The organism is Pseudomonas sp. TNT3, from assembly GCF_010095445.2.
Taxonomy (GTDB): Bacteria; Pseudomonadota; Gammaproteobacteria; order Pseudomonadales; family Pseudomonadaceae; genus Aquipseudomonas.
Genome location: NZ_WFGV02000001.1, coordinates 228,521 through 285,017 on the forward strand (window position 1 = coordinate 228,521; position 56,497 = coordinate 285,017).

The window sequence follows — 56,497 nt, forward strand, 5'->3', positions numbered from 1 at the left end:
CTACCCAAGCGTCTCCGCCGAAGCCGAGCCGCCCGTGTCGGTGGTCGACAAAGTCGTCGACAAGAAAGGCACCCGCGCCGCCGCCGAGGAATACCTGAAATACCTGTGGTCCCCGCAAGGCCAGGAAATTGCCGCGGCCAACTACCTGCGCCCACGTGACCCGGCCGTGCTGGCCAAGTACACCGATCGTTTCCCGAAAGTGGACTTCCTGTCGGTCGAGAAGACCTTCGGCGACTGGCGCACCGTGCAGAAAACTCACTTCAATGATGGTGGGGTGTTTGATCAGATCTACAGCGGTCAGTGATCGCTGAGCGGTAACGAAAAGGCGACCTGAGAAGGTCGCCTTTTTTTGTGGGCTCTAAAAGTGTACAGCCCCCCTGTGGGAGCAAAGCGAGGTACCTGCGAAGAACGCCGGCTCTATCAAGGAATGACCGCCTCAACCTCAATCTCGATCAGCCACTGCGGCAATGACAGCCCACTGACGATGATCCACGAAGACGCGGGTGGATTGTCCGGGAACCGTTCCAGCAATACGCGGGTGATCTGATCCTGTTCATCTCGCACAGATTCGGCGATGTAGATCCGCATCATGACCACGTGGGACAGGTCTCCGCCGGTCCCGGCCAGGATGCTTTGGATATTCTCGAAGGCTTTCACCGTTTGCCCGTAGAGGCCTGCCGCAACTGTACGCTCCTGCTCATCAACGCCCACCTGGCCCGACAACAGCACGCGACGCCCACTGCTCACCTCAACCGCCTGACTGAAGCCGTATTGGAGTGAGTTGAAGACGGTTGACGGGTTGATCGTTGTTATCGGCATGGAAAACTCCCTGTTGGTTAAACGAACCGAGGAAGCTAAACCAGCGTCGTTTCAGGGTCCATGGGAAACACTACGGCTGCAATATCTGGACATGTTACAACCGAAAACAATGGCATTTTGTGGCGAGGGAGCTTGCTCCCTCGCCTCAGATTTAGCCGTTACGCCTGAGGGTCGATGTTGTCCAGCGCGCGGTTCACTGCGAGTTCGGCCAGCATGACGATCTGCGCAATGCCCAGTAGTGCGTTGCGGTAGGGCCCGTGTAGAAACCCTGCCAGATCACTGGCCATGACATTCGCCGAGGCCAGGGATTCGCAGGCGTGGGCCAGCAAGGTTTCGGTGTCGATATCGGGCGCGATCGTGAACAGGGGGGTGGGTTTGCGGGGGGTGTCGGTGCTTTTTTGGCCGCCGGATTTCAGGTAATCCTGAAGGGTGTCATGGGGAGAGTCGGTGGGAATGCCGGAGTGGATTGAAGCGTCGGGGGTTGTGCTTTCGCCGTCTGATTCCGGGGGGTTGGGGGTTGGTTTGAACATGGTGATGCTCCTGGTTAACCGAAGGAGCCGCCAACATCACTTGCAGATGATGGGTGGCAGCTATGCGCGGGTCTGCAAGACCGGGAAACCAGGAACCCGGCAGACCCGAAGGTCTCCCGCGCAAAGCCGCCATTTTAGCGGACACAAACAAGTGTCCTTATGGCATCGCTGTGCGACTGGTATTCCGGCGGGCTTGCAGACCCGATCACTGATGAGCAGTGACGGAAAGCAAGCTACGGAAGGTGTCCAAGGCGCACAAGCCGGCGGATTCTGAAGTAGTTGTAGGCAACGACGCAAGGTGACGTAGCCTCCTGCCTACACGCAAATGATGCGATGTTTTTCAGACCGCCATCGCGAGCAGGCTCGCTCCTACAATAAATATTCGCCAGACACGCAATTGTGCCTGCACCACAGACCCACTGTAGGAGTGAGCCTGCTCGCGATGAGGCCAGTTCAGCCACTATCACTGTTGACTGTTAAAACGCCATCGCGAGCAGGCTCGCTTGTACGCAATTAAATCTTCTTTGCTCCTACAGAGGTTGAGCGCTATGGCCTACATCGGCGGTGTAATACCGTCCTTGCCGGCGGAAATCAATTGAGCCGTTAACGTGCCGTTAGCGCTTTGGGTGACGAAGGTTACGATCTTCCCCTCCACTTTCCGCTGGCTCCAATCCCCCGGAAACCCTATTCACGACGAATCGAGAAGCAAGAAGATAAGCACGCTATCGAACAGGATGTAAGTGAATGTATCATCAAGCCTCGAAATCAATCCGCAACTGGGCAGCACTCATTCCGCAAGGGAATGATCACTATTAGTCCAACCACTCTTCCGCCGTTTCAGCCTGCCGCTTAGCCTGCATGCAGTCCCCTATTGTTCAGCGAGACACGTTATGAATCCAGCGACCTCAGTGCCCACCGGCACGGCGACAATGACCCGAGGCATGGTGCTGCTTTTCGCCTTTTGCTGCGGCGCGATTGTGGCCAACATCTACTACGCCCAGCCGATCATCGGCCTGATCGCACCGGACATCGGCCTGACCAGCACCATGGCTAGCCTGATTGTTTCGCTGACCCAGATTGGCTACGCGTTGGGCCTGTTCTTCCTCGTCCCGCTGGGCGATCTGCTGGAAAACCGCCGGCTGATGATCATCACCACGCTGGTGGCGATAGCCAGTTTGCTAGGCGCGGCGTTTACGGATCAGCCGAACGTGTTCCTGTTGATTTCATTGCTGGTGGGGTTCAGTTCGGTGTCGGTGCAGATCCTGATTCCACTGGCGGCGCACCTGGCACCGGAAGAAACCCGCGGACGTGTGGTCGGCGGGATCATGGGCGGGTTGTTGCTGGGGATTCTGCTGGCGCGACCAGTGTCCAGCGTGGTGGCTGACCACTTCGGCTGGCGGGCAATGTTTGTCATTGCGGCGGTGTTGATGGCGGCGATCAGCCTTGTGCTGGCCCTGACCATCCCCAAGCGTGAGCCTGATCACAGCGCCACTTATGGTCAGCTGCTGGGCTCGCTCTGGACACTGCTGCGGACACAACCGGTGCTGCGTCAGCGTGCTTTCTACCAGGGCTGCATGTTCGCGACCTTCAGCCTGTTCTGGACCGCCGTGCCGCTGGAACTGACGCGCAATCACGGTTTGTCGCAAACCCAGATTGCGATTTTTGCCCTGGTCGGGGCCATCGGCGCCATCGCGGCCCCCATAGCTGGACGGCTGGCAGACGCGGGTCATACCCGTATCGCCTCTCTGCTGGCGCTGGTGTTCGCCAGCCTGAGCTTTCTTCCGGCCTTAATCCACCCGGTCTACAGCGTCATCGGTCTGGCGGTGACGGGCGTAGTGCTCGACTTCTGTGTGCAGATGAACATGGTGCTTGGCCAACGTGCGGTCTACGCACTCGACGCCAAGAGCCGCAGTCGCCTGAATGCGCTGTACATGACCAGCATCTTTATTGGCGGCGCGTTCGGCTCTTCGGTAGCCAGTGCGGTGTACGAGCATGGCGGCTGGTTGTGGATCGTGATTGTCGGCAGCGCGTTTCCGCTGCTGGCGCTGGTGCGGTTCTTGAGTGTTTCGCAGAGGGGGTCGCTGGCAGCGGCCTAACCCTTAAAACGCATGGCGGGCGACGCGGAGTTCCAGTCAGAAGCCGCTTCCATTATTTAATGGGGTGCCCGTCAATGCAGTCCAACAAGCGTTCGACCGTGTGCTCCAGCGGCCCGGAATTGTCGATCACGCACAACGCCGGATCGTGCTCTGCGAGCAGTTGTTCACTGAAACGCGCATTGCGTGCCAATCGTGCGTCAATCTCGTCGACCGATTCACGTCCCCGCGCCAGCAAGCGCTGGCGCAGCACGGTTTGGTCCACGGTTAGTAACAGCACCAGCAGGTTCGGATAACGCAGGCGCGTCGCCGGCAAATGACCGCGCGAGCCATTGACCAGCACGTCGTGCCCCGCTGCCAGCCAATCGTCGATGTCACGTGGAATGCCATACGCCAGGCCATTGGCGCGCCAGCTAAGGGCAAATCCGCCCTGCGCCTCGATAGCCAGGAATTCCTCCAGGCTGACGCCAAGTGCCGCTTCCCCCACGGCTTCCGCGGAGCGGGTGATGACGCGCCGCACAATGCGACAACCGCGCTCGGCCAAAGGCGCTCGTGCGGCATCCAGCAGGCTGTCCTTGCCCGAACCTGAAGGTCCGATGAGATAGATCATCCTGCCCGCCATCAAAACACCCTCTTCGTTTATCGCCGCGCATGTTGAACGACGCTGGGGGTGTACCCGATCAATACGTAAACCCGAAACTTTTCCAGCATGAACAAGAAAGGAACCTCAGAGGTACGCATACTTTTGTGGCGAGGGGATTTATTGAAACGTCGCACCGCCCCGTTGGGCTGCGAAGCAGCCCCAAAAGCCGCAACCCAGGTGTATCAGGTACACCGCGCACTCTGATTTCACGACTGCTGCGCAGCCGAACGGGGACAAGTCCCCTCGCCACGAATGTATGCGCTGCGCTTTTATCTATGTATCACTGTCCGAATTGACGCCCCAAACCACCCGGCACGCCATGGATATCGGTATCTTCCCAAGGCCCGTTCGGGCTGATCGAGCGGCTCCAGCCGTTGTTCCACCGATAGTAAGTGCGCTGGCGATAGAACGTGTTGGTCTGATCATCCAGCACATAGACGCCTAGCTTGGCATCCCAGTGACTGTTACCACCCGGTGGCGGCGCGAAGCTTGCGGACGTGCGCGGCAACGGTTTTGCAGGCTTGGCCGGAATGCTCGGCTTGCTCGGCGTTGGCGACGTCGAGGGCGTCGGGCGGGGCTGCGAGGGTGGGATCGGTGGCAGCGGCGTTTGCGTTGGCTCCGGCCGCTGGACCGCACATGCGCTTAACCCCATGACCATGGTGATGAGGGTGATACGAGCGATGGCGATCATAGGCGCTTCCTTTGTTGTCCCGGACTGTTATTTGTCCGGACTGTCGATGGTCAGTTTTTGCGGCGCAGTGCTGCTGCTGGCCAGAGGCTGGCTACGACCGACCCATTCACCGGCAGTTGGTTGGCCGGCGCGGGAAATGCGCGCAACCAGTTGGACTTCAGGGAAGTTCGACAGTTTCAACTGCGGCATCATTGCGTCGGCATCACCCAGCTCGACAGTTACCGGCAAGTCGGCAACGGTCAGACGCTTGGCAGCCAAGGGTGCCGGCGGCCCCGACGTAGCGCGGGCGAAGATGAACACGCTGTCCCCCGGTTGAACCTTCGCCTTGAGCGCTGGCGCGAGGTCAACGGTGACTTTCAGCAGCGCTGGCGCTTTGGCCACAGGTGCCTGGGCGACCTTGCCGCCACTGGCTTCAAGTTTCTCGGTAGCCCGGGCGATCCCGCCTTCCAGTGCGCCGCGAGAATTGTCCTGTGCAGGCAACTGGGCAAGCAGGCGGTTCCAGTAATCGATGGCGTCCTGATATCGCTCGCTTTCGAAGGCAGCGATACCCAGCAGACCGAGGCTGGTGACTTCCTTGGGATCGGCTTTCAACGCTTCGTCGGTCAGGGCCTGAACCTTGTCTGACCACTTTTTACCGTCGGCGAAATACTGGGCCTGAGCCCATTGGCCAAGCAACTCGGGCTGCCGGCCGGCCAGGTTCACGGTGCGCTCGAACATCTTCGCAGCGTCGCCGGGACGGTCCTGGGCCATGTAGGTACGGCCCAGGAAGTACATGCCTTCTGCCGAATCCGGCTGAGCCGCGACGGCACGCTCCAGGCGAAGGGTCATTTCTTCCATCGATTTCGGCGCCTGCGCGAACTCGCGCGTCAGCTCGACTTTGTCGCTGGCACCAAAATGCAGGTACAAGCCAAGGCCCAGCACCGGCACCAGAATCGCCGCCAGCAATGGCAATGGTTTGCCCAGCCGCGATACGCGTGGTGCGGCAACGCCCTCGGTGTCGGCCAGCAATTCACGAGCTGCTTCGGCGCGACCGGTGTCCATTTGCGCGGCATTGAGCACGCCCTCTTCCTGCTGAGTCTGCAACTCAGCCACGCGCTCTTGGTACAACGCGACGTTCAGGGCCGTACGATCCTCTTCAAGCTGGGCACGACGGCCACGCAACACAGGGATCAACAGAAAACTCAGGGCAACCAGAAGCAGCAGACCTGCAGCAAGCCAGAAATCAATCATTCTTGGTTTTTATCCAACAGGTGGTCGAGGCGCTCGCGCTCCTCGGCAGATAGCGAGTCCGGGGAGTCAGTGCGCTGGACGCGGCGACGACGGACAATCACGAAGATGATCACAAAACCGCCCAGCAACAAGCCGGCGGGACCGAACCAGAGCAGCGCGGTCTTGGCATTCAAGGCCGGTCTGTAGCGGACGAAATCACCATAGCGATCGACCATGAAGTCGATGATCTGCTGATTGTCCTTGCCCTCGCCGAGCATGCGGAAAATCTCTTTGCGCAGGTCGGCGGCGATCGGTGCGTTGGAATCGGCGATGTCCTGATTCTGGCACTTGGGGCAGCGCAGCTCCTTGGTCAGCTCGCGAAAGCGCTCACGGTCGCCTTCTTTGGCGAACTCGTAGGTGTCGATGGCGGCGTGGGCCACGCCCGCCATGCACAACCCGAGAACGGCAGCGGCAATCCAGCGCTTCATGGCTTGGCCTCATCGACCAGCGCCTGATACTTGGCTGCCAGTTTTTCGCGCCAGACCTGCTCATCGATCACACCGACGAACTTGTCGCGGATGATGCCCTTGGCGTCGATGAAGAAGGTTTCCGGCGCGCCGTACACACCGAGGTTCAGGCCCAACGTGCCTTCATCGTCACGGATGTCCAGCTGATACGGATTGTGGAACTCTGCCAGCCACTTCAAGGCGTCAGCGTTGACGTCCTTGTAGTTGATGCCGTAGATCACCACGCCCTGTTCGGCGAGCTTGTTGAGCACCGGATGCTCGACCCGGCAGGAAATGCACCAGGTGCCCCACACGTTGACCAACGCCGGTTTGCCCAGAATATCCGCCTTGGTCAGGGTTTTATCGCCCTGCACTGCGGGCAGGGAAAACTCCGGAAACGGCTTGTTGATCATCGCCGAGGGTAACTCGGCCGGGTCCAGGTACAGGCCTCGGTAAAGGAAAACAGCCACCACCAGAAAAATCGCCAGTGGCAACAGCATCAACCAACGTCTCATGCCGTAGCTCCTGTCATGCCCAGCGCTTCACGCACGCGGCTTTTCACCTTGACCCGGTAACGGCGATCCATTGCCGCCAGCAATCCGCCGAACCCGGTCAGCAGCCCGCCGAACCAGATCCAGCGCACGAACGGTTTGACGTGAACCCGCACAGCCCAGGCACCATCGCCCAACGGTTCGCCGAGTGCGACGTAGAGGTCACGGGTGAACCCGGCGTCGATCCCGGCTTCGGTCATCACCGAGTTCTGCACGGTGTAGAGGCGCTTTTCAGGGTGCAGCACGCTGATTTCCGTGCCGTTGCGGATAACCCGCACCGTGCCTTTGTCGGAGGTGAAATTCGGACCTTCGAAGTGCTTGGCGCCTTCGAACACGAACTGATACCCGGCCAGGTCCATGGACTCGCCCGGTGCCAGGCGCAGGTCGCGCTCGGCGCTGTTCTGGCTCGACAGCACGACACCCAGGGCGCATACGGCGATACCCAGGTGCGCAATCTGCATGCCCCAATAGCTGCGGGTCAGTGTCGGCAAACCCTTGATCAGGCCTTTGTGACGTGTTTTGTCGAAGATGTCCCGTACGCCCGCCAGCAGCACCCAGGCAGCGAGCATGAACGTCGCGATCACCGCCCAATTGAAATCGCCATAAGCGATACCGGCGACCACGGCCAACGCGGCGCTACCAAGCAACACCGGGGTCAGCATGCCCACCAGCCATTTGACCGGGGTGTCCTTCCAGCGCACCAGCATGCCGACGGCCATCACGACCATCAGCAACGCCATCAACGGGATAAACAGCGCATTGAAGTACGGCGGACCCACCGACAACTTGGCACCGGTCATCGCGTCGAGAATCAACGGGTATAGGGTCCCGAGCAGGATCATCGAAGCCGCGACCACCAGCACCAGGTTGTTGCCCAACAGCAGCGTTTCCCGGGACCACAGGTTGAAGCCGACCTGGCTCTTCACTACCGGCGCGCGCAGGGCGAACAGCGTCAGGGAGCCACCTACCACGAACAGCAGGAAGATCAGAATGAACACGCCACGCTCAGGGTCGGACGCGAAGGCATGCACCGACGTCAACACGCCGGAACGCACGAGGAACGTACCTAGCAGACTCAGCGAGAAGGCCGCGATGGCCAGCAGAACCGTCCAGCTTTTGAACACGCCACGTTTTTCCGTGACCGCCAACGAGTGAATCAGCGCGGTGCCCACCAGCCAAGGCATGAAGGAGGCGTTTTCCACCGGGTCCCAGAACCACCAGCCGCCCCAGCCGAGTTCGTAGTAGGCCCACCAGGAACCCAGCGTGATACCGATGCCGAGGAAGGCCCAGGCGACAATGGTCCACGGACGGGACCAGCGCGCCCAGGCCGCATCGAGACGGCCGCCCAGCAGCGCGGCGATGGCAAATGCGAATGCCACGGAGAATCCGACGTAGCCCATGTAGAGCATCGGCGGGTGAACGATCAGGCCGATGTCCTGCAGCAAGGGGTTAAGGTCACGACCGTCTGTTGGAATCTGCGGCAGGATACGGGCGAACGGGTTGGAGGTGAGGATCAGGAACAGCAGGAAACCCGTGCTGATCATGCCCATCACGGCCAATACCCGGGCCAGCATCACTTGCGGCAACTGCCGGGAGAACACCGACACCGCGAATGTCCAGGCGCCGAGGATCAACGCCCACAGCAGCAACGAACCTTCGTGCGCGCCCCAGACAGCGCTGAACTTGTAGTACCACGGCAATGCGCTGTTGGAGTTGCTGGCGACGTAATCCACAGAGAAGTCGTCAGTCATGAACGCGTAGGTCAGGCAACCGAAGGCAAACGCCAGAAAGGTGAACTGGCCCCAGGCAGCCGGCTGGGCCAGGCTCATCCACAGTCGATCACCGCGCCAGGCGCCGAGCAACGGGACGCTGGACTGAACCAGCGCGAAACACAGCGCCAGGATCATCGCCAATTGGCCCAGTTCAGGGATAAAGATTGCAGAAGTCATCTATTAACCCTCTTTCGCAGGAGTAGGTGCCGACATGCCACTGTCTTTCAGGGCTTTGGTGACTTCCGGCGGCATGTACTTCTCGTCGTGCTTGGCCAGTACTTCATCCGCCACCACGACGCCCTCCGCATTGAGCTTGCCTAGGGCCACGATGCCCTGCCCTTCCCGGAACAGATCAGGAAGGATGCCGCGGTAGCTGATGGTCACGGTTTTGTTGAAGTCGGTGACTTTGAATTTAACGTCCAGCGAGTCGCCGGAACGTTGCAGCGAACCTTTCTCGACCATGCCGCCCGCGCGAATACGCGTGTCCAGCGGGGCTTCACCGCTGGCGATCTGGGTGGGGGTGTAAAACAGGTTGATGTTCTGCTGCAGGGCGCTCAGCGCCAGGCCAACGGCAGCGCCGACACCGACCAGAATCGCGAGAATGATGATAAGACGCTTTTTGCGCAGCGGATTCACTTGCCGTTCTCCCGGCGCAGACGACGCGCCTCTTGTTGCAGATACCGCTTGCGGGCCAGGATCGGCGCCGCCACGTTAAGGGCCAGTACCGCCAGGCAGATGCCATAGGCCGACCAGACATACAGGCCATGATGGCCCATGGCGATGAAGTCGCCGAATGAAGCAAAACTCATCGAGCGGCCTCCAGGCTGTTCTGCACTTCGGCCTTTACCCAACTGGCGCGGGATTCGCGCTTGAGCACTTCAAGGCGCATGCGCAGCAACAGCACCGCGCCGAAGAAACAGTAGAAACCCAGCACCGTCAGCAGCAGCGGCAGCCACATTTCAGCGGGCATCGCCGGTTTTTCAGTGAGCGTAAAGGTCGCGCCCTGGTGCAGGGTGTTCCACCACTCCACCGAGTACTTGATGATCGGAATGTTGATCACGCCGACAATCGCCAACACCGCACACGCCTTGGCGGCACTGTCACGATTGCTGATGGCATTGCCCAGCGCAATGAGACCGAAGTACAGAAACAGCAGAATAAGCATCGACGTAAGTCGTGCATCCCAGACCCACCACGACCCCCAGGTCGGTTTACCCCAGATCGCGCCGGTGACCAGCGCCACGGCGGTCATCCAGGCACCGATGGGCGCGGCGCATTGCAGGGCAACGTCGGCCAGTTTCATCTTCCAGACCAGCCCGACGATACCGCACACAGCCAGCATCACGTAGACGGACTGGGCCAGCATGGCGGCCGGGACGTGGATGTAGATGATGCGAAAGCTGTTGCCTTGCTGATAGTCAGGCGGCGCAAAGGCGAGGCCCCACACGACGCCGACGCCGGTCAGCAGCAACGCCGCGACGCTCAGCCACGGCAGCATTTTGCCGCTGATGCCGTAGAACCATTTGGGTGAGCCGAGCTTATGAAACCAGGTCCAGTTCATTACTGTTTCCATCACGGTTGCTGCTCGCCATCACGAGCAGCCAAGGGTCTTTACTGATCAATTTCTGACCAGACCTCATTATTCGCCGACGCTGATCTTCAGGCCAGCAGCTATTGCAAAGGGTGTCAGTGTTATCGCCAGGGCGGTCAGGCTACCAAGCCACAAGAGATAACCGGTCGCCGGCATGCCCTGCAGTGCCGCCTGCAAAGCGCCACTGCCAAGAATCAATACCGGGATGTACAGCGGAAGAATCAGCAGCGCCAGCAACAGGCCGCCACGCTTGAGTCCCACGGTCAACGCTGCGCCCACCGCACCGAGCAGGCTCAGTACCGGTGTACCCAGCAATAAAGAAAGCAGCAACACGGGCAGACAGGCGGCAGGCAAACCGAGCATCAACGCCAGCAATGGCGCGAGCAATACCAGTGCCAGGCCAGAGAACGCCCAGTGTGCCAGCACCTTGGCCAAAACCAGAAGAGGCAGGGGGTGCGACGAAAGGACCCACTGCTCAAGCGAACCGTCTTCGAAATCACTGCGGAAAAGCCCGTCCAGCGAGAGCAAAACCGATAAAAGGGCCGCTACCCAGACCAGTCCCGGAGACAAGGTTTGCAACAATTGAGACTCGGGTCCGACCGCCAAAGGGAACAGCGCAACGACGATTGCAAAGAAAACCAACGGATTGGCCAACTCCGCAGGGCGGCGAAACAGCAAACGGGCTTCGCGGGCCACCAACAGGCCGAAAACACTCATACGGCCCAATTCCCCAAGTCAATGTCGCGATAACCGGCCGGCATTCGGCTCAGTGTGTGGTGAGTTGTCAGCACCACCATGCCGCCGCGCTCACAGTGGGCAGCCAGGTGTTCTTCGAGTTGGGCCACGCCCTGTTTATCAAGCGCGGTGAAAGGCTCATCCAGAATCCACAGCGGCGGGCTGTCCAGGAACAACCGGGCCAGCGCCACGCGGCGTTGCTGGCCGGCGGACAGCGTATGGCAGGGAACGTCCTCGAAGCCGCGCAGCCCGACCGCGTCCAGTGCTTGCCAGATGGCGTCATGGGTAGCCGGCTGATGCAGCGCGCAAAGCCAGCTCAGGTTCTCTTCCGGCGTCAGCAGGTCCTTGATCCCGGCGGCATGGCCGATCCACAACAGGTTGCGCGCCAGCTCGTTGCGTTGTTCGTTGAGCGGCTGGCCGTTGAGCAACACTTGGCCGGCAGTCGGTTGCATCAAGCCCGAGAGCAGCCGCAGAAGACTGGTCTTGCCACTGCCGTTGGGGCCACTGATCTGCACCATTTCGCCACTGGCCAGTCTCAATTCGAGATTTTCGAAGAGCAGCCGAAGGTCTCGCTCACAGGCAAGGGCAACGGTTTGCAGGACAGGACTGGTCAAGAGATTACGGGCCTTTACGGTTCAAGTCGGCGGTATTGCGGCCGCTAAAGAGAATGCAGGATAGATGCATTGGCGGCCCGTCATAGAGAGCTGGGTCAAACATTTGCAATGTTTTCAGCGCCCCGAAGACGACGGGGCGGCATTATACATGCCATCTCCTACTCTAAAGAGTGCAATTTCCTCAGGTTGTGACCGCGTATGACAGGCGAAATGAACATCCTCCCGCTCCCGCAGAACTCCCCGGCGACTTCGCGTCCCCAAGGGTCCAGCGGCGAACTGCTGAAGCTGTTGACCCCCATGGAGGGTTTAATCTCGGCCGGTCAATCCGCCAATGCCGAGGTGCTGTCGCTCAAACAGGCGGATCAGGCGTTTCAACTGCTGCTGAAGATCACCCTGGCCAACGGTCGCCAGACCACCCTTCAAGCTACCAGCGCACAGCCGTTGCCCCAGGGCAGCAACCTGGCGATTACCCAACCCTCGGCCGGCAATCTGGCCATCACGCTGCAACAGGCCATTGCCTCAAACGCTGCCAGCCTCACGCGCCTCGATACCGCGCAACTGCCGGCGGGCACCTTGTTGCAAGGTAAAGTCCTGACCTCCCAGGTGATGCCGCAGGTCCCTGGCCAGCCAACAGTGTTCCGTTCGATGGTGAGCCTGCTCAATACCGCGCTCAGCGGCAGCACCCTGAGCATCGATAGCCCGACGCCATTGCGCATCGGGACGCTGTTGAGCGCCTTGGTTCAGGACAGCCAGACCCTGAAATTCGTCCCGCTGAGCAATCGCTCGGAGCAATTGGCGGTCACGCAACAACTGGCCAGCCAAACGAGCCGGCAAGGCTCGCTCGATGGCCTGCTCAAACTGCTGCAGAACCTGCCGGATTCGGGGCAAACCTCCAGTGACCTGCGAGCGGCGGTGGATAAATTATTGGCTGGTCTCCCGGACATTCATCAATTGAGTAGCGCCAAAGGCCTGGCTTTGGCATTGGCCAATAGCGGCGTGTTCCTCGAGTCGAAACTGCTGACCGGGCAAAACCCGACACTCGCGCCCGACATGAAAGGCGATCTGCTCAGGCTTATCGCCCAACTCACTCCAGGCCTGGCGTCCAACACCAATCTCAACGCGATTATCGCCGCCAATACCCTTGCCCAGGCGATGCCGAGCTTTGTGCGTAACGCCCTCGGCATGCTCGGCCAGGTCAGTGCCAAGCCGTCGCCGACCAGTTTCCCGGTGCCCGAACGCCTCCTGAAAAGCGGCGATGGCGAGGACGACCTCGAACACCTGCTGCGTCTGGCGGCGGCGGCGGTCTCGCGTTTGCAAAGCCATCAATTGTCGAGTCTGGAACAGACCGGTGTTACCGCCGATGGAAGGTTGATGAGTACCTGGCAGCTGGAGATTCCGATGCGCAACCTGCAGGACATCGTGCCGCTGCAAGTCAAATTCCAGCGCGAAGACGCCCCGGAGAAAGAGCAACCGAAAGAACGTCCCGAGGAGCGCCAGCCCAAGCAACAACTCTGGCGCGTCGAGCTGGCGTTCGATATGGAGCCACTCGGGCCATTACAGGTCCAGGCACAGCTGATCAGTGGCAGCCTGTCCAGCCAGCTTTGGGCTGAGCGGCCCTACACCGCCAGCCTGATCGAAAACAATCTGGTCGCCCTGCGTAAACGTCTGCTGGACTCGGGGCTTAACGTCGGCGACATCGATTGCCACCTCGGCACACCCCCCCAAGGCCCCCAAACCCGTCTCGAACAACGCTGGGTCGACGAAAACGCATGAAAACCTCCACCGCCCCGCGCCAGGCCATCGCGCTCAAATACGACGGCACCCACGCCCCTACCCTCACGGCCAAAGGTGACGATGCACTGGCCGAGGCCATTTTGAAGCTTGCCCGTGACTATGAGGTGCCCATCTACGAGAACGCCGAGCTGGTGAAGCTGCTGGCGCGGATGGAGTTGGGGGAAAGTATTCCGGAGGAGTTGTACCGCACGATCGCCGAGATCATTGCGTTTGCGTGGACGCTGAAGGGGAAGTTTCCGGCGGGCCACGATCCGGATGCGCCTGCGGTAGAGAAAGACATCACCGATCGCGGGGATGATTATTGATGGGGTGTGGCACAAAAAAGATCGCAGCCTCGTTTCACTCGACAGCTCCTACAAGGTGTACGCCATCTTCAATGCAGGAGCTGTCGAGTGAAACGAGGCTGCGATCTTTTGATCTTTTGATCTTTCAGTTCTTGTGCAACTTGCTCATCAATTCCGCCTCAGCCTGGGTCAAGCCGCAGGATTGGGTCAGTTCATCGACGCTGGCCCCCATTCCCACCAGGCGAGCTGCCTGAGCAAATGAGAGGCTCGAGGGGTCGCGCTGTTCGAGTGAAGCAAGCTTGTCCGGCAAGGGCCCGACCACCGCACGCAATTCCTGCAGTTCCTGGCCCATGCGCACGTTACCGTCCTGGTAATTCTCAACACGCCGGATCAGGTCCTTGATGCGCTGATCGCGCAGCGCATCGCCCTGGACCTGTTGCGCGGCGAGTTGCTTTTGCGCGCGAATGTAGGCCAGGAACATCGCCAGCGTGCCTGCCCAGAAAAGGAACAGGACAATGACCGCTACCTCAAGAATCAATCAGATGTTCTCCAGGTCCGACCATTCTTCTTCGCTCATCATCTTGTCGAGCTCGACCAGGATCAGCAGTTCGTTGTTCTTGTTGCACACGCCTTGAATGAACTTGGCGGACTCTTCATTACCAACATTCGGCGCGGTTTCGATTTCCGACTGACGCAGGTACACCACTTCGGCCACGCTATCGACCATGATCCCGACGACTTGCTTGTCGGCTTCAATAATAACGATACGGGTGTTGTCGCTGATCTCAGCGTTCATCAGGCCAAAGCGCTGACGGGTGTCGATCACGGTGACCACGTTGCCGCGCAGGTTGATGATGCCGAGCACGTAGCTTGGAGCACCCGGTACCGGGGCGATTTCGGTGTAGCGCAGGACTTCCTGAACGCGCATCACGTTGATGCCGTAGGTTTCATTGTCCAGCTTGAAGGTTACCCATTGCAGGATCGGATCTTCGGAACCCTTTGCAGCTGTTGCCTTGTCATTCATACCCTGACCCTCAAAAAACCGCCCTGGCGGTGTGTGTTCCGTGCAGCGGCCCTTGATGGACCGTCACCTGTTTGTTATGTCGGTTTGTGAGCGGGCTTTTTCCCGCCCATGTGCTTGGCTCCACCGCTGGCGATCAGTTCGGCCAGTTCGGAGACATCGAGCAACGCACACATGTGTTCAATCACTGTTCCGGCCAGCCAGGGGCGCTGGCCCCGGTTGCTGCGCCATTTGATTTCATTCGGGTCCAGGCGCAACGAGCGGCTGACCTGATGCACGGCCAGTCCCCATTCGTACCCCTGAACCGAAATCACGTACTGCAGGCCCTGGCGGAAATCGTCGCGATAGCGGTCGGGCATCACCCAGCGTGCGGTGTCGAGAACCTTCAGGTTGCCGGCCTGGCTCGGCAATATGCCGAGGAACCACTCCGGCTGACCGAACAGCGGTGTCAGCTCGTGACCTTCCAGCGAGTAAATCGAACCCAGGCACACCAGCGGCACGGCCAGTGTCAATCCGGCGACATCGAACAACAGGCATTCGAATGGCTCGGCAGCCCAAGACGGACGACCGCCGGACTCCACAGGCGGTGGCGTAATGCTGGGCGGCAGGTGGACGTCTACGACCGGCGGCACCAGGGTTTGTAGAAGCGGGGCGATGGTCGATACGGGTGCCAGAACCGGAGCCGGTGCTTCGACGACCATCACCGGCGCTTTTTTTACCTCTGGTTCGGAAACGGCAGTGGATGGCTGCGCATCGCGGGCCTGTTCTTCGAGCACGGCGGCCTGGAACTCATCCAGCGCAGCTTCAACCTCGACAGCTTCGACAACCTTGATGACGTCGGCGAGCGCTTCGACCTGCGCAGGCAACTCTTCGGTCGCATCCTGCAGCAAGCTGTCCAGATAGGACTGCAATGCCATTTGCGGGCGCGACGTGAGCTTGACCGGCCGATTCACTGACACACCCCCACTGCGGCAGCTCCTACAGGGATTGGGTTCATTCAGGCCACCGCCGGTACAAGTTGCTGCGCCAACAGGTGTTTGAGCAACGAGCGGTAAGCGAGAACACCGCGGCTCTTGCCGTCGAACTGTGAAGGCGTCAGGCCGGCACGGCTGGCGTCGCGCAAACGTGTATCGACCGGGATATAGCCTTGCCAGATTTCTTCCGGGTACATGTCGCGCAGCACGCGCAGGGTGCCAAGGGACGCCTGGGTGCGGCGATCGAACAAGGTCGGCACGATACTGAAAGGCAGCGGTTGTTTGCGTGAACGGTTGATCATCGCCAGGGTGTTGACCATGCGTTCAAGGCCTTTGACGGCCAGATGCTCGGTCTGCACAGGAATCACCAATTGCTGGCTGGCAGCAAGGGCATTGACCATCAGCACACCCAGCAGCGGCGGGCTGTCGATCACGGCGTAATCAAAGTCCTGCCACAGCTGCGCCAGACTCTTGGCGATCACCAGGCCCAAACCACTCTGCCCCGGCGACTGACGCTCAAGGGTTGCCAGTGCGGTGCTTGAGGGCAACAGCGAAATGCTCTCATGGCTGGTCGGTAACAGCAGTTGCCCAGGCAACCCCGCCGGAACGCTGCCCTTGTGCAGGAACAGGTCGTAGCAGCTGTGTTCCAGGCTGTCGGGGTCGTAGCCGAAATAGCTGGTCATAGAGCCGTGGGGATCGAGATCGACCACGACCACGCGCTTGCCTGCCTCGGCCAGCAACCCGGCTAAAGCAATGGAGGAAGTGGTTTTACCAACACCACCCTTTTGATTGGCGACTGCCCAGACTCTCATTCAGATTGTTCCTCCCGGCCGAAAATGCCGACCGAGAAATAGCTCAGCGTATTAATGCGGGTGACGGAGAATTGACGGCGCTCTCTCGTCCCGGCGGCTTGACCGGTGCAGGTGCAGTTTGTGTGCCAGCCCGCTTCAATGCGGCATCCGGCTGTGCATTGGCGGTTCCGGTGCTGGTGAGGCTGCGACGTACATCAAGATTTCGTGAAACCACCAGGACCACGCGACGGTTGCGCGCACGCCCCTCTGCCGTAGCGTTGTTGGCCACCGGCTGGAATTCGCCATAACCCACCGAGGCCAGGCGACCCGGGTTCACACCCTGCATCGCCAGCATGCGCACAATGCTCGCCGACCGAGCGGAAGACAGCTCCCAATTGGTCGGGTATTGCGCGGTGCGGATCGGTTGATCGTCGGTAAAGCCTTCAACATGAATCGGGTTATCGAACGGCTTCAGGATCACCCCGACCTTGTCGATGATGCTGAAGGCCACGTCGCTGGGCATGGCGTCGCCGCTGCCAAACAACAGGCTGGAGTTGAGTTCGATCTCGATCCACAACTCGTTGCCACGCACGGTCATTTGATTGGAGCTGATCAGATCGCCGAACGCCGCACTGATGTCATCGGCGATGCTTTTGAGCGGATCGTTGGCGGCTTGAGCGATACCGGCGTCGACCTGCTCGCTGTCCTTGACCAGCGGCTTGGCCGGGGTCACTGACCTGGGCCGTTCATCGCCGATAGGGATGGGTTTCAGGGACCGGTCGGCGTCGTTAAAGACGCCGATCAACGCCTCGGAAATCACCTTGTACTTGCCTTCGTTAATTGAAGAGATCGAGTACATGACCACAAAGAACGCGAACAGCAACGTAATGAAGTCGGCGTAGGAAACGAGCCAGCGTTCATGGTTTACGTGTTCTTCAGGTTGTCGGCGACGAGCCATCGTCCATGTCTCCCATCAATCCATGAAGCCCTGAAGCTTCAACTCGATAGAGCGAGGGTTTTCACCTTCGGCGATCGACAGAATGCCTTCAAGCAACATTTCGCGATAACGCGACTGTCGTAAGGCGATGGCCTTGAGTTTCGCAGCGATCGGCAGCAACACCAGGTTGGCACTGGCCACGCCGTAAATGGTGGCGACGAAGGCGACGGCAATGCCGCTGCCCAGTTGCGACGGATCGGCCAGGTTGCCCATGACGTGGATCAGGCCCATGACGGCGCCGATAATACCGATGGTCGGCGCGTAGCCACCCATGCTTTCGAAGACCTTGGCGGCTTCTATATCTCGGCTTTCCTGGGTGTAGAAATCCACTTCCAGGATGCTGCGAATGGCTTCCGGTTCGGCCCCATCCACCAGCAGTTGCAGGCCCTTGCGCGAATAATTGTCCGGTTCGGCATCGGCCACCCCTTCCAGTCCGAGCAAGCCTTCCTTGCGAGCGGTCAGGCTCCAGTTGACGACGCGATCAACGCCGCCGGCCAGGTCCACGCGAGGCGGAAAAAGAATCCAGACCAGAATCTGCATGGCACGCTTGAAGGCACTCATCGGCGACTGCAACAGCGCCGCACCGACGGTGCCGCCGATGACGATCAACGCCGCCGGGCCGTTAGCCAGCGCGCCGAGGTGGCCGCCCTCAAGGTAGTTGCCGCCAATGATGGCAACGAACGCCATGATGATCCCGATGAGGCTTAAAACGTCCATCAGATGCACGCCTCGACCAGGTGCTTGCCAATTTCGTCCAGGCCATACACCGCGTCGGCGAGTTCAGCTTTGACGATGGCCATCGGCATGCCATAGATCACGCAACTGGCTTCATCCTGAGCCCAGATAGAGCTACCACCCTGTTTAAGCAAGCGCGCCCCTTCACGGCCATCGGCGCCCATGCCGGTCAGTACCACCGCCAGAACTTTGTCACCGTAAGACTTGGCTGCAGAACCGAAGGTGATGTCCACACAGGGCTTGTAGTTCAGACGCTCGTCACCCGGGAGGATTTTCACCGCGCCACGGCCGTCGATCATCATCTGCTTGCCGCCCGGTGCCAACAACGCCAGTCCCGGACGCAGGATGTCGCCATCCTCTGCTTCCTTGACGGTGATGCGGCAAAGCTTGTCCAGACGCTCGGCGAACGCCTTGGTGAACGCGGCGGGCATGTGCTGAATCAGCACGATGGGTGCCGGGAAGCTGGCCGGCAATTGGGTCAGGACGCGCTGCAAGGCCACCGGCCCGCCAGTGGACGTGCCGATGGCGACCAGCTTGTAGGCTTTGCGTTTGGGTGCGGGCGACGACGGCGCAGACGATGCCGGTGCGGGAGTACGAATTGGAATCGGTGCCGGACGTGCAGGCGCACTGCTGCCGTAACTACCCACGCTCGAAGGCGCAGTTGACGCAACGGGAGCGACGACGGGGGCCGGCGCGCTGTAGGTGGCGGCACGGCGATTACTGCGCGAGATGGTATGGATCTTCTCGCACAGCAGTTGCTTGACCTTGTCCGGATTACGCGAGATGTCCTCGAAGTTTTTCGGCAGGAAATCCACCGCGCCAGCGTCGAGTGCATCCAGGGTGACCCGGGCGCCTTCGTGCGTCAGCGAGGAGAACATCAACACCGGCGTCGGGCAGCGTTGCATGATGTGCCGCACTGCCGTGATGCCGTCCATCATTGGCATCTCGTAGTCCATGGTGATCACGTCTGGCTTGAGGGCCAGCGCCTGGTCGATCGCCTCTTTTCCGTTGGTCGCCGTACCGACGACCTGGATGTTCGGATCCGCTGAAAGAATTTCCGAGACGCGGCGGCGGAAAAAACCCGAATCATCCACCACCAGGACTTTGACTGCCATAAACACTCCGTTAGACGGAGCGAGGCTCAGTCGCCCCGCTCCGCCAGAATCAAATACGCCGTGTGGCGTAACGCTTGAGCATGCTCGGGACATCGAGAATCAGCGCAATGCGACCGTCACCAGTGATGGTGGCGCCCGACATGCCCGGGGTTCCCTGGAGCATTTTGCCCAATGGCTTGATGACCACTTCTTCCTGGCCTACCAGTTGATCGACGACGAAGCCGATCCGCTGTGTACCTACCGAGAGGATCACCACGTGGCCCTCGCGCTGCTCTTCATGAGCGGCGGAAGCGACCAGCCAGCGCTTGAGGTAGAACAGTGGCAGTGCCTTGTCGCGCACGATCACCACTTCCTGACCGTCGACCACGTTGGTGCGCGACAGGTCGAGATGGAAGATCTCGTTGACGTTCACCAACGGGAAGGCGAACGCCTGATTGCCCAACATGACCATCAGCGTCGGCATGATCGCCAGGGTCAATGGGACCTTGATGACAATCTTCGAACCCTGGCCCTTGGCCGAGTAGATGTTGATCGAACCGTTGAGCTGGGAAATCTTGGTTTTCACCACGTCCATGCCCACGCCTCGACCCGATACGTCGGAAATCTCGGTTTTTGTCGAGAATCCCGGCGCAAAAATCAGGTTGTAGCACTCGGTGTCGCTCAGGCGATCGGCCGCATCCTTGTCCATCACACCGCGCTTTACCGCGATGGAACGCAGGACATTAGGGTCCATGCCTTTGCCGTCATCGGAGATCGACAGCAGGATATGGTCGCCTTCCTGCTCCGCCGCCAGGATCACTTTGCCGCCCCGGGACTTGCCCGATGCTTCGCGTTCTTCCGGCGATTCGATACCGTGGTCGACGGCGTTGCGCACCAAGTGGACCAGCGGATCGGCCAGGGCCTCGACGAGGTTCTTGTCGAGGTCGGTTTCTTCGCCAACCAGCTCAAGGTTGATCTCTTTCTTGAGCTGGCGAGCCAGGTCGCGAACCAGGCGCGGGAAACGCCCGAAGACTTTCTTGATCGGTTGCATCCGGGTCTTCATGACCGCGGTTTGCAGGTCAGCGGTGACCACATCGAGGTTCGACACCGCCTTGGACATGGCCTCATCGGCGCTGTTGGCGCCGAGTCGGACCAGGCGGTTACGCACCAGTACCAGTTCGCCAACCATGTTCATGATTTCATCGAGACGCGCGGTATCGACCCGCACGGTGGTCTCGGCTTCGCTGGCGGGCTTATCCGCCGGCGGAGCAGCTTGAGCACGAGCAGGAGCGGCCTTCGCCACTTCGGCTTTTGGCTCGGGAGCTTTGGCAACCGGCTTGGGGGCTGCAGCCTTGGCGACCGGCGTGGCGACCGATGCACTGGCGCCGGTAGCGGTACCGACCTCAGTGAACTTGCCTTTGCCGTGCAATTCGTCGAGCAGCGCTTCGAACTCGTGATCGGAGATCAGATCACTGCCCACTGCGGCGGCAGACGGGGCGGCCGGCACAGGCGCCGAAGCAATCGCCGACTCCAGCGCTTCGACCGCAAAGTTGCCCTTGCCGTGGAGCTGGTCCAGCAGTGCTTCAAATTCTTCGTCGGTAATGTCAGAGCTATCGCCTGCCGCTTTCGGAGCCGCTGGCGCTACGGGAGCCGCTGGCGGGACTACGGCATCAACAGCGAACTGACCTTTACCGTGCAACTGATCGAGCAATGACTCGAACTCGGCATCGGTGATTTCATCGCTGGGCGCGCCAGCGTTGCTGACAGGTGCCGGAGCAACAGGCGCGGCCTCGGCCTGCGCCTTGACGGCATTCAGAGAGTCCAGCAGCTGTTCGAATTCGTTGTCGGTAATGTCACCTGAATCGCTTTCAGTAACCGGTGCCACGTCGACAACCGGCACCGCTTCGTCGGACGACTGCGGTTCAGCCAGACGGGCCAGTGCCGCCAGCAGTTCAGGTGTGGCAGCCGTGATCGGGCTGCGCTCGCGGACTTCGGTGAACATGCCGTTCACCGCGTCCAGTGCTTCGAGAACCACGTCCATCAATTCCGAGTCGACGCGACGCTCACCCTTGCGCAGGATGTCGAAGACGTTCTCGGCGATGTGACAGCACTCCACCAACTCGTTGAGCTGGAGGAAGCCGGCGCCCCCTTTTACAGTGTGAAAACCGCGAAAAATTGCATTGAGCAAGTCCGCATCATCCGGTCGACTTTCAAGCTCGACCAGCTGTTCGGACAGTAGCTCTAGAATCTCGCCGGCCTCAACCAGGAAATCCTGAAGGATCTCTTCATCGGCGCCGAAGCTCATTAATGGGGTGCTCCTACAGGTCTAAAATCCAAGGCTGGATAGCAAATCGTCCACATCGTCCTGACCGGACACAACGTCTTCTCTTTTATCGGCATGAATCTGCGGACCTTCACCCTGAGAGAGATGTTTTTGTGGATCTTTTTCAGCCAGCATCGCTTGACGGTCATGTTCGATGCCCGCAAAGCGGTCCACCTGACTGGCCATCAGCACGAGCTTGAGCAGGTTGCTTTCAACTTCGGTGACCAATTGAGTCACGCGCTTGATGACCTGACCGGTGAGGTCCTGGTAATCCTGAGCGAGCAGAATATCGTTGAGGTTGCTCGTTACGACGCGGTTGTCTTCGCTGCTGCGTGTGAGAAAACCGTCTACGCGCCGGGCGAGTTCGCGGAACTCCTCGGCACCGACTTCACGGCGCATGAACCTTCCCCAATCCGCGCTCAGCGCCTCGGCTTCATTGCCCAGGCTGGTGACCAGCGGCGTGGCGTTTTCGACGAGATCCATGGTGCGGTTGGCCGCCGCCTCAGTCAGCTTGACCACATACCCCAGACGTTCGGTCGCGTCCGTGATCTGCGAGACTTCCTCGGCCTGTGGCATGTTCGGGTCAATCTGGAAATTGACGATCGCGCTATGCAACTCGCGAGTGAGCTTGCCCACTTCCTGGTACAGGCCGCGATCACGGGTCTGGTTGAGCTCATGGATCAGTTGTACTGCGTCACCGAACTTGCCTTTTTCAAGGCTTTCGACCAATTCGACCGCATGTTTTTTCAGGGTCGATTCGAAATCGCCCTGTGAAATTTCATTTTGCTCCATAGCTCCCCCGTGGCGCAGTTGCTCAACCAATGCGTTCGAAAATCTTTTCGATTTTTTCTTTTAACGCCTGGGCCGTGAAGGGCTTGACCACATAGCCGTTTACACCGGCCTGGGCTGCTTCGATGATCTGCTCGCGCTTGGCTTCAGCGGTAACCATCAGCACCGGAAGATGCTTGAGCCTTTCATCGGCACGCACGTGGCGCAGCAGATCGATACCGGTCATGCCCGGCATGTTCCAGTCCGTTACCAGAAAGTCGATGCTGCCGCTGTTGAGGACCGGAATGGCAGTGGTGCCATCGTCAGCCTCGACCGTGTTGGTGAACCCAAGGTCACGCAACAGGTTTTTTATGATCCGCCGCATCGTTGAGAAGTCATCAACGATGAGGATTTTCATGTTCTTGTCCAATTCGACCTCCAAGCAGTCTTAAACGCGTCCAGCACCTGGACACGCCATTTCATTCAATCCGGCAAAGCATTCGATGACTGTCTGGAGCACAGCAGATAGAGACCGGTGCGTACAGAACCCACCAGCCTCGTTCGCAGTGTCCCCACACTGCCTTCAGCGCGCTCGCCACTCCCCCAAACGCCCCCGCAAACGGGCCGCGCACTGGCTGTGTAACTGGCTGACCCGCGATTCGCTAACCCCCAGGACCTCACCGATTTCCTTGAGGTTGAGCTCTTCGTCGTAGTACAGCGCCAACACCAGTCGCTCACGCTCCGGCAAATTGGCAATCGCGTCCGCCAGCGCTGCCTGGAAGCGTTCATCTTCCAGATCGCGCGACGGCTCGAGATGAGCACTGGCGCCATCCTCGTGCAGCCCTTCGTGTTCGCCGTCTTGCAACAGATCGTCGAAACTGAATAACCGGCTGCCCAGGGTGTCGTTCAAAATCCCGTAATAATCGTCGAGACTCAATTGGAGTTCGGCCGCAACTTCGTGATCTTTAGCGTCGCGACCGGTTTTAGCTTCAATCGAGCGAATGGCGTCGCTGACCATTCGGGTATTTCGGTGGACCGAACGTGGCGCCCAGTCCCCCTTGCGTACTTCATCGAGCATCGCGCCGCGGATTCGTATGCCCGCGTACGTCTCGAAACTCGCGCCTTTGCTGGCGTCGTATTTGGTCGACACTTCAAGCAGGCCGATCATGCCGGCCTGGATCAGGTCTTCGACCTGGACACTGGCCGGCAGACGCGCCAGCAAGTGGTAGGCAATCCGTTTTACCAGTGGCGCGTAACGCTCGATCAGCTCGTACTGCGCATCACGGGCCGATTTTTTATAGAGGTTATAGCCACTGGCGGTCATAGCACGGGTCCTGCAGTTTGTTGCACGAGGCGCTCCACGAAGAACTCCAGATGCCCACGCGGGTTAGCAGGCAATGGCCAGGTGTCGACCTTTTGCGCGATGGCCTTGAAGGCCAGCGAACACTTGGAGCGCGGGAATGCTTCATACACGGCGCGCTGCTTCTGCACGGCCTTGCGCACGCTTTCGTCGTACGGCACCGCACCGACGTATTGTAAGGCGACGTCGAGGAAGCGATCCGTGACCTTGGTCAACTTGGCGAACAGGTTGCGACCTTCTTGCGGGCTCTGGGCCATGTTGGCCAGGACACGGAAACGGTTCATGCCGTAATCACGGTTGAGCAGTTTGATCAGGGCGTAGGCGTCGGTGATCGAGGTCGGCTCATCGCAGACCACCAGGAGGACTTCCTGAGCGGCGCGGACGAAACTGACAACCGAATCGCCGATGCCCGCCGCCGTGTCGATCACGAGCACGTCGAGGTTGTCGCCGATATCGCTGAAGGCCTGGATCAGGCCGGCGTGTTGCGCCGGGGTCAGATGAACCATGCTCTGTGTGCCGGACGCGGCCGGAACGATACGAATCCCGCCCGGGCCTTGCAACAGAACGTCGCGTAGCTCGCAGCGGCCTTCGATCACGTCGGCCAGGGTACGTTTGGGTGTCAGTCCGAGTAGAACGTCGACATTAGCCAGTCCGAGGTCGGCGTCCAGAAGCATGACGCGCCGGCCGAGCTCTGCTAGAGCCAGGGACAAGTTCACTGACACGTTAGTTTTCCCGACGCCACCTTTGCCGCCGGTCACCGCGATAACCTGTACGGGATGCATGCTGCCCATGTTATTTCTTTACCTTGTCTTGCATAGACGGAGGCCACATTACTGGCTGCGCGTTCACAAACGGAACAATGCATGGCAGACCATCGATGTAGGTACAAAAACTATTCATTAATACCTCAGCTAACCTGCTTGGTCGGGCTGTGGTAAATATCAGCGAACATGTCAGCCATGGCTTCTTCGCTGGGTTCTTCCTGCATTTGCACGCTGACCGCGCGACTGACCAGCTGATGACGACGCGGCAGATGCAAATCATCCGGAATCCGCGGGCCATCGGTCAGATAGGCCACCGGCAATTCATGACTGATGGCCAGGCTCAACACCTCGCCCAGACTTGCCGTTTCATCCAGTTTAGTCAGGATGCAGCCGGCGAGCCCGCAGCGCTTGTAACTGTGATAAGCGGCGGTTAGAACCTGTTTCTGGCTGGTGGTTGCCAGAACCAGATAATTTTTCGATTTGATACCACGCCCGGCCAGACTTTCCAGCTGCATGCGCAGTGCCGGATCGCTGGCCTGAAGGCCTGCGGTATCGATCAGCACCACGCGTTTGCGCAGCAAAGGATCCAGCGCCTGCACCAGCGACTGACCCGGGTCGACGTGAGTGACCGGGACATTGAGGATGCGGCCAAGGGTCTTGAGCTGTTCCTGGGCACCGATACGGTAGCTGTCCATGCTCACCAGCGCGATGTTCTGTGCGCCGTACTTGAGCACGTAACGCGCGGCGAGCTTGGCCAGGGTCGTGGTTTTACCCATGCCGGCAGGGCCGACCATGGCAATGACACCGCCTTCTTCCAGCGGCTCGATTTCCGGTGTGGCAATCATGCGCGCCAGATGCGCCAGCAACATGCGCCAGGCCTGACGTGGCTCGTCGATGCCAGTGATCATCGCCAGCAGATCACGGGACAACGGGCCGGAGAGGCCGATACGCTGCAGACGACGCCACAGGTTGGCCTGCGCCGGGCGGCTGCCCTGCAATTGGTTCCAGGCTAAGGACCCAAGCTGTACTTCCATCAGTTCGCGCAGGCTGTTGAGCTCGAACCGCATCGAGTCGAACGCGCGCGGGTCGACGCCGCCCGTCGCAGCAGGTGCCGGGGTAGGTCGTGGAGGTTCTGTATAAGTCGGTTCGATCAGCGGTTCGGCGGCAGTCAACGGCAGGCCGGCGAACAATTGGCGATTGGTGCTTTTCTCGCTCTCGCCCTCGCTGCGCAGGCTCAGTTCGGCCTGGGCGGTGACGATCCGCGATTGGGTCTTGCGCAACTCGTCTTCAAGTTCCATGTTCGGAACACGTGGCGCCAGCGCCGACAGTTTGTAATCCAGGGCAGCCGTCAGCTCTACGCCACCGGCGATCCGGCGGTTGCCAATGATGGCCGCATCGGCGCCCAGCTCATCGCGAACCAGTTTCATGGCCTGACGCATATCGGCGGCGAAAAAACGCTTAACTTGCATAAACCACTACCTCAGCCGTTGGGCCCTACTGTCGCAACGATGGTCACTTGCTTGTTGTCAGGAATTTCCTGATACGCCAACACATGCAAACCCGGGACTGCCAGTCGGCCAAATCGCGAGAGCATCGCGCGAACCGGACCGGCTACCAGCAGAATCACCGGTTGACCTTGCATTTCCTGACGCTGCGCCGCGTCGATCAACGAGCGTTGCAGTTTCTCAGCCATGCTTGGCTCCAGCAGAACACCCTCTTCCGAGCCTTGCCCTGCCTTCTGAAGACTATTGAGCAATATCTGTTCCAACCTTGGCTCCAGCGTGATAACTGGCAGCTCGGAGTCAGTGCCTACAATGCTTTGGACGATTGCACGGGATACGCCGACGCGTACGGCGGCCACCAGAGCGGCGGTATCTTGACTCTTCGCCGCATTGTTGGCGATGGCCTCGGCAATGCTGCGAATGTCCCGTACCGGCACTTGTTCGGCCAACAGCGCTTGCAAGACTTTGAGCAACTGCGACAGCGACACCACACCCGGCACCAGCTCTTCTGCCAGTTTCGGCGAGCTTTTGGCCAGCAATTGCATGAGTTGCTGCACTTCCTCGTGCCCGATCAGCTCACTGGAGTGCTTGTACAGAATCTGGTTCAAGTGGGTTGCCACCACTGTACTGGCATCGACCACAGTGTAACCAAGAGACTGAGCCTGGGCACGCTGACTGACTTCAATCCAGACGGCCTCAAGTCCAAAAGCCGGATCTTTGGCGGTGATGCCGTTAAGCGTCCCATAGACCTGACCGGGGTTGATGGCGAGCTCCCGATCCGGGTAAATCTCTGCCTCGGCCAGAATGACCCCCATAAGGGTCAGACGATAGGCACTCGGTGCAAGGTCGAGGTTGTCACGTATATGCACAGTCGGCATCAGAAAGCCCAGATCCTGGGACAGCTTCTTACGCACGCCCTTGATCCGCGCCAGCAGCTGACCACCCTGGTTGCGGTCCACCAACGGAATCAGGCGATAGCCGACTTCCAGACCAATCATGTCGATCGGGGTGACGTCATCCCAGCCAAGCTCCTTGGTTTCCTGTGCACGGGCCGGCGATGGCAGCAGCTCCTGCTGACGCGCCACCTCTTGCAGGGCCTGAACCTTGACGGTGTTTTGCTTTTTCCAGAACAGGTAAGCCCCGCCAGCCGCTACTGCGGCCATGCTGAGGAAGGAGAAGTGCGGCATGCCGGGCACCAGGCCCATCACCGCCATCAAACCCGCTGCCACCGCCAACGCCTTGGGCGAGGCAAACATCTGACGATTGATCTGCTTGCCCATGTCTTCCGAACCGGAAGCACGGGTCACCATGATTGCCGCGGCAGTGGACAGCAGCAGTGATGGCAATTGCGCCACCAAACCGTCACCGATGGTCAGCAGCGCATAAACCTTACCGGCATCGCCGAAGGTCATGCCGTGCTGGAAGATACCGACCGCCATGCCGCCGATCAGGTTGATGAACAAAATCAGCAGGCCGGCGATGGCGTCGCCACGAACGAATTTGCTGGCACCGTCCATGGAACCGTAGAACTCAGCCTCCTGGGCCACTTCCGTACGGCGCATTTTCGCCTGGTTCTGATCGATCAGCCCGGCGTTCAAATCGGCGTCGATGGCCATTTGCTTGCCGGGCATTGCGTCGAGGGTGAAGCGCGCGCTCACCTCGGAAATCCGCCCGGCACCTTTGGTTACCACGACGAAGTTGATGATCATCAAGATGGCGAAAACCACGATACCCACCACGTAGTTGCCGCCGATCACCACCTCACCGAACGCCTGGATCACCTTGCCCGCGGAGGCATGACCGTCCTGACCGTGCAGCATCACCACCCGCGTCGAAGCGACGTTCAATGCCAGCCGCAACAACGTTGCCACCAACAGGATGGTGGGGAACACCGCGAAATCCAGTGGCCGCAAGGCGTACACGCACACCAGCAGAACGACGATCGACAGCGCAATGTTGAACGTGAAGAACACGTCCAGCAGGAACGGCGGGATCGGCAACATCATCATCGCCAGCATGACCAGCAGCAACAACGGCACGCCCAGATTGCCCCGACTTAGATCGGCAACGTTTGTGCGAGCAGTGTTGAGTAACTGAGAGCGATCCACCGGTTTTTCCCCGTCCCTTAAAGCAAACTTTTGACGCCAGAAGCAGGCGCAGAGCGGCTACTGCAAGAAGCCTTCCAACTTTTGCGGGGGGTTTAAACAGAGGGGGTTATCGGAGGATCTTTGTTGCATGGCCGGACCTCAGCAAATCCAACGCATGAACCCAGAGCACCAGACAGGAGGTAAAAGTAAGTATCTGGCTCGACACTTAATGCGTACCGAACCTATCGATTCTGCCTGCGGATGCGTAGCAGTGGTTTACTTCGTCCTCGCACGCAGCCTCGCAGGCCGGGCAGCTGCTACAGGCGTACCTGTCAGGAATCCCGACGGAGATCTGGCGGAATCGGCAAATCATCCTTCAGCGGATCCGGGCGTTTACCCTTGCCCGCGCGGTACTGGCGAATCTGGTAGACGTACGCCAGCACCTGCGCAACGGCCAGATAGAGGCCACCCGGGATTTCCTGTTCCAGCTCCGTGGAGTAGTAAATCGACCGCGCCAGCGCCGGCGACTCCAGCAACAGCACATTATTGGCCACGGCAATTTCACGCATTTTCAACGCCAGAAAGTCACTGCCCTTGGCCACCAGCATCGGCGCCCCGCCCTTGTCCGGGTCGTACTTGAGCGCCACGGCGTAGTGGGTCGGGTTGGTGATGACTACGTCAGCATCGGGGATCGCTGCCATCATCCGGCGCTGGGACATGTCCCGCTGCAGTTGGCGAATCCGTTGTTTAACCTCCGGTCGCCCCTCTTGATCTTTGTGTTCGTCGCGGATTTCCTGCTTGGTCATCTTCAGTTTCTTGGCGCTTTCCCAGAGCTGAAACGGCACGTCCACCGCGGCGATGATGATCAGGCCGCAGGCCATCCACAATGAGCTCCAGCCGACGACTTGCAGGCTGTGAATGATGGCCATGTCCAGCGGCTCATGGGCGATGCGCAGCAGGTCGTCGATGTCCGCTGACAGCACGGCCAGCGCCACAAACAGGATGATGAAAAACTTCGCCAAAGCCTTTAGCAGCTCTATCACGGCCTTGGATGAGAACATCCGTTTGAGCCCTGCGCCGGGGTTCATGCGGCTGAATTTGGGGGCCATGGTGCCGGCGGAAAATAGCCACCCACCCAGGGAAATAGGACCGATCAATGCCGCCAGCAGCAAGGTAATCATCACCGGTTGAATCGCCAGCAGGGCAATCAGTCCTGAATGCATCAGGTAGGCGCCCATCGCGCCCTGGTCGAGCACTACTTCCCGCGACAACGAGAAGTTCATCCGCATCAGCTCCATCAGGTCCTGGGCCAGCGCGCCACCGAAGATCAGTAGCGCACCGGAACCGGCGAGCATGATCGCCAAAGTGTTGAGCTCTTTGGAGCGGGCGATCTCGCCCTTCTCACGGGCGTCCTTTTTCTTTTTCTCCGTGGGGTCTTCTGTTTTGTCCTGACCGCTTTCGCTCTCTGACATGTCTTAGCGCGCCCGTGCCAGTTCGCGTAACCACTGCAAGGCCTCGGAGGCCAGCGGCTGGTACTGATTGATGATGTCCGCCAGACCGACCCAGACGATGAACAAGCCGAGTACCAGTGTCAGAGGAAAACCAATGGAGAAGATGTTGAGCTGCGGCGCCGCCCGGGTCATGACGCCAAACGCGATGTTGACCACCAACAGCGCCGTGATCGCCGGCAACACCAGTAACAGCGCGGCCCCCAGCACCCAACCGAGCTTGCCGGCCAGCTCCCAGAAATGATTGACCATCAACCCGCCGCCAACCGGCAACGTAGTGAAGCTTTCAGTGAGGATTTCGAAGACCACCAAATGGCCGTTCATAGACAGGAACAGCAACGTGACCAGCATGGTGAAAAACTGTCCGATCACCGCGACCGAGACGCCGTTGGTGGGGTCGACCATGGACGCGAAGCCCATGCCCATCTGAATGGAAACGATCTGCCCGGCTACAACGAACGCCTGAAAAAAAAGCTGCAACGCAAACCCGAATATCGCGCCGATGATGATCTGCTCGGCGATCAACAGCCACCCGCTCAGATCCAGCGCGTTGACCGGCGGCATGGGCGGCAGGCCAGGGGCAATCACCACGGTAATGGCCAGCGCGAAATACAGGCGCACACGCTGCGGCACCAGCGTCGTGCCAACGATCGGCATGACCATCAGCAGCGCGCCGACGCGGAACAGCGGCAACATGAAGGTGGCTACCCACGTGCTGATCTGGGTATCGGTCAGCTGCAGCAGCGATTGCATGGCTTAGCCGATAACCTGGGGAATACTGCCGTACAACTGCAGGATGTATTCCATGAAGGTCTGCACCAGCCACGGACCCGCCACGATCAGGGTCACCAGCATCACCAGCAGGCGCGGTAGAAAGCTCAGGGTCTGTTCGTTGATCTGGGTCGCGGCCTGGAACATCGCCACCAGCAAACCCACCAGCAGACTCGGGATCACCAGTACAGCCACCATCATGGTGGTCAGCCAGAGCGCTTCCCTGAAGATGTCTACCGCGACTTCCGGCGTCATGGCGAAACACCACCGAAGCTGCTGGCCAGCGTGCCGATGATCAGCGCCCAGCCATCTACCAGCACGAACAACATGATCTTGAATGGCAGGGAAATGATCAGCGGCGACAACATCATCATCCCCATGGCCATCAGCACACTGGCGACGACAAGGTCGATGATCAGGAACGGAATAAAGATCATGAAGCCGATCTGGAACGCGGTCTTCAGCTCAGAGGTCACGAAGGCCGGCACCAGAATGGTCAGCGGCGCCTGATCCGGCGAAGCGATGTCCGTACGTTTGGACAAGCGCATGAACAACTCCAGATCGCTGCTGCGTGTCTGGGCCAGCATGAAATCCTTGATCGGCACCTGAGCCTTGGCCACGGCATCCTGGGCGGTCAGTTTTTCCGCCAGATAGGGTTGCAGCGCATCCTGGTTAACCCGGTCGAACACTGGTGCCATGATGAACATCGTCAGGAACAACGCCATGCCCGTCAGGATCTGGTTCGAAGGCGTCTGTTGCAAGCCGAGGGCCTGGCGCAGGATCGAGAAGACGATGATGATCCGGGTGAAACTGGTCATCAGCATGACGAACGCCGGGATAAAACTCAGCGCGGTCATGATCAGCAGGATCTGCAGGCTGACCGAATACTCCTGAGCGCCATCGGCGTTGGTGCCCAGGGTGATCGCCGGGATCGACAATGGATCCGCGGCAAACGCCAGCGGCGCAGCCAGCATCAGGGCCAGCGTCAAGACGATGCGTAACGCACCCATTACTTCTTATCCTTCTGATCCTTGCCCATCAGCTCCATCAGACGCTGGGCAAATTCCGGGGTCGCTTTTTCAGTAGCGCTGGGCACCTGCACCGGCTCCTTGAGGACGTGCAGCGCGGTGATAGTGCCCGGGCTGAGGCCGAGCAAAATCTGCTCGTTGCCGACCTGTACCAGCATCAGACGGTCGCGAGGCCCCAGCGCGCGGGAGCCAATCAGCTCGATGACCTGCCCTTTGCCGGCCGGTCCTGCCTGCTGCACGCGGCGCAACAGCCAGGCGAGGAAGAAAATCAACCCCAGCACCAGCAGCAAGCCGAACACCAATTGCGTCAGTTGCCCTGCCACACCGCTGCTGACCGCAGGCGCCGCAGCAGCAACCGTGGCCACCGGCTCGGCGGCCAGCGCGCCAAATGGCAAGGCCAGCAGAACACTCAGAACCTTGTTCACTTAGCGCAGCTTCTTGATACGTTCGCTTGGGCTGATCACGTCAGTCAGGCGAATGCCGAACTTCTCGTTGACCACCACCACCTCACCATGAGCGATGAGCGTGCCGTTCACCAGCACGTCCAGCGGCTCGCCGGCCAGGCGATCCAGTTCGATCACCGAACCCTGGTTGAGCTGCAGCAAGTTACGAATGTTGATGTCGGTACTGCCCACTTCCATGGAAATCGATACCGGGATGTCGAGGATCACGTCCAGGTTTGGACCATCCAGAGTCACCGGCCCGTTGTTTTTTGGCACGCTGCCGAACTCTTCCATTGGCAAACGGCTGGACGGTGAAGTGGCAGCGTCGGCGGCCAGCAAGGCGTCAATATCGTCCTGCCCGTCACCCGCTTCTTCAAGGGCCGCAGCCCATTCATCAGCCAGCGCCTGGTCGTCCTGGGTGTTCATATCGTTAGCCATCATGTGTCCTCGGCGGGCACCCATTTCAAATGGAAGCCGTCAGTTAAAAGCGAATGTGAAACGCGCCGGTCAGCGGCGCTCGATCGGCTCGATCACCTGCAAGGCGAGATTGCCTTTGTGCGAGCCCATCTTGACCTTGAACGCAGGCACGCCATTGGCGCGCATGATCATTTCTTCCGGCATCTCGACCGGGATGATGTCCCCCGGCTGCATGTGCAGGATGTCCCGCAGGCGCAGCTGGCGGCGGGCAACGGTGGCACCGATCGGCACGTCGACGTCCAGCACGTCCTGACGCAGGGCGTTGACCCAGCGCTCGTCCTGATCGTCGAGGTCCGACTGGAAGCCGGCGTCGAGCATTTCGCGCACCGGCTCGATCATCGAATACGGCATGGTGATGTGCAGGTCGCCGCCACCGCCATCGAGTTCGATGTGGAAGGTCGACACGACGATGGCCTCACTCGGCCCGACGATGTTGGCCATGGCCGGGTTTACTTCCGAGTTGATGTACTCGAAGTTCACTTCCATGATGGCCTGCCAGGCTTCCTTCAAATCGATGAAGGCCTGCTCCAGCACCATGCGCACCACGCGCAATTCGGTCGGGGTGAATTCACGCCCTTCAATCTTCGCGTGACGGCCATCGCCGCCGAAGAAGTTGTCCACCAGCTTGAACACCAGCTTGGCGTCGAGGATGAACAGCGCTGTGCCGCGCAACGGTTTGATCTTGACCAGATTAAGGCTGGTCGGGACGTACAGCGAGTGCACGTATTCGCCGAACTTCATGACCTGCACACCGCCGACGGCAACGTCAGCTGAACGGCGCAGCAGGTTGAACATGCTGATGCGGGTGTAACGGGCAAAACGCTCGTTGATCATCTCCAGGGTCGGCATGCGTCCGCGGACGATGCGATCCTGACTGGTCAGGTCATAGCTTTTGACGGCGCCGGGTTCGGCAGCGTTATCGGTCTCTACCAGACCATCGTCGACGCCATGCAACAGCGCATCGATCTCATCCTGGGACAGCAGGTCCTGCACGGCCATGTCGTGTTCCTACTGCAGTACGAAATTAGTGAAAAGCAACTGTTCGATGGCGACCTTGCCGAGTTCTTTCTGCGCCACTTCCTGGACGCTGGCGGTGGCCTTCTGGCGCAGCATTTCCTGACCGACCGGCGACGCCAGCGTGGCGAAGTCCTGCCCGGAGAACAGCATGACCAGGTTATTGCGGATGACTGGCATGTGTACTTTAAGTGCGTCGATATCCGCTTGATTGCGGCCCATCATGGTGATGCTCACCTGCATGTAGCGTTGGCGGCCGTTCTGGTTGTAATTGGCCACGAACGCGGGAAGCAGCGGCTCGAAGATGGCCGCCTGCTTTCCGACAACGGCGGTTTCAGCCGCGGCAGCAGGCTTGCTCTCGGCGCTGTGCATGAAGAACCAGGTCGCGCCCACGGACAAACCGATCGCCAGCAGCAGCGCCACCACGATCAAGATGATCATCTTGAGCTTGCCTTTGGTTGCCGGGTCTTTTACTGCTGCGTCGCTCTTCGCCATGCCAATAATCCGTCACTATTCGGGGTTTCACAGTTGCACGGCAAGGCAAGAGCAAGTGTTATGCCAGAAGTGCGGAGAGAAAAAGCGGGTTGTCGGTATTCATAAGAACACCGCAATAGCATTGCGGGAGTGAGCCTGCTCGCGATAGCGGTCAGACAGTCGATAAAAAGTTGACTGTAAGTACGCTATCGCGAGCAGGCTCACTCCCACACGGATCCGGGGAGGGAGTGTGCTCAGGCGTAATAGTCGACGGCGCTGGAGCCAATGACGCTGGTGGTGGCTGCGGCGACTTGCGCTACTGCCGGCGAGTGTTCGTCGTCCATTGAATCGAGGCGGCCACCGCTGGCGGTTGTGCGGCCGCTTTGACTCTGTTGCGGCTGGTCTTGACCCTGGCCGCGAGACTGGTCGGAAACGTTGACGTCAACCTGACCCATCCCCTGCTGCACAAACATCTCTCGCAAGCGGTGCATCTGGCCGTCCAGCGCTTCACGAACACCGGGATGCGTGCTCATGAACGTCACCTGGGTCTGCTGATCCGGCACCATGTTCACCCGAATGTCGAGACGCCCCAGTTCGGCGGGTTGCAACTGAATATCAGCCGCCTTGAGGTTGGCACTGGACAGGTACATGACCCGGTTGACCACTTCTTCGGTCCAGCCGCTCTGATGCATCGCGATCGGTTGATTCACCGGCAGCGCATTGGCGGTTTTCGGTGTGGCGGCCTGCGTCAACGCTGCCAGGCGACTGGCAAAATCGTCCACACGGGTGTCGCTGGTCGCGGACTTGAGGTCTTTGAGCCCGTCATCGATCAGGCCGCTGAATGACTTTTCACCTTCCCGGCTGGTGCTGTCCTTGTCGCCTTGCACGTCCAGCATATTGGCCAGGCCCGCCGCGAAGTTTTGCGCCGAGGTCTGCTCACCGTCAGCCAATGCCTGTGCTGAAGAGGCCTTGGGTTGAGCCTGACTGGCGGCGGAAACGTGACCGCTCTGCTCCATGGCCATGCGTACGGCGGGCAGCGCATCCAGGGGATCGGCTTCAGGATCGAAATCTGACTCCTCTGGAACCAGAGTCGCAGCCAATGCAGCGGCGGCAGCTGCGTCCTGCGCTGGCTCAGGGCTTGGCGCGGTTTCCGCTGCCGGAGTCTGAGCGGCTTGCGCCGAGGCCGGATCGACGACCGGATCGACTGCAGTAGTACCGGAGGCGTCTGTCGTGTCGCCGCTGGCGACCTTGTCATCGGCCTGCTTGGGTTTGTCGGCGGGCAAAGATTTGCCGCTATCGGCAACCGCAGGCTTCCCGGCGGCAGGCTTGTCATTGCCGAGGTCTTTTTTTACGGGACCGTCAGGGGCTTTATCGCGCATCTGCCGGTTCAGTCCGTCGACGACTGCAGAGGACTTGTTGCGGCCCTGTGTTGCATAGACCTGAGAGAAGCTGGACGCCTTGTCAGCGGGCTCGGCAGGCGACGCCAGAGGATTGGCGGTGACCGGCTGGGTCTTGGCCTTTGCGGCGGCCTGAAGTAGCAAATTTTGACTAACGGGCATAACGCTGTCTCCGCCGCACTGGGAAGGTAGGTGTAAGTAGTGGCAGATACTGCAAGGGTCGCGCCAGTTTCTAGCGCAAGCCGTTAGAAGCGCCGAGCGGTGGCTTTTTCGTAGCGGGAACGTTGACGTTCTGCTTCATACAGAGGACGAACAACAGCAAACTCGCGATCGATTTCACCGATGAGTTTTTCGAGTTCGGGAAGGGGGTGTTGTTCCTTGGCGCAATGTTCCAGCTCATGGCACAAATCAGCCAGCCGGACGGCGCCCATGTTGCTGCTGCTGCCTTTGAAACTATGGGCAGTTTCCATCAGTTGCCCGGCATCTTTCTGCTGACGCAAAAGACTCAACCGCTCTTCGGAATCGGCGAGAAACGTATCCAGCAACATTGGATACTCGTCCTCCATGACTTCCTGCAAGGCGACCAATACGTCTCGATTCAGATGTGGGTCATCCACTTGTTCACTCCTTGATCAAGAATGGGCGGGATTATGCCAGAGCCTCCCAGAAAAACTCTACGCGAGCACTTCGACCATTGTCTGACCAACTGGCGTTACGCCCCAATTGCTGGACCAGATTGACGCCACGTCCCGACAAACGGACATTTTCGGCGGGTCGTTCCATCACCCGCGCAATATCGAAACCCTTCCCGCTGTCCTCGACGCGAATCGACAGACAACCGCCCTCACCCGTCGGCACGATCTCCAAATGGACCCGCACGTAACCACTGCGCAACGCATCAAGACGCGCATTGCGCTCCTGATAATAACGGGCAAAACCTGACGCATCGCGCTTGAGACTGGAATCCAGCCCCAGCACGCCATGCTCCAGGGCATTGGAATACAGTTCGGCCAACACACTGTAGAGCGCACCGCTTTGCGCACGCAGGCCGTGGACTTCAAGCAACAACTGCAACAGATAAGGCAACGGATTGAAGCGCTTAAGCGAGGCCGCGCGAAACTCGAAACTGACCGACCAATCCAGAGGACAGGATTGCCCGCTGTCGGAATAGACCAGGGTCGGCGGACGCATTTGGGTAGCGTCCAGCAGACTCACCTCGACCATGCTGACATCGTCCCGGGCTTCGCCGCGAAAGTCCCGCAGTGCTTGCTCGATCTCTTCGAACAGCTCCTCCGGCTGCCGATTGGCAGCGAACACTTGATGCAACCGCTCCACACCAAACAACTGTTCGTCGGCATCGCAGGTATCAATCACGCCGTCGGACAACAGGAAAACCCGATCCCCGAGCGCCATGGGGAACACTTCGGTTCGATCATCAAAGGTTTCCGGGCTCAAGACACCCAGCGGCAGATGCCGGGCAGTCAGCGGCGTGCGCTCATCGCTGGCGATGTTGTGCAAATACCCATCGGGCATACCGCCATTCCAGACTTCCACCGAGCGCCGCTGAAAACTCAGGCACAACAGCGTCGCGCAGCAGAACATATCAACGGGCAGGATGCGCTTGAGCTTGGCGTTCATCTCGCGCAGGGTTTCTGACAGGCCATACCCCTTGGCGGTCATGCCGTAAAAAACTTCGGCCAGCGGCATGGCGCCTACTGCGGCGGGCAAGCCATGGCCGGTGAAATCCCCCAATAGCACATGCATGTCGCCAGCCGGCGTAAACGCGGCCAACAGTAAATCGCCGTTGAACAATGCATAGGGCGATTGCAGGTAGCGGATATTGGGGGCATTCAGGCAGCCGGAATGGGCGACTTTATCGAACACGGCCTTGGCGACGCGTTGTTCGTTGAGCAGATAGTTATGGTGCCTGGCAATCTGGTCACGCTGCTGGAGTACGGTGGCCTGCAACCGACGCAAACGGTCCATTGCCTTGATTTTGGCGGCCAGAATCACCTGGTTGTAAGGCTTGGCCAGGAAATCATCGCCTCCCGCCTCAAGGCATCGGGCCAGCCCTTCGCTTTCGGTCAATGACGTGAGAAAGATGATGGGCACCAGGGTTTCGCCCGCCAGCGCCTTGATCTGCTGCGCTGCTTCGAAGCCGTCCATCACGGGCATCATCGCGTCCATCAACACCAATTGCGGCCGTTGCTGGCGAAACAGTTCCACCGCCTCGGCACCGTTGGCGGCAGTCAGCACTTCATGGCCCTGACGACGGACAATCGTCGACAGCAACAGGCGATCGGCCGCGCTGTCTTCAGCGATCAATACCGTAAGTGACTCGAACGGCGATTGCACGGCGATCACGCCACGTCGAAGATTTGTTCGAAGTTGGAGATGGCGAGAATTTTTCGCACATCGGCATTGGCGTTAGACAGGGTGATTTCGGCATTCTCGCCGCCTGCGTGATCCCGCAGTAGCAGCAACATGCCGAGGGCAGAACTGTCGAGGTAGGTAGCGTCCTTCAAATTGACTTCGAAGGACTCGGGTTTCGGAGTGAGGTTTTCGTAGGATTCACGAAATTCCTGATGTTTGGCGAAATCGAATCGTCCCTTGATCGATATCGTCAGCTTCTGTCCATCCTGGGAGACTTCGGTTACGACTGACATTGAACGGCTTCCTTGTCATGGCGATTGTTTAAGAGGTGTAGCACCTGGCGGGGAGCAGGGCAAGATCCGATTAATACGGACTCTCGCGCGGCAATCGCTGGGACAGTTCATCCAGCAACTTTTGCTCGCGCTTGTCTTCCAGACGCCGCGCCTCATCCATGTAGCGCAGCACCAGCTTGCGCAACCCTTCAACCCGGGCGTAAGCCTGCTGCCAGGTATCCCGCGCCTTGTTCAGATTGTTCTGGTGCCAGGCCAGACTCTGGCGCTGCTGGTCAATGGCGGTGCCCAGTTGCGCCAGGAAGCCTTGGTAGCCCAGCAGCCACTGGCCCGAAACGCCACTGCTGCCGCGCACGATCCATTGTTCCTGGTAGTCGAGGCGAAAAGCTTCGAGGTCGGCGAGTTTGCTTTCTGCCAGACGGACCTGTCCTTGAAAGTGCCCCAAACGCTGCACCGCGGCTTTCTCGACCTTTTCGGCCATCTCAACCACGGGTGCCAGGCGTGACGCTCGGCTCTGGGCCATGGCCGGTTAGCCGCCAGCCGCGGGGGCGAAGATCGAGCCGAGGTAGGCTTCGCTTTCGCCGAGGCTGATGTTGTCGTTCAGGCCTTGGCGCAGGTATTTGACCAGTTGCGGCTGCAAGGCGATCGCAAGGTCAGTCTCCCGGTCGCCGCCGGCCACGTAGGCGCCGACACTGATCAAATCGCGGCTCTGTTGATAGCGCGACCACAGCTGCTTGAAGTACTGGGCGCGCGTCATGTGCTCCGGCGAGACTACCGAGGGCATGACCCGGCTGATGGACGCTTCGATATCGATGGCCGGGTAATGGCCTTCTTCCGCCAGTCGCCTGGACAAGACGATGTGGCCGTCGAGTACGCCCCGCGCGGAGTCGGCAATCGGGTCCTGCTGGTCATCGCCTTCGGACAGCACGGTGTAGAACGCCGTAATCGAACCACCGCCCTTCTCGGCATTACCCGCCCGCTCCACCAGTTTCGGCAGTTTGGCGAATACCGAGGGCGGATAACCCTTGGTCGCGGGTGGTTCGCCGATGGCCAGTGCGATTTCGCGCTGGGCCTGGGCGAAACGGGTCAGGGAGTCCATCAGCAACAGAACGTTCTTGCCCTTGTCACGAAAATATTCGGCGATACGCGTGCAATACATGGCGGCCCGCAAGCGCATCAGCGGCGCGTCGTCCGCCGGGGAGGCAACGACGACGGAGCGCTTCAGGCCTTCTTCGCCGAGGATGTGCTCGATGAACTCTTTGACTTCACGTCCCCGCTCACCGATCAGCCCTACGACGACGATGTCGGCCTCGGTGAAGCGGGTCATCATGCCCAACAGCACACTCTTGCCCACGCCTGTACCGGCAAAAAGGCCGAGTCGCTGGCCGCGACCGACCGTCAACAAACCGTTGATGGAACGAATGCCCACGTCCAGCGGTTCGCTGATAGGTTCGCGTTTAAGCGGGTTGATCGTCGGGCCGTCCATCGGCACCCAGTCCTCAGCCTTCATTCCGCCTTTGCCGTCCAGCGCACGACCGGCGCCATCGAGCACCCGACCGAGCATGCTCATGCCCATCGGCAAACGCCCGGCATCCGCCAACGGCACCACTCGGGCACCCGGGGCAATGCCGGCAACGCTGCCCACCGGCATTAGAAAGACCTTGTTGCCGGAAAAGCCCATGACTTCGGCTTCGACCTGCACCGGCTGATAACTGTCGTCGTTGATGACCATGCAGCGGCTACCCATGGCGGCGCGCAAGCCTTCGGCTTCAAGGGTCAGGCCGACCATGCGCAGCAAGCGCCCCTCAAGGATCGGTCCGCCAGACAGTTCGGTGACCTCGGCATAACTGCCCAGGCGCTTGGCGAAACTGGTGCGATCAAGGCGCATCAGGTTCGTCCGCTGCGGGGGCAGCCGCTGGCTTGCTGGCAGCCGACAGTTCCACTTTCAGGTCCGGCGCCGCGGGGTGCAAGGCCTGCTCGTGCAACTGATCGAACAGCTTGTCCATGACCCGCGCGAGACGGGTTTCGACGGTGGCATCAATGCGACTGTGCTCAGTCTCGACCCGGCAACCGCCAGGCATCAACGCCTCATCCTCGACGATGCGCCAGGTCTCTTCATGGCGCTCGCGCAGGGCTTTGACCTGTTCGAAATCCTGGGGATTGATGTACAGCCGCACATTGCCCACGCCCAGCGGCAACAGCTTGAGGGCCTCACGCATGACGTGTTCCAGCTGCGTCGAGTCGATGGCCAGCTCGCGCTGAATCACCTGCCTGGTGATGTGTTTAACGAGATCGACCAGGGACTTCTCGATCTCAGTGTCCTGTTCGGCAATGGGTTCGAACAGATTGCCCATGAGCTTTTCCAGCGCACCGATTTTCGCCGTCAGGGCTGCATCGGCTTCCTGACGGACCTTGAGCGTCGTGCTGTGAAAGCCTTCGCGCTCGCCTGTGGCGAAGCCTTCGTTGTAGGCCTCCTGGCGAATGCTCTCGAGCTCTTCGAGGGTCAGCGGCTGGACTTCATCCAGCGGCACTTCCTCCATTTCCGGCGGCTCGGGTTCAGGCTCCGGCTCGGGTTCAGGGACGTACGGGTCGAAACTGGGTAACGACCAGATATCAACACCGCTGACGTCCTTGGCACGGATCAGGTCGGTCTGGGACTCATCATGTTTGGTCGACATAGTGACCTTAGATCATCTCTTCGCCGCCCTTCCCGCCGAGAACGATTTCTCCGGCTTCGGCCATACGGCGGGCAATGGTGAGGATTTCTTTTTGTGCAGTTTCCACGTCGCTGACGCGCACCGGGCCTTTGGCCTCGAGGTCGTCGCGCAACAGTTCGGCCGCTCGTTTGGACATGTTCTTGAAGATCTTTTCCTTGACGTTTTCGTCCGACCCTTTGAGGGCCAGCACAAGCACGTCGGAGGACACTTCGCGCAGCAAAGCCTGGATCCCGCGGTCGTCGACATCGGCCAGGTTATTGAACACGAACATGAGGTCTTCGATCTGGCCGGACAGGTCTTCGTCGACTTCGCGGATCGAATCCATCAACTGACCTTCGATCGAGCTGTCGAGGAAGTTCATGATGTCGGCCGCGCGCTTGATGCCACCCAGGTTGGTGCGCGAAGCATTCGAGTTGCCGGAGAACTGCTTCTCGAGAATCTGATTGAGTTCTTTCAGCGCCGCCGGCTGAACGGTGTTCAGCGAAGACACCCGCAAGATGATGTCGAGGCGCACCTTGTGGTCGAAGTTGCCCAGTACTTCACCAGCCTGGTCCGGATCGAGATACGCCACCACGATCGCCTGGATCTGCGGGTGCTCATAACGGATCACGTCGGCGACGGCACGTGGTTCCATCCACTTCAGGCTGTCGAGGCCACTGGTGTTGCCGCCCAGAAGAATCCGGTCGATCAGGCCGTTGGCCTTGTCTTCGCCCAGGGCCTGGGTGAGCATTTTGCGCACATAGTCGTCAGAACCGACGCCCAGGCTGGTCTGATCGCCGACGATGTCGACAAACTCGCTCATCACCTGCTCGACCTGCTCGCGGTGCACGTTGCCCATCTGCGCCATCGCCACGCCCACACGCTGGACCTCTTTCGGGCCCATGTGGCGCAACACCTGCGCTGCATCGGTGGAGCCCAGGGACAGCAGCAGGATCGCGGCTTTGTCGACCTTGGACAGTTTGGCGGCAACGGCTCGGTTATCACTCATCTGCGTTAATCCACTCTTTCACGACCTGGGCCACACGACCCGGATCTTCTGCCACCAGACTCTTGATTGCATTCAGCTGTGCGTCATAGCCTTCGCTCGGACTTGGCAGCAGGATGCTTTGCGGGCCGCCAAGGCTGACGCGGTCGTTGGCCAGGTCGCCATCGAGGCCGCCCATGCCACCCAATTCCACGTCACTGCCGATGCCGGCCAATTGCTTGCCTTTGCCGCCATTGGTGATGTTGTTGAGCACCGGACGCAGTACGCCGAACACCAGCACCAGAATGAACAGTACACCCAGCACTTGCTTGATCACATCCCAGAACCACGGTTGGGAATAGAACGGCACATCGGCGATCACTTCGCCGCGTTCGGCGGAGAACGGCATGTTGATCACGCTGACACTGTCGCCCCGGCTGGCATCGAAACCGACGGCGTCCTGCACCAGGCGTGTGAAGCGCGCCAATTCATCGGCTGTCCACGGTGCGCGAGAGGTTTCACCGTTGGCCGGGTTGATCTTGACCTGATCGTCTACCACGACCGACACCGACAGGCGATTCAAACGGCCCTGTTGCTGCTTGGTGTGGCTGATGGAACGGTCGAGTTCGAAATTCTTGGTGGATTGTTGGCGCTTGTCCGCTGGATACGGCGCGAGCATCGGCTGGCCAGTGGCCGGGTCCATGATTTGCTGACCGTTGGCATCCAGCAGAGGCTGACCTGGCTGAACCATGCCGGCTGACGCGGTAGCACCACCGGTGGTGGCCGGCGCAGACGCTGGCGAAGGCGGCTGGTTGCTCAGGGCGCCCGGTACGCCTTGTGGCCCGTTGCTGGCGGTACGCTGTTCGTTCACCGACTGTTCGCTGCGCAACGCCGGTTGGTCCGGGTTGAACTGCTCGGAAGTCGACTCGACGGCACTGAAATCCACATCGGCCGAGACTTCGGCCTTGTAGCGGTCGTTGCCCAGTACCGGTTGCAGGATGTTATGCACACGCTGAGTGAGCATGCTTTCCATGCGACGGCTGTAATCGAACTGTTTGCCCGCCATGGTCAGCTCGGAGTTTTCCGCCTGATCCGACAGCAGGTTGCCCTTTTGATCGACCACGGTGACCTGGGATTTGCTGAGCTCGGGGACGCTGGTTGCCACCAGATTGATGATCGCCAGTACCTGGCCAGGCTCCAGGGAGCGGCCGGAATACAGTTCGATCAACACCGAAGCACTGGGCTTGCGCTCATCGCGCACGAACACCGAGCTTTTCGGGATCGCCAGGTGCACGCGGGCACCCTTGACGTTGTTCAGACTGGAGATGGTCCGGGCCAGTTCGCCTTCAAGGCCGCGACGATAACGGGTCGCTTCCATGAATTGGCTGGTGCCCAGGCCCTGGTCCTTGTCGAGGATTTCAAAGCCGATGTTGCCGTCGCTGGGAGTGACACCAGCGCCCGCGAGTTTGAGCCGCGCACGGGACAGGTCTTCGGCCTTGACCAGCAAGGCACCGGAATTCGGTTCAACGGTGTAGGGAATATCAGAGGCGGCCAGGGTATCCATGACCTGCTTGGCGTCCATACCGGCAAGGCTGCCGTACAAAGGCCGGTAGTCCGGCTGCTGGGACCACAACACCACGGCGAAGCCAATCGCCACGCTCGCTGCCAGACCGACCAAAAGGCCCACCTGACGCAACATGGTCATCTCGGAGAGGTTTTCCAGGAAGGACAACCCGAACAGCGGCGGTTTACCGTCTATTGGAGTGGCCTTGGCCGGAATGTTATCGGCTGCTTCTGCCATGACTCAATATCGTCCTTAAACCGGCATCTGCATGATGTCTTGGTACGCCTGAACCAGCTTGTTACGGACTTGGGTAATGGCCTGGAAAGACACACCGGCTTTTTCTTTGGCGATCATCACGTCGGTCAAATCGACGCCGCTCTTGCCGATCTCGAATGCAGTGGACAGCTGGCTGGAGGCCTGCTGGGTTTCGTTCACTTTATTGACGGCCTGACCGAGCATGTCGGAGAAACTGTTGCCCGGCAGTTGAGGGATGGCGGCAGTCGATTTCGGCGCAGACATTGCGTCCATTTGCATGGCCCGCATATCCAGCATCAACCGATTAAATTCAATACCTTGGCTCATGGTTTCTCTCTTTTGACGTCGCTGGCGACCCGCAATTTTTTGACGCTCACTCGGCGGGTAGTCAGGTATTAGCAACAAGGGTGCCAGCTCCATGGCTGTGTCATACAAAAGCCCTTCCAGCGCCTTTCAAAATTGAAGCAACAACTCAACCTGTAGCAGCTGGCGAAGCCTGCGTCCGGCTGCGCAGCAGTCGTTTGTCCTCGTGCATGCGGTTTTTTATATACTGCGCGTTAAATGAATAAACGACTGCTGCGCAGCCGGACGCAGGCTTCGCCAGCTGCTACAAGAAGAAGTTTCAAGTGGCGAACAGGTAGGCTTCCACATCCATTCCGGCGTCACGCATTTGCGCCAGCTTGTAGCGCAACGTGCGCGGGCTGATGCCCAGGCGTTCGGCGGCTTCCTTGCGGCGACCACGCTCGGCGCGCAAGGTGTCGATGATCATCTGGAACTCACGACGCCGCAGATCATCGCCCAGCGCCCCGGCAGTTTCGACCTCGACTTCAATCACTCGCGCAGCCGGTGCCACAACCGTCAACGGCGCACAGGCCACAGGACCGGACAGGCAGAAATCCTGAGGCTGGATCAACCCGCCCTGCTGCAGAATCAGCGCTCGCTGAATCGCGTTATCCAATTCGCGCACGTTGCCAGGCCACGGATAACCGATCAGACACGCTTGAGCTTCGGGCGATAGTTTCGCCGCGGCATGCTTCATTTTATTGACGTGTTTGGCCAACAGACGCTCGGCCAGCGGCAGTATGTCGGCGGTGCGCTCGCGCAGCGGACGCCATGCCAGCGGAAAGACCGACAGACGATAGTAAAGGTCTTCACGAAAACGGCCTGCCGCCACTTCCGCCGCGAGGTCGCGGTTAGTGGTCGCAACCACCCGAATGTCCAGGATGATCGGCTTGCGCGCGCCGACCCGCTCGACCTCACGCTCCTGCAACACGCGCAACAGCTTGGCCTGAAGCCCCATAGGCATTTCGGAAATTTCGTCGAGCAGAATCGTGCCGCCATCCGCCTGCTCGAACTTGCCTGCCTGCGCAGCGATGGCACCGGTGAACGAGCCTTTTTCATGACCGAACAGCGTGGCTTCCAGCATGTTGTCCGGGATCGCGGCGCAGTTGATCGCAATGAACGGCTGGCTGGCACGATGGGAATGCTGATGGATGTATCGCGCGAGCACTTCCTTGCCGGTCCCGGACTCGCCGGAGATGAGCACGGTCGAATCACTGCGCGCCACCCGGGCCGCCAGTTCAAGCAATTGCGCGCTGGCTGGCTCGAACGCGATCGGGCCTTCGCTCTCGGCCGCGCCGAGACTGCCCAGGGCATGCCTGGCCACCAGATCGAGCAGCGCCTTGGGTTCGAACGGCTTCACCAGATAATCCGCCGCGCCCTGCCGCATCGCATCGACCGCACGCTCCACAGCGCCATGGGCGGTCATCAGCAGCACCGGCAGTTGTGGTTGACGCGCTCGCAGCAGACTGAGCAACTGATGGCCATCCATGCCCGGCATGTTGACGTCGCTGAGCACCAGATTGAACACGTCTTTGCCAACGGCCGTGAGTGCTTCCTCCGCCGAACCGACGGCGGTGTAATCGTGCCCCGCGAGCAGCAATGTATCGGCCAATGCTTCGCGTAACGCGCGGTCGTCCTCGACCAGTAAAACCTTGATCCCCATGTTCTTCACTCCGCTCCCTGATCGATACTTTTTTCGCCCGAAAAAAGCGGCAGGATGACCTGCGCACAGGTTCCGCGACCCGGTCGCGAGCGCAGCAGCAATTCTCCCTGATGAGCCCGGGCCACCGCCTTGACCACGGTCAGGCCCAGGCCGGTTCCGGTGTTTTTAGTGGTGAAAAAAGGCTCGCCCAGACGCGCCAGCACGTTCGGCTCTATGCCGCTGCCGCTGTCACTGACCGACACGCGCAGATTGTTATCCCGGGTATAGAGATGGACCTTCAAGCGCACATCGCCGGCGCTGGCTTGAATGGCGTTCTCGATCAGGTTGAGGATCGCGCCGACCAGGGTGTCGCGATTGCACAGCAACTCCCCGACATGACTGTCGCACTGCCAGCGAATCGGCAGATCCTGCACATGAGCAAGGGCTGCCGCTTGCAGCGATTGCATGAGCATTTTGGGTGTAACGCGATCCGTCAGCGGCAGCTCGCCACGGGCGAAGATCAGCATGTCGCGCACTTGGTGCTCCAGCTCATGCAGACGCTCTTTCAGGCGTCCGGCAAAGCGTTGCTGCGTGGCGACTGGCAGTTCATGTTCGGTCAAATGACTGGCGTACAGCAACGCAGCGGATAAGGGTGTACGAATTTGATGGGCGAGCGATGCAACCATCCGCCCGAGCGACGACAGGCGTTCATGACGGGCGAGTTGATCTTGCAGATGGCGGGTTTCAGTCAAGTCGTTGAGCAACACCAACTGCCCCGGCTCGGCGTCGAGCGAGCGAGTGGAGATCGACAGACGCCGACCATCCTTAAGCGAGATTTCATGCCCGTCGTCTTCACGGGGCGCGAAGCAGCGGGAAATGACATGGCGCCACAGCTCGCCTTCGAGGGGCAGGCCGAGCAGCTCGCACGCGGCAGGATTGGCTTCGCGCACGATGCCTTGAGCATCGATGACGATGACGCCGCCGGGCAACAGATCAAGGAGGTTTTGCAGGCGATTGGCGAGGCGCTCTTTTTCCGCCAGTTCCTGCATGCGCTGGGCACTGACCACTTCCAGCTCGCCCTTGAGCTCAGTCACCCGGGCTTCGAGAATGCTGTAGGAATCGGTCAGCTGATTCGACATCTGACTGAACAGGGCAAACGACTGCTCAAGGCCAAGCCGATTTACCTGTTCTGCGGACGACGGTAGCCCCGAAGCGTCAGGGACAGGAGACATCTGGGCGGCTTGGGGCATCGTGCACTCTCGCTTGGCTGACCGTCAGTTAAACGGAACGTTGCGAGGGATGTAGCAATACCCGTGCCTAAAAAAAACCGCCTATAAATGAAGGGGTTGAAAAACAGGCGTCAATCATCTGCCTGTTCATCACCGTCACGACGGCTCATGCCGTATTTGCGCATCTTCTCCACCAAGGTGGTGCGACGAATACGCAAGCGCTCGGCAGCACGCGCCACGATGCCATTGGCATCATCCAGCGCCTGCTGAATCAGCCCCTGCTCGAGACCGCCGAGGTAGTCTTTCAAGTCCAGGCCTTCCGGCGGCAACAAGGCATTTACCGAGAAGTCCGGGGTATGACCGTTGATGGCCACCCGCTCTTCCAGATCGCTGCGCAGGCTGTCGACCAATTGCTCGTCTTCGTCGTCGACATAGCGGAATTTCTTCGGCAACTCGACCACGCCGATCACCCCGTACGGATGCATGATCGCCATGCGCTCCACCAGGTTGGCGAGCTCGCGGACGTTGCCGGGCCAGCCGTGACGGCACAGCGACATGATGGCTGCGGAATTGAAACGGATCGAACCACGCTTCTCGTGCTCCATGCGCGAGATCAGCTCGTTCATCAGCAACGGGATGTCTTCGACACGCTCGCGCAACGGCGCCATTTCGATCGGGAACACATTCAGGCGGTAATACAGGTCTTCGCGAAAGGTGCCGATCTCGATCATGCTTTCGAGATTCTTGTGGGTCGCGGCAATGATGCGCACATCCACGCTTTGAGTCTTGTTACTGCCCACGCGCTCGAAGGTACGTTCCTGCAACACGCGCAGCAGCTTGACCTGCATCGGCAGCGGCATGTCGCCGATTTCGTCGAGGAACAGCGTGCCACCGTTGGCCAGCTCAAAGCGCCCGGCACGGCTGGTGATCGCTCCAGTGAACGCGCCCTTCTCGTGGCCGAACAGTTCGCTTTCCAGCAACTCGGCCGGGATCGCCCCGCAATTGACCGGAACGAACGGAGCGTCACGACGCTTGGAGTGATAGTGCAAGTTGCGTGCGACCACTTCCTTGCCGGTGCCGGACTCGCCCAGGATCAACACACTGGCGTCGGTATCGGCGACTTGCTGCATCATCTGACGGACGTGTTGAATCGCCCGGCTGGTGCCGACAAGACTGCGGAAAAGATTGGGTTCGCGATGACGACCGCGCTCGCGGGCCTGGTCGTACATCTCGCGATAGACCTGGGCACGGTGCAGGGAATCGAGCAATTTGCTGTAGCTGGGCGGCATTTCGAGGGTCGAAAGCACTCGGCGACGCTGGTCTTCAGGCAAGTCGACGGAAGAATTATCGCCCATCAACAAAACCGGAAGGAACTCATCCCAGGTTGAGAGTGTCTTTAACAAGCCCAAAAGTGCGCCAGGAGCATTGACCGTCCCGATGAGGACACAGATCACTTCACGACTAGACGACAAAGAGCCGACAGCCTGCTGCCAGTCATGGCTTCCGCAGGGTAAATTTTCTTCACCGAGAAAATTTAAAATCACCGCCAGGTCGCGGCGGCGGACGCTATCGTCATCAATTAGCAGAATTTTGGTTTCACGCCACATGCAATAGCAACTTCCCTAGTCAACTCGGTGCCCGAAATGAGTGGGCAAGCTAGACGCTTGCAGACCGTTAAGCCTGTAGACGCTTGGTATCGGTGAACAGCCACTAGTTAAGTCAAAAAACCGTGCACAGTCAAATTTATGGCGCACATTGTCTGGATTAACCGGGAATTAACTAACCAAACAGATGGTAAACCTTTGCAGCGCTCTTCGCTTGAGTGATCTGCGACATCTCGTCGACTATCGCCTGACGCTCGCCCATCGTCGCCGTCAATAAATCTTTATAGACCGCCAGCAAACTCTCCAGATTGGTCCGCAGCGCTTCCTCGTCGATCGGCGCTTCACTCAGCACCTCATCGACGCATTCACGACACGCCACATCCAGTTCGCCGATCGCATCCCAGTTACGCTCGGCCAGCGCATCGATGAGCGCTTCGCGGGTTTCTTCAATCCGTTGCAGTGCTTGACTCATGGCGTCGTTCCTCAGGCTTGTGGGCCTATTGGGTTGCGATGGCATCCCAGCCGCTTTTTACCGTAACCAACAGCTGCATGACTTCATCGATGATCTGCGTGTCGTTGCTGACATTCGCCTGCACCAGTCGCGCATTCATGTATTCGTACAGACTGTCGAGCTGTTCGATCGTGGCCGGGTCTTCCGCCTTTTCCGCGTCGAGGCCCTGACGCAGACCGGTGATGATGTCGATCGCCTTGGTAATCAGCAGGCATTTCTGCGCAATATCACCGCGGGCCAATGCGCCCTTGGCCTGAGCCAGACGATCCAGGCCGCCTTCAAGCAACAGTTGAATCAACCGATGCGGGCTGGCCTCGGAGATCTGGGCGTGGGAATTGACCTTCTGGTATTGGCGAAGGGCTCTCATAGGGTTCATGTTGCTACCTCGTTACAGGCCACAGGCAAAAAAGTTTCTCTAACCATTTTGTCGACTGTGTCGCATAAAACTTTAATCCAAAGCCAAAAAATCCGGACCACTCACACGCTGTTTTGCAGGGCGGTTTAACGCCCCTGTTATCAATCCGATTTCGGATTATTCAGCGAGTTAAGCGTGGTCATGATGCTTGAGCTGCTGGCGTTGATCTTGGCGATCAGACTGTCCATGGCGTTGTACTTGGCCATCAGAGACGTCTGCAAACTGTCCGTACGACGATCAAGGTCTGCCTGCTGGGTGGTCAGGTCCGTCAATTTGGTATTGAGGTCCGTGACGCGCGAAGCCAGAAGACCGGTTGAACCGACATAGGTCTCGGTCGCCTTGTTCATGCGGGTGATCAAACCGTTATCACCGGTGAACAGTTTGGCGATATCCGCAGAGCCCTTGACCACAGCCTTAGCCCACGCCTTGTCTTCAAGCGTCAGCAAACCGGTTTTCTGGTCGGTGGTAATGCCCATCTGCGACAGACCGCTCATGGCACTTACCCCTGAGCTGTTCACCAGCTCACTGCGCAGGCTGGCAACCAGCTGACGCATCGACGCATCACCGGTCAGTGCACCCGCTGTAGTGGTCGCAGAATCGCCAGTGGCGGTGACCTTGGTCTGGGTATTGATGCTGGTCATCAATGCGTTGTAGGCAGAAACGAACGACTGCACCGATGTCTTCAGGGTCGTGGCGTTACTGTCGACACTGATCGTGACCGGCTTGTCCTTGTCACTGGCGACCAGTTCCAGACTTACACCACTGATGGCGGACGTCACCTTGTTGGAGGTGGACTCCATGGCGACGCCATCGATGGTGTACTTGGCGTTCTTGGCAGCCGCACCGGCGTCATAGCCCTTCGCCAGATCCGAATCACCACTCAAGGTGATGTCAGTACCAGCGCCACTGTTGGTGGAGCCGATCACCAGGCGAGCACCATTGGCATCGCTCAAGACGTTCGCGCTGATACCTTGCGCCGAGAGCTGCGTGTTGATCGACTCACGCACTTGACTCAGGCTGGCACCACCGGGAATTGACACGTCGTAACTTTTGCCCGACTGGGTAATGGTCAGCGTCTGAGCCTCACTCCCCGGGTTGGCAGCGCCCGTCGCCCCACCAGCAAATACCTTGCTGGTGATTTTCGACGAGGTCGCAAGGTCCTGCACCACAACCACATACTTGCCGCTGGAAGCGCCGTCGCCAAGGGTGACCTTGACGTTTTTTTCTTCGGACGTGGAAGCAGCAAGACCATTGAAGGCGGACAGATTGTTCAGCTTCGCGAGTGCAGCGCGGTAGGTATCCAGCGCGCCCTTGACGGTGCCGACAGCCGACAATTGAATGGTCGTGTCTTTCTGCTGGTTGGTGATCTGCGTCTGCTTGGGTGCTTTTTCAGCAGCGACCAAGGCTTTCACAATACCCTGAGTGTCGTAGGTCGACCCTACGCCGCTAATCGTTGAACTCGCCATCTGTAATCTCCTTGTCCTGTGGCTGCCGCTTTATTGGCGCAGATCGCCGTAGCTGCAGTCAGAAACACATTTCATGCCAGCTCAGGCTTTCGTATCAAACAGCAGGCTGCTGGCATCACTCAAATTCTGGGCAAGCTTCAAAGCAGTTTCCGATGGAATCTGCCGAATGACTTCGCCACTTTCCGTAGCGACCACCTTGACCACCACCCTGCCGGTGGAGTCATCAATGGAAAAATCCAGGTTTCGCTGAGTCGATTGCACGAACTCGCGAATGTCGGTCACGGCCTTTTCCAGCGCCACTCGCTTGGTGTCTTCAGTGGCGGCGGGCTCTTGCTCGACCACTGGCGGCGCCAGAGTGACAGAGGCGGTAGCCGTTTGTGTCGCGGCAGCCGGGTAATGCGCGTTCAGCTTAATGCTCATATCCATGTCATCACCTCAAAACCGAAAAAACGGAAGGGCACGTTTGCGCCCTTCCGTTAGTTAACCGCTACCGATATTACTGAAGCAGCTTCAGTACAGCGGATGGCAGCTGGTTAGCCTGGGACAGGATCGCAGTGGAAGCCTGTTGCAGGGTTTGTTGCTTGGTCAGCTCGGCGGCTTCGGAAGCGAAGTCGGCGTCCTGTACGCGGCTACGGGCTGCGGTGGAGTTTTCCGAGATGCTTTGCAGGTTGGCCACGGTGCTGGTGAAACGGTTTTGAACAGCACCCAGCTGCGAACGTTGGGTGTCGATCTGCTGGATCGCGCCGTCCAGAGCCTGGATGGTTTGCTGAGCGCTGGCAGAAGTCAGAACGCTCAGGTCGGCAACGGTGGTGTCCATTTTAACAGCGACAGTTTTATCAACTGCTGCGTCTGTCAGGCCCAAGCTTGTGAGGCCATTACCAGTACTACCGTCAGCAACGGTGATGTCTTTGGTAGAGAACAGGCTCAGAGTATTGTCTTTGCTAATGCTTGCAGTCACACCGGTGCTGGCGCTGTTGATGGACGACACGATGTCGGCCATTGTGGAGCCTGCGGTGAACTTCACTTCAGTACCATTCAGGCTTACCGAAGTGGCGGAGCCGAGTTTGGCTTCAGTGCTGCCAGCAGTCAGACCTAGCTTAGCCAGAGCGCCTGCACCGCCGTCAGCAGTAGCACCGTTAGCGAGTTTGATTGCTTTGCCATCAGCAGAGGTCAGCTGCAAGCGGCCTTCGGACGAAACTGCAGCAGTTACACCAGTTTTGTCAGTAGCGCTTTGAGTATTGATAGCCAATGCAATGGCTGCCATGTCGTCATCTTTTTTCAGCTTGACGTCTTTGCCGTTGATGTTGATCGCAGTGTCTGCTGCCAGTTTGCCTGGAACAGCAGGAACAGCTGCAGCGCCGCCAGTTTGGGTGGCAGCAGCCAGGTCGACGGCAATAGCATCAGTACCGGTTACAGCAATAGTGGCGGCCGAGGTCAAGGAAATCTTATCGGTGCCCGATTTGCTCGCAGTTACACCTGGTACTGCAGCATCGTTAATAGCCTTGATCGCAGCATCAATGTCAGAGCCGTCAAGAATCGTTACCGCTGTAGCACCGATTGTGACTGTTTGGTCAGCGCCCGTAGGAGGTACATAGGTAGTACCAGTTCTAACAAACGGCGTGGCTGGAACAGCCGCAGTGCCACCCGGAAGAGTTACTGGGCTACCAGTTACGGAAGCCGACAGAGTAGTAGTCGCGCCAGCAACAGTAGCTTCGCTGTAAGTACCTTTCAAACCAGTAGCGCTGATGTCGCTCATGCCGAACGAGATGGTCTGGTTAGCATCGGAACCGATCTGGAAGCCAACGTTCTGGAAGGTACCGTCGAGCAGGTTACGACCACCGAAAGTAGTGGTAGCAGCGATACGAGTCAGCTCGCCCACTTTAGCGGTGAATTCCTGTTGCAGGGAATCACGGTCAGCCTGGGATTTGTCACCGTTCGCGGAGTTCAGAGCCAACTCACGCAGACGTTGCAGAATGTTGGTCGATTCTTGCATCGCGCCTTCAGCGGTCTGGGCAATGGAAGTACCGTTGTTGGCGTTGTTGATCGCAACGGTCATGCCTTTAACCTGAGAGGTCAGACGGTTGGCGATCTGCATGCCGGCAGCATCGTCTTTAGCGCTGTTGATTTTCAGGCCGGAAGACAGACGGGTCATCGAGGTGCCCAGGGCATCGCCGGCTTTGTTCAGGTTCCGCTGAACGGTCAACGATGTAATGTTGGTGTTTACTGATAAAGCCATGACGAATTCCTCGTTGGTTGGATACTGCGGCTTCCGGCCCTGGCAACCGCCGGGTGTGGCCTAGAGAACCTTCGTAATAGTTATCGTCGTGAAAGCAGGTTGCTTGAGCGTTTTTTTGATTATTTTTACTAGCACCGTGCCACTCCTTGAATTTCAAGGCCTTAGATCAGAGCCCCGGAACGCAAAAACGCCCATGACCTCGCGGTCATGGGCGTTTTTTTGGCGTTAATTAACTGGCGCGTCAGGGGCGGTGAATAATCGCCGATCCCCAGGACAGGCCTACGCCGAAACCACTGATTGCCACGCGCTTCCAGTTGGAGTCGAACATGTGCTTTTCCAGCAGCAGCGGAATGCTCGACGATACGGTGTTGCCGGTCTCGACCATGTCTTTGATGAACTTCTCCGGCTCGCCTTCGAAACGTCGCGCCACGGCGTCAACAATGGCCGCACTGCCCTGGTGAATGCAGAACGCGTCGACATCCTGAGACGTCAGGCCCGACTCGTTCAGCAACTCGTGCAAGTGCGCTGGCACTTTGAGCAAGGCAAAGTTGAAGACCTGACGGCCGTTCATATAGAACACGCCATCGGTGACCTTCAAGTGAGGTGCGCCGGAACCGTCGGTACCGAACTTGGCTTTGCCGAGCTGCCATGTAGCGTCTTCGCCCATCCATGTAGCTGTGGCCGCATCGCCGAACAACATGGTGGTGTTGCGATCTTCCGGATCGACGATCTTCGAATACGGGTCAGCGGTGATCAGCAGGCCGTTCTTCAAGCCTGCGGCTTCCATGAAGCCCTTGATGGCGTAGATACCGTAGACATAGCCCGAGCAACCCAGGGAGATGTCGAACGCCGCAACATTGGTCGACAGCCCCAGTTTGTCCTGAACGATGGCCGAGGTGTGAGGCAAGCCCTCTTCGTCACCGTTTTGGGTAACGACAATCAGCACGTCGATGGATTGACGATCCAGCTGAGGATTGTTCGCAAACAAGGCATTGGCCGCTTCGACACAGAGGTCGGATGTTTCCTGAGCCGGATCCTTGCGTGGCAGGAACGCCGAACCGATTTTCCCGAGGATGAACTCTTCATCCTTCTCGAACTTCGCGCCCTGAGCGTAATTATCCAGCCCACTTGCTGGCACGTAGCTAGCAATGCTTTTTATGCCAATCATTGTGGCTTCCCAATACTAAATAGCTGGAGATCACCGCTCGCAAGACCGAGAGGTACTGACAATACTGGATTTCACCGAGCGAAAAAATACGGCGCAGGCGCTCCAGAAATCCTGAAAACACGCCCGACAGGGGTCAGCCCCCTGCCCATCCTTTTTTACACAATACAGTGAAGATGCGCTTTATGACTCGCAGGTCACGCATTATGCGTGCCTTGTGCCAAACATCCAGCCACAAACAAGCGATCAGTCGCGTGCTGAATGACAAAAAGCACCGATTCAAGGGAAGAAAGGATAAAGAAGACGTAGCCGACATCCGGGATGCCGGCTATCAATAGGAGATCACAGCTTGTTGAACAGGCTCAACTGAGAGATTTTCACGAATGCCAATTGCGATGCCTGCAGCAGCGATTGCTGAAAAGCCAGGTCGATCGAAGCCGTAGCGATGTCGGTACTACCAATGGCTACCTGGGTACTGGCATTGGATAGACTGAGGCTGATGTTCTCGGTATTGGCAATATCCACCGAGTTCAAGCGTGCACCGATTGCGCCCTGAACACTCAGAATTTGCTCACTGGAGTTGTTCAGGTTGCCAATGGCCGAATTCAACGCGTCCTTGAGCTTGATCTGCGCCATGACATCACCGTCGGAAGGCGTTTCCAGCGCTTGGCGCAACTGGCTCAACGTGTCGAGCGCACTCTGAGTCTTATGGCCGCTGGCACCCACGACGAACTGGTCGTCAGCGCCTGGAGCACCTGTGAAATCGAGTTTGACGCCCGCCACCGTGATCGAACCCGCCGTCAGCACACCATCGCCAATCGACTTGCTGTCTGCACTCATCGGCTGGGCGTACACCTTATAGTTGGTAGCATCGGTGAACTTGACGACCACACCGCTGCTGGGGAACCCGTTGACGTAGGCCGCTTGATCAACAACACCGGAGCCCGTGACTTGCGCGGTCGATGCGTTGCTGGGTGTACGGGATGCGTTGAAGCTGTCGGGCTTGCTGCCCAACGTGAAAATATGATCCTTGACCTCAGCGTCAGGCGTCATTGGCAGCGTGGTCGCGGGATCAATTGGAGCCTTGAGCCGTAGCGTGATATCGAATTGCACGCCGCGCAAATTGATGCTGGCGCTGCCTTCTTTCTTCGAATCGAAGGCGCCATTCCCAGACACCTCGGAAGTCACGTCATTGCCGTCTTTATCGGCAATGCTGAAGTGTGTGCTGTCGATAAACTTCAGCTCGTAAGGCTCACCGGCAGAGAAGTTCTTGGTGTAGGCCGCATTGGAGGTCAACAGCCCGGCAGACACTGAAACCGTGCCGTCATTGGGCTTGGACGGATCAAGGATTGCCTGGGTGCGTCCCGAATTTATCGCCGATTCGAGGATGCTCTTTCCGGTGTCACTGGTGGCAATAGACAGGGTGTCCGAGATTTGCAGGCTGAGTTGGGTATCATCTCCCTGGTAGGTGTAGGTGCCGTCGTTGTTGCGCACATAAGGTTGCGTTGTAGTCTTTGAACCCGCGAACAAGTAGTTACCGGACGGGTCCTTGCTATTGAGCAAACTCAGGACGTTAGCTTCGATCTCGCCCAGTTCTGCCGCGATCGATTTGCGATCCGCATCGCTCTTGCCACCATCACCCGCACTCAGCGTCAATTCGCGAGCACGCTGCAGCGCCGTGTTGATGCTATCCAGCACGCTTTCTTCGTTCGCCAGTGTGTTTTTGATACTGCCGATATTGGTGCTGTATTGGCCCAGCATGTCTTTCTGCTGTTGCAGCATCAGCAACTTCGCGGCGCCCACAGGATCGTCACCAGCCGTCTGAATGCGATCTCCAGAACTGATCTGTTCCTGAGTCTTGACCACTGAAGAGAAATTATTCTGGTACTTGGCCGCACTCGTCTCAAAGTACTGGGCAGTAGAAATGCGCATCGTCGAAAACTCCCTTAAAGACTATTGATCAGCGTGCTGAAGGTTTCTTGCGCGGCCTTGATAATCTGCGACGACGCGGTGTAATACTGCTGGAACTTGACCAGATCGGCGGCCTCGTCATCCAGGTTGACCTGGGACACGGAACCGACTTCGGACTTGGCCCGGGCCAGGATGGCGCCACTGGCGGTGCTGTCACCCAGGGCCTGACTGGCCTTGGCGCCGACCTGTTCCACCAGTCGGCTGTAGGCAGTGGTCATGCTCATGCCGGCGTTGCCGCCAGTGACGCCGACCGTTGCCTTGGTCTGCAAACCCAACAGTTCGTTGGCGTTGCGGTTGTCTTTCTTGCCGTCGACGTTGAATGCGACTTCGTACTTGTCGTTCTTCGAGGGCGAGCCACTGACCGTGGTGTTGAAGGAGAACGACTTGCCCGCG

60 protein-coding genes (2 of these 60 cut by a window edge) are annotated in these 56,497 nt (G+C 59.1%); 4 read left to right on the top strand and 56 right to left on the bottom strand.

The genetic code is table 11. The features are described from left to right. Positions 1-304, top strand: partial view of a sulfate ABC transporter substrate-binding protein gene (locus GBC55_RS01180; protein ID WP_162435952.1) — the end only. Its footprint begins 695 nt before the window's first position; the window shows 304 of its 999 coding nt (coding positions 696-999); its start codon lies off the left edge, out of view; its stop codon occupies positions 302-304. Positions 305-420: 116 nt separating this feature from the next. Here GBC55_RS01180 and GBC55_RS01185 read toward each other — a convergent pair whose 3' ends face one another. Continuing rightward, a complete protein-coding gene (locus GBC55_RS01185; protein ID WP_162435951.1) occupies positions 421-819 on the bottom strand; it encodes a Rid family hydrolase in 399 nt (132 codons plus the stop codon). A gap of 158 nt (positions 820-977) precedes the next feature. Beyond that, on the bottom strand, positions 978-1,349 hold the full coding sequence (locus GBC55_RS01190) for a DUF6124 family protein (protein WP_162435950.1): 372 nt from the start codon (positions 1,347-1,349) through the stop codon (positions 978-980). Positions 1,350-2,239: 890 nt separating this feature from the next. On the opposite strand from GBC55_RS01190, the gene GBC55_RS01195 reads away from it, so the two are divergent. Next, the gene (locus tag GBC55_RS01195) at positions 2,240-3,445 is read left to right on the top strand and encodes an MFS transporter (RefSeq protein WP_162435949.1); all 1,206 of its coding nucleotides are present in this window, start codon (positions 2,240-2,242) and stop codon (positions 3,443-3,445) included. A gap of 52 nt (positions 3,446-3,497) precedes the next feature. Here the strand turns inward: GBC55_RS01195 and phnN are convergent, their stop codons facing one another. The 11 genes from phnN to ccmA form a co-directional block, all read right to left on the bottom strand. Beyond that, entirely contained in the window at positions 3,498-4,064 is a 567-nt protein-coding gene (phnN, locus tag GBC55_RS01200; RefSeq protein ID WP_162435948.1) for a phosphonate metabolism protein/1,5-bisphosphokinase (PRPP-forming) PhnN, read from the bottom strand. Between the two features lie 301 nt (positions 4,065-4,365). Then, positions 4,366-4,776 (bottom strand): hypothetical protein, encoded by a 411-nt coding sequence (locus GBC55_RS01205; RefSeq protein WP_162435947.1) that lies wholly within the window; start codon positions 4,774-4,776, stop codon positions 4,366-4,368. 27 nt (positions 4,777-4,803) lie between these two features. Next, entirely contained in the window at positions 4,804-6,006 is a 1,203-nt protein-coding gene (ccmI, locus tag GBC55_RS01210; protein ID WP_162435946.1) for a c-type cytochrome biogenesis protein CcmI, read from the bottom strand. Continuing rightward, on the bottom strand, positions 6,003-6,473 hold the full coding sequence (locus GBC55_RS01215; protein WP_162435945.1) for a cytochrome c-type biogenesis protein: 471 nt from the start codon (positions 6,471-6,473) through the stop codon (positions 6,003-6,005). The genes ccmI and GBC55_RS01215 overlap by 4 nt, the downstream gene beginning before the upstream one ends. Next, complete coding sequence (locus GBC55_RS01220; protein ID WP_162435944.1) at positions 6,470-7,006, bottom strand: DsbE family thiol:disulfide interchange protein; 537 nt, start codon at positions 7,004-7,006, stop codon at positions 6,470-6,472. Before GBC55_RS01220 ends, GBC55_RS01215 begins: the two co-directional genes overlap by 4 nt. Next, a complete protein-coding gene (locus GBC55_RS01225) occupies positions 7,003-8,991 on the bottom strand; it encodes a heme lyase CcmF/NrfE family subunit (RefSeq protein ID WP_162435943.1) in 1,989 nt (662 codons plus the stop codon). Before GBC55_RS01225 ends, GBC55_RS01220 begins: the two co-directional genes overlap by 4 nt. A gap of 3 nt (positions 8,992-8,994) precedes the next feature. Continuing rightward, a complete protein-coding gene (gene ccmE / locus GBC55_RS01230) occupies positions 8,995-9,450 on the bottom strand; it encodes a cytochrome c maturation protein CcmE (protein ID WP_162435942.1) in 456 nt (151 codons plus the stop codon). Further along, on the bottom strand, positions 9,447-9,623 hold the full coding sequence (gene ccmD / locus GBC55_RS01235; protein ID WP_007980758.1) for a heme exporter protein CcmD: 177 nt from the start codon (positions 9,621-9,623) through the stop codon (positions 9,447-9,449). Before ccmD ends, ccmE begins: the two co-directional genes overlap by 4 nt. Beyond that, the gene (locus tag GBC55_RS01240; RefSeq protein WP_162435941.1) at positions 9,620-10,375 is read right to left on the bottom strand and encodes a heme ABC transporter permease; all 756 of its coding nucleotides are present in this window, start codon (positions 10,373-10,375) and stop codon (positions 9,620-9,622) included. Before GBC55_RS01240 ends, ccmD begins: the two co-directional genes overlap by 4 nt. Positions 10,376-10,453: 78 nt before the next feature. Further along, complete coding sequence (gene ccmB, locus GBC55_RS01245) at positions 10,454-11,122, bottom strand: heme exporter protein CcmB (protein WP_150582590.1); 669 nt, start codon at positions 11,120-11,122, stop codon at positions 10,454-10,456. Then, the gene (ccmA, locus tag GBC55_RS01250; RefSeq protein ID WP_162435940.1) at positions 11,119-11,754 is read right to left on the bottom strand and encodes a cytochrome c biogenesis heme-transporting ATPase CcmA; all 636 of its coding nucleotides are present in this window, start codon (positions 11,752-11,754) and stop codon (positions 11,119-11,121) included. The genes ccmB and ccmA overlap by 4 nt, the downstream gene beginning before the upstream one ends. Before the next feature lie 198 nt (positions 11,755-11,952). Between ccmA and GBC55_RS01255 the strand changes: the two genes are divergently transcribed. Together GBC55_RS01255 and GBC55_RS01260 are read left to right on the top strand one after the other, a co-directional pair. Further along, positions 11,953-13,527, top strand: a complete 1,575-nt coding sequence (locus GBC55_RS01255; RefSeq protein WP_162435939.1) for a flagellar hook-length control protein FliK — start codon at positions 11,953-11,955, stop codon at positions 13,525-13,527. Then, on the top strand, positions 13,524-13,853 hold the full coding sequence (locus GBC55_RS01260) for an EscU/YscU/HrcU family type III secretion system export apparatus switch protein (RefSeq protein ID WP_162435938.1): 330 nt from the start codon (positions 13,524-13,526) through the stop codon (positions 13,851-13,853). Before GBC55_RS01255 ends, GBC55_RS01260 begins: the two co-directional genes overlap by 4 nt. A 124-nt stretch (positions 13,854-13,977) precedes the next feature. On the opposite strand, the gene GBC55_RS01265 is transcribed toward GBC55_RS01260, so the two are convergent. From GBC55_RS01265 to flgK, 43 genes are all read right to left on the bottom strand, one after another. Further along, entirely contained in the window at positions 13,978-14,370 is a 393-nt protein-coding gene (locus tag GBC55_RS01265) for a DUF2802 domain-containing protein (RefSeq protein ID WP_162435937.1), read from the bottom strand. After that, on the bottom strand, positions 14,371-14,856 hold the full coding sequence (locus GBC55_RS01270; RefSeq protein ID WP_007946765.1) for a chemotaxis protein CheW: 486 nt from the start codon (positions 14,854-14,856) through the stop codon (positions 14,371-14,373). It abuts the gene before it with no gap. A 74-nt stretch (positions 14,857-14,930) separates the two neighbouring features. Then, positions 14,931-15,806, bottom strand: coding sequence for a CheW domain-containing protein (locus GBC55_RS01275; protein WP_162435936.1), 876 nt, complete (start codon positions 15,804-15,806; stop codon positions 14,931-14,933). A gap of 44 nt (positions 15,807-15,850) precedes the next feature. After that, positions 15,851-16,639, bottom strand: coding sequence for a ParA family protein (locus GBC55_RS01280; RefSeq protein ID WP_162435935.1), 789 nt, complete (start codon positions 16,637-16,639; stop codon positions 15,851-15,853). A 43-nt stretch (positions 16,640-16,682) separates the two neighbouring features. Next, the gene (gene motD / locus GBC55_RS01285) at positions 16,683-17,576 is read right to left on the bottom strand and encodes a flagellar motor protein MotD (RefSeq protein ID WP_162435934.1); all 894 of its coding nucleotides are present in this window, start codon (positions 17,574-17,576) and stop codon (positions 16,683-16,685) included. A gap of 15 nt (positions 17,577-17,591) precedes the next feature. Then, the gene (locus GBC55_RS01290; protein ID WP_045061205.1) at positions 17,592-18,332 is read right to left on the bottom strand and encodes a flagellar motor protein; all 741 of its coding nucleotides are present in this window, start codon (positions 18,330-18,332) and stop codon (positions 17,592-17,594) included. After that, positions 18,332-19,465, bottom strand: a complete 1,134-nt coding sequence (locus GBC55_RS01295; protein ID WP_162435933.1) for a chemotaxis response regulator protein-glutamate methylesterase — start codon at positions 19,463-19,465, stop codon at positions 18,332-18,334. The genes GBC55_RS01290 and GBC55_RS01295 overlap by 1 nt, the downstream gene beginning before the upstream one ends. A 49-nt stretch (positions 19,466-19,514) precedes the next feature. Continuing rightward, on the bottom strand, positions 19,515-21,749 hold the full coding sequence (locus GBC55_RS01300; RefSeq protein WP_162435932.1) for a chemotaxis protein CheA: 2,235 nt from the start codon (positions 21,747-21,749) through the stop codon (positions 19,515-19,517). Positions 21,750-21,770: 21 nt separating this feature from the next. After that, on the bottom strand, positions 21,771-22,559 hold the full coding sequence (locus tag GBC55_RS01305) for a protein phosphatase CheZ (protein WP_162435931.1): 789 nt from the start codon (positions 22,557-22,559) through the stop codon (positions 21,771-21,773). A 22-nt stretch (positions 22,560-22,581) separates the two neighbouring features. Then, positions 22,582-22,953, bottom strand: coding sequence for a chemotaxis response regulator CheY (locus GBC55_RS01310; RefSeq protein WP_007975363.1), 372 nt, complete (start codon positions 22,951-22,953; stop codon positions 22,582-22,584). A 165-nt stretch (positions 22,954-23,118) separates the two neighbouring features. Continuing rightward, positions 23,119-23,859: an RNA polymerase sigma factor FliA gene (fliA, locus tag GBC55_RS01315; protein WP_007894214.1), complete on the bottom strand. Its 741-nt coding sequence runs from the start codon at positions 23,857-23,859 to the stop codon at positions 23,119-23,121. Beyond that, complete coding sequence (fleN, locus tag GBC55_RS01320) at positions 23,856-24,686, bottom strand: flagellar synthesis regulator FleN (RefSeq protein WP_045058906.1); 831 nt, start codon at positions 24,684-24,686, stop codon at positions 23,856-23,858. Before fleN ends, fliA begins: the two co-directional genes overlap by 4 nt. A 116-nt stretch (positions 24,687-24,802) precedes the next feature. Then, the gene (gene flhF, locus GBC55_RS01325) at positions 24,803-26,128 is read right to left on the bottom strand and encodes a flagellar biosynthesis protein FlhF (RefSeq protein WP_162435930.1); all 1,326 of its coding nucleotides are present in this window, start codon (positions 26,126-26,128) and stop codon (positions 24,803-24,805) included. A gap of 11 nt (positions 26,129-26,139) precedes the next feature. After that, positions 26,140-28,269, bottom strand: a complete 2,130-nt coding sequence (flhA, locus tag GBC55_RS01330; protein ID WP_162435929.1) for a flagellar biosynthesis protein FlhA — start codon at positions 28,267-28,269, stop codon at positions 26,140-26,142. Positions 28,270-28,580: 311 nt separating this feature from the next. After that, positions 28,581-29,720, bottom strand: a complete 1,140-nt coding sequence (flhB, locus tag GBC55_RS01335) for a flagellar biosynthesis protein FlhB (RefSeq protein WP_162435928.1) — start codon at positions 29,718-29,720, stop codon at positions 28,581-28,583. Between the two features lie 3 nt (positions 29,721-29,723). After that, on the bottom strand, positions 29,724-30,509 hold the full coding sequence (fliR, locus tag GBC55_RS01340; RefSeq protein ID WP_162435927.1) for a flagellar biosynthetic protein FliR: 786 nt from the start codon (positions 30,507-30,509) through the stop codon (positions 29,724-29,726). Positions 30,510-30,512: 3 nt separating this feature from the next. After that, positions 30,513-30,782: a flagellar biosynthesis protein FliQ gene (gene fliQ / locus GBC55_RS01345; protein WP_007948918.1), complete on the bottom strand. Its 270-nt coding sequence runs from the start codon at positions 30,780-30,782 to the stop codon at positions 30,513-30,515. After that, positions 30,779-31,537 carry a flagellar type III secretion system pore protein FliP gene (gene fliP, locus GBC55_RS01350; RefSeq protein WP_162435926.1) on the bottom strand — a complete coding sequence of 253 codons (759 nt, stop codon included), beginning with the start codon at positions 31,535-31,537 and terminating at the stop codon, positions 30,779-30,781. Before fliP ends, fliQ begins: the two co-directional genes overlap by 4 nt. Further along, complete coding sequence (gene fliO / locus GBC55_RS01355) at positions 31,537-31,980, bottom strand: flagellar biosynthetic protein FliO (RefSeq protein ID WP_162435925.1); 444 nt, start codon at positions 31,978-31,980, stop codon at positions 31,537-31,539. The genes fliP and fliO overlap by 1 nt, the downstream gene beginning before the upstream one ends. After that, positions 31,981-32,436 carry a flagellar motor switch protein FliN gene (gene fliN, locus GBC55_RS01360; protein ID WP_162435924.1) on the bottom strand — a complete coding sequence of 152 codons (456 nt, stop codon included), beginning with the start codon at positions 32,434-32,436 and terminating at the stop codon, positions 31,981-31,983. Positions 32,437-32,505: 69 nt separating this feature from the next. Continuing rightward, a complete protein-coding gene (gene fliM, locus GBC55_RS01365; RefSeq protein WP_162435923.1) occupies positions 32,506-33,474 on the bottom strand; it encodes a flagellar motor switch protein FliM in 969 nt (322 codons plus the stop codon). 9 nt (positions 33,475-33,483) lie between these two features. Next, positions 33,484-33,984 carry a flagellar basal body-associated protein FliL gene (gene fliL, locus GBC55_RS01370; RefSeq protein ID WP_162435922.1) on the bottom strand — a complete coding sequence of 167 codons (501 nt, stop codon included), beginning with the start codon at positions 33,982-33,984 and terminating at the stop codon, positions 33,484-33,486. Positions 33,985-34,217: 233 nt separating this feature from the next. Further along, positions 34,218-35,522 (bottom strand): flagellar hook-length control protein FliK, encoded by a 1,305-nt coding sequence (locus GBC55_RS01375; RefSeq protein ID WP_162435921.1) that lies wholly within the window; start codon positions 35,520-35,522, stop codon positions 34,218-34,220. A gap of 83 nt (positions 35,523-35,605) precedes the next feature. Then, positions 35,606-35,977, bottom strand: a complete 372-nt coding sequence (locus GBC55_RS01380) for an Hpt domain-containing protein (RefSeq protein ID WP_162435920.1) — start codon at positions 35,975-35,977, stop codon at positions 35,606-35,608. Between the two features lie 31 nt (positions 35,978-36,008). Next, on the bottom strand, positions 36,009-37,715 hold the full coding sequence (locus GBC55_RS01385; protein ID WP_162435919.1) for a fused response regulator/phosphatase: 1,707 nt from the start codon (positions 37,713-37,715) through the stop codon (positions 36,009-36,011). A gap of 5 nt (positions 37,716-37,720) precedes the next feature. After that, positions 37,721-38,026, bottom strand: a complete 306-nt coding sequence (locus GBC55_RS01390; protein ID WP_162435918.1) for an STAS domain-containing protein — start codon at positions 38,024-38,026, stop codon at positions 37,721-37,723. A gap of 70 nt (positions 38,027-38,096) precedes the next feature. Beyond that, the gene (fliJ, locus tag GBC55_RS01395) at positions 38,097-38,546 is read right to left on the bottom strand and encodes a flagellar export protein FliJ (protein ID WP_162435917.1); all 450 of its coding nucleotides are present in this window, start codon (positions 38,544-38,546) and stop codon (positions 38,097-38,099) included. Between the two features lie 6 nt (positions 38,547-38,552). Next, a complete protein-coding gene (fliI, locus tag GBC55_RS01400) occupies positions 38,553-39,911 on the bottom strand; it encodes a flagellar protein export ATPase FliI (protein ID WP_162435916.1) in 1,359 nt (452 codons plus the stop codon). Next, on the bottom strand, positions 39,901-40,701 hold the full coding sequence (gene fliH, locus GBC55_RS01405) for a flagellar assembly protein FliH (RefSeq protein ID WP_162435915.1): 801 nt from the start codon (positions 40,699-40,701) through the stop codon (positions 39,901-39,903). The genes fliI and fliH overlap by 11 nt, the downstream gene beginning before the upstream one ends. A gap of 7 nt (positions 40,702-40,708) precedes the next feature. Beyond that, positions 40,709-41,728, bottom strand: coding sequence for a flagellar motor switch protein FliG (gene fliG, locus GBC55_RS01410; protein ID WP_008021334.1), 1,020 nt, complete (start codon positions 41,726-41,728; stop codon positions 40,709-40,711). After that, positions 41,721-43,505 carry a flagellar basal-body MS-ring/collar protein FliF gene (gene fliF / locus GBC55_RS01415; RefSeq protein WP_162435914.1) on the bottom strand — a complete coding sequence of 595 codons (1,785 nt, stop codon included), beginning with the start codon at positions 43,503-43,505 and terminating at the stop codon, positions 41,721-41,723. Before fliF ends, fliG begins: the two co-directional genes overlap by 8 nt. A gap of 15 nt (positions 43,506-43,520) precedes the next feature. After that, positions 43,521-43,850 carry a flagellar hook-basal body complex protein FliE gene (gene fliE / locus GBC55_RS01420; RefSeq protein ID WP_162435913.1) on the bottom strand — a complete coding sequence of 110 codons (330 nt, stop codon included), beginning with the start codon at positions 43,848-43,850 and terminating at the stop codon, positions 43,521-43,523. A gap of 295 nt (positions 43,851-44,145) precedes the next feature. Further along, entirely contained in the window at positions 44,146-45,528 is a 1,383-nt protein-coding gene (locus tag GBC55_RS01425; RefSeq protein WP_162440414.1) for a sigma-54 dependent transcriptional regulator, read from the bottom strand. Positions 45,529-45,533: 5 nt separating this feature from the next. Next, on the bottom strand, positions 45,534-46,739 hold the full coding sequence (locus GBC55_RS01430) for an ATP-binding protein (protein ID WP_162440435.1): 1,206 nt from the start codon (positions 46,737-46,739) through the stop codon (positions 45,534-45,536). A 128-nt stretch (positions 46,740-46,867) separates the two neighbouring features. Beyond that, entirely contained in the window at positions 46,868-48,343 is a 1,476-nt protein-coding gene (locus GBC55_RS01435; protein WP_162440415.1) for a sigma-54 dependent transcriptional regulator, read from the bottom strand. A 172-nt stretch (positions 48,344-48,515) separates the two neighbouring features. Then, a complete protein-coding gene (gene fliT, locus GBC55_RS01440; RefSeq protein WP_162440416.1) occupies positions 48,516-48,812 on the bottom strand; it encodes a flagellar protein FliT in 297 nt (98 codons plus the stop codon). Positions 48,813-48,837: 25 nt separating this feature from the next. Continuing rightward, entirely contained in the window at positions 48,838-49,227 is a 390-nt protein-coding gene (gene fliS / locus GBC55_RS01445; protein WP_162440417.1) for a flagellar export chaperone FliS, read from the bottom strand. A 140-nt stretch (positions 49,228-49,367) separates the two neighbouring features. Then, positions 49,368-50,732 (bottom strand): flagellar filament capping protein FliD, encoded by a 1,365-nt coding sequence (fliD, locus tag GBC55_RS01450; RefSeq protein WP_162440418.1) that lies wholly within the window; start codon positions 50,730-50,732, stop codon positions 49,368-49,370. Between the two features lie 81 nt (positions 50,733-50,813). After that, positions 50,814-51,158: a flagellar protein FlaG gene (locus tag GBC55_RS01455; RefSeq protein ID WP_162440419.1), complete on the bottom strand. Its 345-nt coding sequence runs from the start codon at positions 51,156-51,158 to the stop codon at positions 50,814-50,816. Positions 51,159-51,228: 70 nt separating this feature from the next. Then, positions 51,229-52,968 carry a flagellin gene (locus tag GBC55_RS01460; RefSeq protein WP_162440420.1) on the bottom strand — a complete coding sequence of 580 codons (1,740 nt, stop codon included), beginning with the start codon at positions 52,966-52,968 and terminating at the stop codon, positions 51,229-51,231. Positions 52,969-53,209: 241 nt separating this feature from the next. Beyond that, positions 53,210-54,136: a ketoacyl-ACP synthase III gene (locus tag GBC55_RS01465; RefSeq protein WP_162440421.1), complete on the bottom strand. Its 927-nt coding sequence runs from the start codon at positions 54,134-54,136 to the stop codon at positions 53,210-53,212. Positions 54,137-54,475: 339 nt separating this feature from the next. Further along, complete coding sequence (locus GBC55_RS01470; protein ID WP_162440422.1) at positions 54,476-56,065, bottom strand: flagellar hook-associated protein 3; 1,590 nt, start codon at positions 56,063-56,065, stop codon at positions 54,476-54,478. Between the two features lie 14 nt (positions 56,066-56,079). Beyond that, on the bottom strand, positions 56,080-56,497 hold the end of the coding sequence (gene flgK, locus GBC55_RS01475; RefSeq protein WP_162440423.1) for a flagellar hook-associated protein FlgK. The gene runs 1,607 nt beyond the window's last position; the window shows 418 of its 2,025 coding nt (coding positions 1,608-2,025); the start codon falls outside the window, past its right edge — the gene reads right to left on this strand; its stop codon occupies positions 56,080-56,082.

Excerpts from the sequence above, each read along its gene's own strand:
- GBC55_RS01195 (WP_162435949.1), top strand. The coding sequence starts at position 2,240 with ATGAATCCAGCGACCTCAGTGCCCACCGGCACGGCGACAATGACCCGA.
- GBC55_RS01220 (WP_162435944.1), bottom strand. The coding sequence starts at position 7,006 with ATGAGACGTTGGTTGATGCTGTTGCCACTGGCGATTTTTCTGGTGGTG.
- fliL (WP_162435922.1), bottom strand. The coding sequence starts at position 33,984 with ATGGCGAAGAGCGACGCAGCAGTAAAAGACCCGGCAACCAAAGGCAAG.
- GBC55_RS01465 (WP_162440421.1), bottom strand. The coding sequence starts at position 54,136 with ATGATTGGCATAAAAAGCATTGCTAGCTACGTGCCAGCAAGTGGGCTG.
- fliE (WP_162435913.1), bottom strand. The coding sequence starts at position 43,850 with ATGAGCCAAGGTATTGAATTTAATCGGTTGATGCTGGATATGCGGGCC.
- GBC55_RS01185 (WP_162435951.1), bottom strand. The coding sequence starts at position 819 with ATGCCGATAACAACGATCAACCCGTCAACCGTCTTCAACTCACTCCAA.
- fliJ (WP_162435917.1), bottom strand. The coding sequence starts at position 38,546 with ATGGCCCAGAGCCGAGCGTCACGCCTGGCACCCGTGGTTGAGATGGCC.
- fliG (WP_008021334.1), bottom strand. The coding sequence starts at position 41,728 with ATGAGTGATAACCGAGCCGTTGCCGCCAAACTGTCCAAGGTCGACAAA.
- fliD (WP_162440418.1), bottom strand. The coding sequence starts at position 50,732 with ATGGCGAGTTCAACGATTAGCGGCGTAGGGTCGACCTACGACACTCAG.
- fliI (WP_162435916.1), bottom strand. The coding sequence starts at position 39,911 with ATGCGCCTTGATCGCACCAGTTTCGCCAAGCGCCTGGGCAGTTATGCC.
- fliN (WP_162435924.1), bottom strand. The coding sequence starts at position 32,436 with ATGGCTAACGATATGAACACCCAGGACGACCAGGCGCTGGCTGATGAA.
- GBC55_RS01470 (WP_162440422.1), bottom strand. The coding sequence starts at position 56,065 with ATGCGCATTTCTACTGCCCAGTACTTTGAGACGAGTGCGGCCAAGTAC.
- phnN (WP_162435948.1), bottom strand. The coding sequence starts at position 4,064 with ATGGCGGGCAGGATGATCTATCTCATCGGACCTTCAGGTTCGGGCAAG.
- flhB (WP_162435928.1), bottom strand. The coding sequence starts at position 29,720 with ATGTCAGAGAGCGAAAGCGGTCAGGACAAAACAGAAGACCCCACGGAG.
- motD (WP_162435934.1), bottom strand. The coding sequence starts at position 17,576 with ATGGCTCGTCGCCGACAACCTGAAGAACACGTAAACCATGAACGCTGG.
- GBC55_RS01290 (WP_045061205.1), bottom strand. The coding sequence starts at position 18,332 with ATGGACGTTTTAAGCCTCATCGGGATCATCATGGCGTTCGTTGCCATC.
- ccmD (WP_007980758.1), bottom strand. The coding sequence starts at position 9,623 with ATGAGTTTTGCTTCATTCGGCGACTTCATCGCCATGGGCCATCATGGC.
- GBC55_RS01455 (WP_162440419.1), bottom strand. The coding sequence starts at position 51,158 with ATGGATATGAGCATTAAGCTGAACGCGCATTACCCGGCTGCCGCGACA.
- ccmI (WP_162435946.1), bottom strand. The coding sequence starts at position 6,006 with ATGATTGATTTCTGGCTTGCTGCAGGTCTGCTGCTTCTGGTTGCCCTG.
- ccmB (WP_150582590.1), bottom strand. The coding sequence starts at position 11,122 with ATGAGTGTTTTCGGCCTGTTGGTGGCCCGCGAAGCCCGTTTGCTGTTT.
- GBC55_RS01255 (WP_162435939.1), top strand. The coding sequence starts at position 11,953 with ATGACAGGCGAAATGAACATCCTCCCGCTCCCGCAGAACTCCCCGGCG.
- GBC55_RS01300 (WP_162435932.1), bottom strand. The coding sequence starts at position 21,749 with ATGAGCTTCGGCGCCGATGAAGAGATCCTTCAGGATTTCCTGGTTGAG.
- fliA (WP_007894214.1), bottom strand. The coding sequence starts at position 23,859 with ATGACCGCCAGTGGCTATAACCTCTATAAAAAATCGGCCCGTGATGCG.
- GBC55_RS01390 (WP_162435918.1), bottom strand. The coding sequence starts at position 38,026 with ATGTCAGTCGTAACCGAAGTCTCCCAGGATGGACAGAAGCTGACGATA.
- GBC55_RS01460 (WP_162440420.1), bottom strand. The coding sequence starts at position 52,968 with ATGGCTTTATCAGTAAACACCAACATTACATCGTTGACCGTTCAGCGG.
- GBC55_RS01305 (WP_162435931.1), bottom strand. The coding sequence starts at position 22,559 with ATGGAGCAAAATGAAATTTCACAGGGCGATTTCGAATCGACCCTGAAA.
- GBC55_RS01240 (WP_162435941.1), bottom strand. The coding sequence starts at position 10,375 with ATGAACTGGACCTGGTTTCATAAGCTCGGCTCACCCAAATGGTTCTAC.
- fliH (WP_162435915.1), bottom strand. The coding sequence starts at position 40,701 with ATGTCGACCAAACATGATGAGTCCCAGACCGACCTGATCCGTGCCAAG.
- fliQ (WP_007948918.1), bottom strand. The coding sequence starts at position 30,782 with ATGACGCCGGAAGTCGCGGTAGACATCTTCAGGGAAGCGCTCTGGCTG.
- GBC55_RS01295 (WP_162435933.1), bottom strand. The coding sequence starts at position 19,465 with ATGGCAGTCAAAGTCCTGGTGGTGGATGATTCGGGTTTTTTCCGCCGC.
- GBC55_RS01430 (WP_162440435.1), bottom strand. The coding sequence starts at position 46,739 with ATGTCTCCTGTCCCTGACGCTTCGGGGCTACCGTCGTCCGCAGAACAG.
- fliS (WP_162440417.1), bottom strand. The coding sequence starts at position 49,227 with ATGAACCCTATGAGAGCCCTTCGCCAATACCAGAAGGTCAATTCCCAC.
- GBC55_RS01215 (WP_162435945.1), bottom strand. The coding sequence starts at position 6,473 with ATGAAGCGCTGGATTGCCGCTGCCGTTCTCGGGTTGTGCATGGCGGGC.
- GBC55_RS01190 (WP_162435950.1), bottom strand. The coding sequence starts at position 1,349 with ATGTTCAAACCAACCCCCAACCCCCCGGAATCAGACGGCGAAAGCACA.
- flhF (WP_162435930.1), bottom strand. The coding sequence starts at position 26,128 with ATGCAAGTTAAGCGTTTTTTCGCCGCCGATATGCGTCAGGCCATGAAA.
- GBC55_RS01310 (WP_007975363.1), bottom strand. The coding sequence starts at position 22,953 with ATGAAAATCCTCATCGTTGATGACTTCTCAACGATGCGGCGGATCATA.
- GBC55_RS01260 (WP_162435938.1), top strand. The coding sequence starts at position 13,524 with ATGAAAACCTCCACCGCCCCGCGCCAGGCCATCGCGCTCAAATACGAC.
- fliT (WP_162440416.1), bottom strand. The coding sequence starts at position 48,812 with ATGAGTCAAGCACTGCAACGGATTGAAGAAACCCGCGAAGCGCTCATC.
- fliR (WP_162435927.1), bottom strand. The coding sequence starts at position 30,509 with ATGCAATCGCTGCTGCAGCTGACCGATACCCAGATCAGCACGTGGGTA.
- fliM (WP_162435923.1), bottom strand. The coding sequence starts at position 33,474 with ATGGCCGTGCAGGACCTGCTGTCCCAGGATGAGATCGATGCGCTGTTG.
- fliF (WP_162435914.1), bottom strand. The coding sequence starts at position 43,505 with ATGGCAGAAGCAGCCGATAACATTCCGGCCAAGGCCACTCCAATAGAC.
- GBC55_RS01435 (WP_162440415.1), bottom strand. The coding sequence starts at position 48,343 with ATGTGGCGTGAAACCAAAATTCTGCTAATTGATGACGATAGCGTCCGC.
- fleN (WP_045058906.1), bottom strand. The coding sequence starts at position 24,686 with ATGGGCAGCATGCATCCCGTACAGGTTATCGCGGTGACCGGCGGCAAA.
- GBC55_RS01270 (WP_007946765.1), bottom strand. The coding sequence starts at position 14,856 with ATGAATGACAAGGCAACAGCTGCAAAGGGTTCCGAAGATCCGATCCTG.
- GBC55_RS01225 (WP_162435943.1), bottom strand. The coding sequence starts at position 8,991 with ATGACTTCTGCAATCTTTATCCCTGAACTGGGCCAATTGGCGATGATC.
- GBC55_RS01425 (WP_162440414.1), bottom strand. The coding sequence starts at position 45,528 with ATGGGGATCAAGGTTTTACTGGTCGAGGACGACCGCGCGTTACGCGAA.
- GBC55_RS01375 (WP_162435921.1), bottom strand. The coding sequence starts at position 35,522 with ATGCCCGTTAGTCAAAATTTGCTACTTCAGGCCGCCGCAAAGGCCAAG.
- GBC55_RS01280 (WP_162435935.1), bottom strand. The coding sequence starts at position 16,639 with ATGAGAGTCTGGGCAGTCGCCAATCAAAAGGGTGGTGTTGGTAAAACC.
- GBC55_RS01205 (WP_162435947.1), bottom strand. The coding sequence starts at position 4,776 with ATGATCGCCATCGCTCGTATCACCCTCATCACCATGGTCATGGGGTTA.
- fliP (WP_162435926.1), bottom strand. The coding sequence starts at position 31,537 with ATGGGTGCGTTACGCATCGTCTTGACGCTGGCCCTGATGCTGGCTGCG.